54 protein-coding genes, 1 tRNA gene and 2 pseudogenes (2 of these 57 running past the window's edge) are annotated in these 55,785 nt (G+C 71.3%); 27 read left to right on the forward strand and 30 right to left on the reverse strand.

From position 1 onward, the window contains the following. Window positions 1-468 carry the beginning of an aldo/keto reductase gene (locus tag IH26_RS0133960; protein ID WP_030440357.1) on the reverse strand. Its footprint begins 582 nt before the window's first position, so 468 of the gene's 1,050 nt are visible here — the first part of the coding sequence; it begins with the start codon at window positions 466-468; the stop codon falls past the left edge of the window. A gap of 156 nt (window positions 469-624) precedes the next feature. Between IH26_RS0133960 and IH26_RS0133965 the strand changes: the two genes are divergently transcribed. After that, window positions 625-2,676, forward strand: coding sequence for a glycoside hydrolase family 15 protein (locus IH26_RS0133965; RefSeq protein ID WP_030440358.1), 2,052 nt, complete (start codon window positions 625-627; stop codon window positions 2,674-2,676). Between the two features lie 187 nt (window positions 2,677-2,863). On the opposite strand, the gene IH26_RS0133970 is transcribed toward IH26_RS0133965, so the two are convergent. Next, a complete protein-coding gene (locus tag IH26_RS0133970; protein ID WP_030440359.1) occupies window positions 2,864-3,385 on the reverse strand; it encodes an O-acetyl-ADP-ribose deacetylase in 522 nt (173 codons plus the stop codon). Window positions 3,386-3,618: 233 nt separating this feature from the next. Between IH26_RS0133970 and IH26_RS0133975 the strand changes: the two genes are divergently transcribed. Further along, entirely contained in the window at window positions 3,619-5,139 is a 1,521-nt protein-coding gene (locus tag IH26_RS0133975; protein ID WP_084599330.1) for an FAD-binding oxidoreductase, read from the forward strand. 142 nt (window positions 5,140-5,281) lie between these two features. Here the strand turns inward: IH26_RS0133975 and IH26_RS54315 are convergent, their stop codons facing one another. Genes IH26_RS54315 through IH26_RS0133995 form a run of 3 tightly spaced genes read right to left on the reverse strand, consistent with a single transcriptional unit; the run spans window position 5,282 to window position 6,683 of the window. Continuing rightward, window positions 5,282-5,653, reverse strand: a complete 372-nt coding sequence (locus IH26_RS54315; protein ID WP_051809096.1) for a transcriptional regulator — start codon at window positions 5,651-5,653, stop codon at window positions 5,282-5,284. After that, entirely contained in the window at window positions 5,650-6,129 is a 480-nt protein-coding gene (locus tag IH26_RS60255) for a hypothetical protein (RefSeq protein ID WP_157437523.1), read from the reverse strand. Before IH26_RS60255 ends, IH26_RS54315 begins: the two co-directional genes overlap by 4 nt. A 47-nt stretch (window positions 6,130-6,176) precedes the next feature. Next, a complete protein-coding gene (locus tag IH26_RS0133995; protein WP_030440363.1) occupies window positions 6,177-6,683 on the reverse strand; it encodes a pyridoxamine 5'-phosphate oxidase family protein in 507 nt (168 codons plus the stop codon). A 139-nt stretch (window positions 6,684-6,822) separates the two neighbouring features. Between IH26_RS0133995 and IH26_RS0134000 the strand changes: the two genes are divergently transcribed. Both IH26_RS0134000 and IH26_RS0134010 read left to right on the forward strand, forming a co-directional pair. Further along, a complete protein-coding gene (locus IH26_RS0134000) occupies window positions 6,823-7,611 on the forward strand; it encodes an SAM-dependent methyltransferase (protein ID WP_030440364.1) in 789 nt (262 codons plus the stop codon). A 154-nt stretch (window positions 7,612-7,765) separates the two neighbouring features. Beyond that, on the forward strand, window positions 7,766-8,122 hold the full coding sequence (locus IH26_RS0134010; protein ID WP_030440365.1) for a hypothetical protein: 357 nt from the start codon (window positions 7,766-7,768) through the stop codon (window positions 8,120-8,122). Between the two features lie 190 nt (window positions 8,123-8,312). On the opposite strand, the gene IH26_RS64700 is transcribed toward IH26_RS0134010, so the two are convergent. Both IH26_RS64700 and IH26_RS0134020 read right to left on the reverse strand, forming a co-directional pair. Next, window positions 8,313-8,420, reverse strand: a complete 108-nt coding sequence (locus IH26_RS64700) for an MFS transporter small subunit (RefSeq protein ID WP_425394420.1) — start codon at window positions 8,418-8,420, stop codon at window positions 8,313-8,315. Next, window positions 8,417-9,817 (reverse strand): MFS transporter, encoded by a 1,401-nt coding sequence (locus IH26_RS0134020; protein WP_034216611.1) that lies wholly within the window; start codon window positions 9,815-9,817, stop codon window positions 8,417-8,419. The genes IH26_RS64700 and IH26_RS0134020 overlap by 4 nt, the downstream gene beginning before the upstream one ends. Window positions 9,818-9,966: 149 nt before the next feature. Between IH26_RS0134020 and IH26_RS64705 the strand changes: the two genes are divergently transcribed. The 4 genes from IH26_RS64705 (at window position 9,967) to IH26_RS0134035 (ending at window position 12,910) form a co-directional block, all read left to right on the forward strand. Next, entirely contained in the window at window positions 9,967-10,596 is a 630-nt protein-coding gene (locus tag IH26_RS64705; protein WP_169789863.1) for a sigma factor-like helix-turn-helix DNA-binding protein, read from the forward strand. Window positions 10,597-10,723: 127 nt separating this feature from the next. Then, entirely contained in the window at window positions 10,724-11,770 is a 1,047-nt protein-coding gene (locus tag IH26_RS0134025; protein WP_157437524.1) for a hypothetical protein, read from the forward strand. Window positions 11,771-11,914: 144 nt separating this feature from the next. Continuing rightward, the gene (locus IH26_RS0134030) at window positions 11,915-12,316 is read left to right on the forward strand and encodes an SRPBCC family protein (protein WP_030440368.1); all 402 of its coding nucleotides are present in this window, start codon (window positions 11,915-11,917) and stop codon (window positions 12,314-12,316) included. Between the two features lie 39 nt (window positions 12,317-12,355). Beyond that, window positions 12,356-12,910, forward strand: a complete 555-nt coding sequence (locus tag IH26_RS0134035; RefSeq protein WP_030440369.1) for a hypothetical protein — start codon at window positions 12,356-12,358, stop codon at window positions 12,908-12,910. 194 nt (window positions 12,911-13,104) lie between these two features. Here IH26_RS0134035 and IH26_RS60260 read toward each other — a convergent pair whose 3' ends face one another. Together IH26_RS60260 and IH26_RS0134040 are read right to left on the reverse strand one after the other, a co-directional pair. Further along, window positions 13,105-13,284 (reverse strand): hypothetical protein, encoded by a 180-nt coding sequence (locus tag IH26_RS60260; protein WP_157437525.1) that lies wholly within the window; start codon window positions 13,282-13,284, stop codon window positions 13,105-13,107. 46 nt (window positions 13,285-13,330) lie between these two features. Next, the gene (locus tag IH26_RS0134040) at window positions 13,331-14,887 is read right to left on the reverse strand and encodes a D-alanyl-D-alanine carboxypeptidase family protein (RefSeq protein ID WP_245665767.1); all 1,557 of its coding nucleotides are present in this window, start codon (window positions 14,885-14,887) and stop codon (window positions 13,331-13,333) included. A 166-nt stretch (window positions 14,888-15,053) separates the two neighbouring features. Between IH26_RS0134040 and IH26_RS0134045 the strand changes: the two genes are divergently transcribed. Next, window positions 15,054-16,409 carry a ferredoxin reductase family protein gene (locus IH26_RS0134045; RefSeq protein WP_030440371.1) on the forward strand — a complete coding sequence of 452 codons (1,356 nt, stop codon included), beginning with the start codon at window positions 15,054-15,056 and terminating at the stop codon, window positions 16,407-16,409. Between the two features lie 48 nt (window positions 16,410-16,457). Further along, a complete protein-coding gene (locus IH26_RS0134050; RefSeq protein WP_245665793.1) occupies window positions 16,458-17,387 on the forward strand; it encodes a polysaccharide deacetylase family protein in 930 nt (309 codons plus the stop codon). Here the strand turns inward: IH26_RS0134050 and IH26_RS0134055 are convergent. The 6 genes from IH26_RS0134055 to IH26_RS0134080 form a co-directional block, all read right to left on the reverse strand. After that, window positions 17,384-18,052: a phosphoribosyltransferase gene (locus IH26_RS0134055; protein ID WP_034216567.1), complete on the reverse strand. Its 669-nt coding sequence runs from the start codon at window positions 18,050-18,052 to the stop codon at window positions 17,384-17,386. The two genes, IH26_RS0134050 and IH26_RS0134055, sit on opposite strands and share 4 nt — an antisense overlap. 113 nt (window positions 18,053-18,165) lie before the next feature. Next, the gene (locus IH26_RS0134060; RefSeq protein ID WP_030440374.1) at window positions 18,166-18,441 is read right to left on the reverse strand and encodes a YciI family protein; all 276 of its coding nucleotides are present in this window, start codon (window positions 18,439-18,441) and stop codon (window positions 18,166-18,168) included. Continuing rightward, a complete protein-coding gene (locus IH26_RS0134065; RefSeq protein ID WP_030440375.1) occupies window positions 18,438-18,908 on the reverse strand; it encodes an SRPBCC family protein in 471 nt (156 codons plus the stop codon). Before IH26_RS0134065 ends, IH26_RS0134060 begins: the two co-directional genes overlap by 4 nt. Beyond that, entirely contained in the window at window positions 18,892-19,215 is a 324-nt protein-coding gene (locus IH26_RS0134070; protein ID WP_030440376.1) for an ArsR/SmtB family transcription factor, read from the reverse strand. Before IH26_RS0134070 ends, IH26_RS0134065 begins: the two co-directional genes overlap by 17 nt. A gap of 289 nt (window positions 19,216-19,504) precedes the next feature. Next, entirely contained in the window at window positions 19,505-19,966 is a 462-nt protein-coding gene (locus tag IH26_RS58615) for a YdeI/OmpD-associated family protein (RefSeq protein ID WP_084599281.1), read from the reverse strand. A 14-nt stretch (window positions 19,967-19,980) separates the two neighbouring features. Continuing rightward, window positions 19,981-20,517, reverse strand: a complete 537-nt coding sequence (locus IH26_RS0134080; RefSeq protein WP_030440378.1) for a TetR/AcrR family transcriptional regulator — start codon at window positions 20,515-20,517, stop codon at window positions 19,981-19,983. A gap of 57 nt (window positions 20,518-20,574) precedes the next feature. On the opposite strand from IH26_RS0134080, the gene IH26_RS0134085 reads away from it, so the two are divergent. The 5 genes from IH26_RS0134085 (at window position 20,575) to IH26_RS0134105 (ending at window position 26,626) form a co-directional block, all read left to right on the forward strand. Further along, window positions 20,575-21,054: a DUF1772 domain-containing protein gene (locus tag IH26_RS0134085; protein WP_030440379.1), complete on the forward strand. Its 480-nt coding sequence runs from the start codon at window positions 20,575-20,577 to the stop codon at window positions 21,052-21,054. A gap of 113 nt (window positions 21,055-21,167) precedes the next feature. Then, window positions 21,168-21,506, forward strand: a complete 339-nt coding sequence (locus IH26_RS0134090) for an SGNH/GDSL hydrolase family protein (protein WP_051808995.1) — start codon at window positions 21,168-21,170, stop codon at window positions 21,504-21,506. Between the two features lie 93 nt (window positions 21,507-21,599). Further along, a complete protein-coding gene (gene selA / locus IH26_RS0134095; RefSeq protein ID WP_030440381.1) occupies window positions 21,600-22,904 on the forward strand; it encodes an L-seryl-tRNA(Sec) selenium transferase in 1,305 nt (434 codons plus the stop codon). Further along, complete coding sequence (selB, locus tag IH26_RS0134100) at window positions 22,892-24,640, forward strand: selenocysteine-specific translation elongation factor (protein WP_030440382.1); 1,749 nt, start codon at window positions 22,892-22,894, stop codon at window positions 24,638-24,640. The genes selA and selB overlap by 13 nt, the downstream gene beginning before the upstream one ends. A gap of 42 nt (window positions 24,641-24,682) precedes the next feature. Then, entirely contained in the window at window positions 24,683-26,626 is a 1,944-nt protein-coding gene (locus tag IH26_RS0134105; protein ID WP_030440383.1) for a phosphocholine-specific phospholipase C, read from the forward strand. On the opposite strand, the gene IH26_RS0134110 is transcribed toward IH26_RS0134105, so the two are convergent. Next, window positions 26,613-27,023 (reverse strand): RidA family protein, encoded by a 411-nt coding sequence (locus IH26_RS0134110; RefSeq protein WP_030440384.1) that lies wholly within the window; start codon window positions 27,021-27,023, stop codon window positions 26,613-26,615. The genes IH26_RS0134105 and IH26_RS0134110 overlap by 14 nt on opposite strands. Before the next feature lie 71 nt (window positions 27,024-27,094). On the opposite strand from IH26_RS0134110, the gene IH26_RS0134115 reads away from it, so the two are divergent. The 5 genes from IH26_RS0134115 (at window position 27,095) to IH26_RS0134135 (ending at window position 30,972) form a co-directional block, all read left to right on the forward strand. Further along, a complete protein-coding gene (locus IH26_RS0134115; RefSeq protein WP_051808996.1) occupies window positions 27,095-28,045 on the forward strand; it encodes a LysR family transcriptional regulator in 951 nt (316 codons plus the stop codon). A 158-nt stretch (window positions 28,046-28,203) separates the two neighbouring features. Beyond that, window positions 28,204-28,836 (forward strand): LuxR C-terminal-related transcriptional regulator, encoded by a 633-nt coding sequence (locus IH26_RS64285; protein WP_051808999.1) that lies wholly within the window; start codon window positions 28,204-28,206, stop codon window positions 28,834-28,836. An 80-nt stretch (window positions 28,837-28,916) separates the two neighbouring features. After that, window positions 28,917-29,570, forward strand: a complete 654-nt coding sequence (locus IH26_RS61555) for a DivIVA domain-containing protein (protein ID WP_030440387.1) — start codon at window positions 28,917-28,919, stop codon at window positions 29,568-29,570. Window positions 29,571-29,672: 102 nt separating this feature from the next. Next, complete coding sequence (locus IH26_RS0134130) at window positions 29,673-30,311, forward strand: hypothetical protein (RefSeq protein WP_030440388.1); 639 nt, start codon at window positions 29,673-29,675, stop codon at window positions 30,309-30,311. Beyond that, the gene (locus tag IH26_RS0134135) at window positions 30,295-30,972 is read left to right on the forward strand and encodes a hypothetical protein (protein WP_157437526.1); all 678 of its coding nucleotides are present in this window, start codon (window positions 30,295-30,297) and stop codon (window positions 30,970-30,972) included. Before IH26_RS0134130 ends, IH26_RS0134135 begins: the two co-directional genes overlap by 17 nt. Window positions 30,973-30,995: 23 nt before the next feature. On the opposite strand, the gene IH26_RS0134140 is transcribed toward IH26_RS0134135, so the two are convergent. After that, window positions 30,996-31,469 carry a MarR family winged helix-turn-helix transcriptional regulator gene (locus IH26_RS0134140; protein WP_034216568.1) on the reverse strand — a complete coding sequence of 158 codons (474 nt, stop codon included), beginning with the start codon at window positions 31,467-31,469 and terminating at the stop codon, window positions 30,996-30,998. A gap of 93 nt (window positions 31,470-31,562) precedes the next feature. Here IH26_RS0134140 and IH26_RS0134145 point away from each other — a divergent pair, with 93 nt between their 5' ends. The 4 genes from IH26_RS0134145 (at window position 31,563) to IH26_RS0134160 (ending at window position 36,715) form a co-directional block, all read left to right on the forward strand. After that, window positions 31,563-32,174, forward strand: a complete 612-nt coding sequence (locus IH26_RS0134145; RefSeq protein ID WP_030440391.1) for an FMN-dependent NADH-azoreductase — start codon at window positions 31,563-31,565, stop codon at window positions 32,172-32,174. Window positions 32,175-32,520: 346 nt separating this feature from the next. Next, on the forward strand, window positions 32,521-33,549 hold the full coding sequence (locus IH26_RS0134150; RefSeq protein ID WP_030440392.1) for an ABC transporter substrate-binding protein: 1,029 nt from the start codon (window positions 32,521-32,523) through the stop codon (window positions 33,547-33,549). 55 nt (window positions 33,550-33,604) lie between these two features. Next, window positions 33,605-34,405 (forward strand): class I SAM-dependent methyltransferase, encoded by an 801-nt coding sequence (locus IH26_RS0134155; protein ID WP_051809002.1) that lies wholly within the window; start codon window positions 33,605-33,607, stop codon window positions 34,403-34,405. A gap of 90 nt (window positions 34,406-34,495) precedes the next feature. Continuing rightward, window positions 34,496-36,715, forward strand: a complete 2,220-nt coding sequence (locus IH26_RS0134160) for an AfsR/SARP family transcriptional regulator (protein ID WP_051809004.1) — start codon at window positions 34,496-34,498, stop codon at window positions 36,713-36,715. A gap of 40 nt (window positions 36,716-36,755) precedes the next feature. Here IH26_RS0134160 and IH26_RS0134165 read toward each other — a convergent pair whose 3' ends face one another. The 4 genes and pseudogenes from IH26_RS0134165 to fdh form a co-directional block, all read right to left on the reverse strand. Then, window positions 36,756-39,158, reverse strand: coding sequence for a transglycosylase domain-containing protein (locus tag IH26_RS0134165; protein WP_034216569.1), 2,403 nt, complete (start codon window positions 39,156-39,158; stop codon window positions 36,756-36,758). Window positions 39,159-39,228: 70 nt separating this feature from the next. Next, on the reverse strand, window positions 39,229-40,170 hold the full coding sequence (gene nrfD / locus IH26_RS0134175; RefSeq protein WP_030440396.1) for an NrfD/PsrC family molybdoenzyme membrane anchor subunit: 942 nt from the start codon (window positions 40,168-40,170) through the stop codon (window positions 39,229-39,231). Next, window positions 40,167-41,021, reverse strand: coding sequence for a 4Fe-4S dicluster domain-containing protein (locus tag IH26_RS0134180; protein WP_030440397.1), 855 nt, complete (start codon window positions 41,019-41,021; stop codon window positions 40,167-40,169). Before IH26_RS0134180 ends, nrfD begins: the two co-directional genes overlap by 4 nt. Further along, window positions 41,017-44,244: pseudogene (fdh, locus tag IH26_RS0134185) on the reverse strand (formate dehydrogenase); the annotation flags it as partial. The gene IH26_RS0134180 and the pseudogene fdh, both read right to left, overlap by 5 nt. A gap of 118 nt (window positions 44,245-44,362) precedes the next feature. On the opposite strand from fdh, the gene IH26_RS0134195 reads away from it, so the two are divergent. After that, complete coding sequence (locus tag IH26_RS0134195) at window positions 44,363-44,578, forward strand: type 2 periplasmic-binding domain-containing protein (protein ID WP_030440400.1); 216 nt, start codon at window positions 44,363-44,365, stop codon at window positions 44,576-44,578. Window positions 44,579-44,675: 97 nt separating this feature from the next. Here IH26_RS0134195 and IH26_RS56365 read toward each other — a convergent pair whose 3' ends face one another. The 5 genes from IH26_RS56365 to IH26_RS0134225 all read right to left on the reverse strand — a co-directional run bounded on the left by IH26_RS56365 (window position 44,676) and on the right by IH26_RS0134225 (window position 50,127). Beyond that, a complete protein-coding gene (locus IH26_RS56365; RefSeq protein WP_157437527.1) occupies window positions 44,676-45,545 on the reverse strand; it encodes an Ltp family lipoprotein in 870 nt (289 codons plus the stop codon). 211 nt (window positions 45,546-45,756) lie between these two features. Continuing rightward, the gene (locus tag IH26_RS0134205; RefSeq protein ID WP_084599287.1) at window positions 45,757-47,163 is read right to left on the reverse strand and encodes a polysaccharide lyase 6 family protein; all 1,407 of its coding nucleotides are present in this window, start codon (window positions 47,161-47,163) and stop codon (window positions 45,757-45,759) included. A 56-nt stretch (window positions 47,164-47,219) separates the two neighbouring features. Beyond that, window positions 47,220-48,074 (reverse strand): sigma-70 family RNA polymerase sigma factor, encoded by an 855-nt coding sequence (locus IH26_RS0134210; RefSeq protein WP_030440403.1) that lies wholly within the window; start codon window positions 48,072-48,074, stop codon window positions 47,220-47,222. Window positions 48,075-48,327: 253 nt separating this feature from the next. Beyond that, on the reverse strand, window positions 48,328-48,831 hold the full coding sequence (locus IH26_RS0134220; RefSeq protein ID WP_157437528.1) for an RICIN domain-containing protein: 504 nt from the start codon (window positions 48,829-48,831) through the stop codon (window positions 48,328-48,330). A 249-nt stretch (window positions 48,832-49,080) separates the two neighbouring features. After that, window positions 49,081-50,127 (reverse strand): S66 peptidase family protein, encoded by a 1,047-nt coding sequence (locus IH26_RS0134225; protein WP_245665769.1) that lies wholly within the window; start codon window positions 50,125-50,127, stop codon window positions 49,081-49,083. 294 nt (window positions 50,128-50,421) lie between these two features. On the opposite strand from IH26_RS0134225, the gene IH26_RS0134230 reads away from it, so the two are divergent. Continuing rightward, window positions 50,422-50,946 carry a hypothetical protein gene (locus tag IH26_RS0134230; RefSeq protein ID WP_030440406.1) on the forward strand — a complete coding sequence of 175 codons (525 nt, stop codon included), beginning with the start codon at window positions 50,422-50,424 and terminating at the stop codon, window positions 50,944-50,946. Here the strand turns inward: IH26_RS0134230 and selD are convergent. Further along, on the reverse strand, window positions 50,943-51,950 hold the full coding sequence (gene selD, locus IH26_RS0134235; protein WP_425394421.1) for a selenide, water dikinase SelD: 1,008 nt from the start codon (window positions 51,948-51,950) through the stop codon (window positions 50,943-50,945). The genes IH26_RS0134230 and selD overlap by 4 nt on opposite strands. Window positions 51,951-51,991: 41 nt before the next feature. Here selD and IH26_RS0134240 point away from each other — a divergent pair. After that, window positions 51,992-52,087, forward strand: a tRNA-Sec gene (locus IH26_RS0134240). Here the strand turns inward: IH26_RS0134240 and wecB are convergent. The 3 genes and pseudogenes from wecB to IH26_RS0134260 all read right to left on the reverse strand — a co-directional run. Beyond that, window positions 52,055-53,280 (reverse strand): annotated as a pseudogene (gene wecB, locus IH26_RS58630) (non-hydrolyzing UDP-N-acetylglucosamine 2-epimerase). The gene IH26_RS0134240 and the pseudogene wecB overlap by 33 nt on opposite strands. A gap of 146 nt (window positions 53,281-53,426) precedes the next feature. Beyond that, window positions 53,427-55,481, reverse strand: a complete 2,055-nt coding sequence (locus IH26_RS0134255; RefSeq protein WP_245665773.1) for a cellulose binding domain-containing protein — start codon at window positions 55,479-55,481, stop codon at window positions 53,427-53,429. 84 nt (window positions 55,482-55,565) lie between these two features. Then, window positions 55,566-55,785, reverse strand: the 3' end of a protein-coding gene (locus tag IH26_RS0134260) for a non-reducing end alpha-L-arabinofuranosidase family hydrolase (protein WP_030440410.1). It continues 1,166 nt past the right edge of the window; the window shows 220 of its 1,386 coding nt (coding positions 1,167-1,386); the start codon falls outside the window, past its right edge; its stop codon occupies window positions 55,566-55,568.

Consider the following 55,785-nt stretch of genomic DNA (forward strand, 5'->3'; position numbering starts at 1 on the left):
GCAGCCCACATAGCGCACCTTGCCGCTGCGGACCAGGTCGTCCAGCGCGGTCAGGGTCTCCTCGACCGGGGTGTGCCCGTCCCACTCGTGCACCTGGTAGAGATCGATGTAATCGGTGCCCAGCCGGCGCAGGCTGGCCTCGGCGCCGCGGATGATGTGGTGGCGGGAGAGGCCCGCGTCGTTGGGCCCTTCGCCCATCGGCATCCGCGCCTTCGTGGCGATCAGCCAGTCCTCCCGGTCCCGGCCCAGCGCCTGCCCGATGATCTCCTCGGCGAGCCCGGCCGAGTACACGTCGGCGGTGTCGATCAGGTTGACCCCCGCTTCCTTGGCGATCGCGATCTCCTCCCGCGCCCCGTCCACGTCGATGGTGCCGACCGGGGTGGCCCAGCCCGTCCCGCCGAACCCCATGGTCCCGAGCGTGAACGCGGACACTCGCAGACCGGTCCGGCCCAGCTGCCGGTATTGCATGTCGTCTTCGCCTCTCTGCGGTACGAAAGTGCCTCGTAGGGTCGGTCCAGCCGGCCACGTGGGAGCGAGGCGAGGTCCAGGTGGTGGCTGGCGTCGGCCGCGAAGCGGTCGCATCCCGGTGTTGGATGTGGCCGTTTCGCGGACGCCGTCAGGCGCATGAGACTCCTCGCCGCGCTCCTCACCGCCTCGCTGGCCGCGCCGGGGGCGCCCGGCGTGGACCAGCAGTACCTGCCGGCGGACAAGGCCGGCCTGATCACCGCGCACTCGGCGGCCAGCAAGGTCTGGGCCACGGTGCAGCGCGAGGGTGGCCTCGGCGAGATCTTCTACCCGACGATCGGCGGCCCGAGCGCCCGCGCCCTGCAATTCGTGGTCGCCGACCGGCACGGCCACGCCTGGCTCGCATCGGCGGCATCCACCCGGTTGGTCGACTCGCACAGCCTGCGCTACCGGCAGACCTTCGCCGGGCGGGGCTGGCGGCTGACCGCGTCCTACGTGACCGACCCGTCCCGGGACACCGTCCTCGCCGACCTGGCCCTCGACGGCCGCGGCTTCGACCTGTACGCGGTCTACGATCCGGCGCTCGGCAACTCCCGCGGGCACGACTCCGGGCGTACGGCCGGAAAGGTTCTGGTCGCGACCGACGACGGCGTGGCCGGCGCGCTCGCCGCGTCTCCTCCGATCAAAGCCGCGTCGAGCGGTTTCGCGGGGGTCAGCGATGGCCTCACCGACCTGCTCGGCGACGGCCGGATGGACTGGCGCTACCCGTCGGCCGCGCCCGGCAGCCTCGTGCAGACCGCGGCCCTCGCGCCACGTGCGACGCTCGCCCTCGGCTTCGGGCCGGCCGCCGGCGCCGCGATCTCGGCCGCCACCTCCTCCCTGCGGCGCGGCTTCGGGCGGATCTCCCGGGACTTCGCGTACGGCTGGCGGCAGTACCTCGCGGGGCTGCGGCCGCCACCGCCGGCCGTGCCCGACCGGGACCTGTACCGGGTGTCCACCATGGTGCTCGCGGCGAGCGAGGACAAGACCCACCCCGGCGCGTACGTGGCGGCCCCCGCCTCGCCGTGGGCCTTCGGCCGGGACGACCCCTCCGGCCCGTACCACCTGGTCTGGTCGCGTGATCTCTATCAGATCGCCACCGCGCTGCTGGCCGCCGGCGACTCGGCCGGCGCCTCCCGGGCGCTGGACTTCCTGTTCGGCTCGCAGCAGAAGGCGGACGGGTCGTTCCCGCAGAACTCGCAGGTGGACGGCACACCGGTCTGGGGCGGCCGGCAACTGGACGAGGTCGCGCTGCCGATCGTGCTCGCCTACCAGCTCGGCCGCACCGACGCGGCGACCTGGTCGCACGTGCGGCGGGCCGCCGACTTCCTGGTGACCTTCCGGCAGGACGGCCACGCGGCGCCGTGGACGCCGCAGGAGCGCTGGGAGAACCAGTCCGGCTGGTCGCCCGCCACGATCGCCGCCGAGATCGCCGGGCTGGTCTGCGCCGCGTCGCTGGCCGCGGCGAACGGCGCCGACGGGTCGCACTACCTGGCCGTCGCCGACCAGTGGCGGGCGCGGGTGAAGCAGTGGACGGTGACCAGCACCGGCCCGTACTCGTCGAAGCCGTATTTCCTGCGGCTGACCAAGGACGGCAATCCCGACGCGGGCACCACCTACGACATCGGCGACAGCGGCCCGGCGAATGTGGACCAGCGCGCGGTCGTCGACCCGGGCTTCCTGGAGCTGGTACGTCTCGGGGTGCTGCCCGCCTCCGACCCGGACGTCCGCAACACGCTTCCGGTGATCGACGCGCGGCTGGGGGTGTCCACGCCGAACGGGTTCTTCTGGCATCGGGCCTCGTTCGACGGCTACGGCGAGAAGGCCGACGGCAGCCCGTGGGACTACGGCCTGCCGGCCGGCTCCCTGATCACCCGCGGCCGGGCATGGCCGCTGCTCAACGGCGAACGCGGCGAGTACCTGCTGGCGGCCGGCTCCCGCGCGGGCGCCGCCGTCCAGTTGCGGACGATGACCCGCGCGGCCGGCCCCGGCGACATGCTGCCGGAGCAGGTGTGGGACCAGTATCCGCCGGGGACGGCGCCCGGTACGCCGACGTATTCGGCCACTCCCCTGGCCTGGACGCATGCGCAGTACGTCCGGCTGGCCTGGGACCTTCAGGAAGGCCGGGTGGTCGAGCAACCGGCGGCGGTGGCGGCCCGCTACCTCCGGTGACCCGTGCGCTCGTCCGGAAGGTGACGTCACCGAAAATGTGCGCTTGGCAGCCTCTGTGCATGCGTACGAAATGGTCGTTGTCGCCAGGAATCATGGCGAATCTTGCCATACGCCGGTCGGCGTCGCCGTCCTGATGACATAGCGGTACCGGCGGGAAACGCTCGCAATAGTGCCATGGCTGTGACCCCTAGGACCCCACCACGGCCCGGTAGACATTTTCGGCGACCTGGTGGGTCTCCTCGTCGAACAGCACGAGGCGGGCGACCTCGACCCCGCCCGACTCGCCCCGCAGGGCCGTCAGCGCCTGCCGTACCGCGTCCTCCTTCGGCCAGCGGTAGATGCCCGAGGAGATCAGCGGAAACGCGATCGACCGCGCCCCCAACCCCGCGGCCACCGCCAGCGACGTCGTATAGCAGCTGCGCAGCAGCGGCGCCCGATCCTCGCTCGCGCTGTACACCGGCCCGACGGTGTGGATCACCCATCGTGCGGGCAGGCGCCCGGCCGTGGTCGCCACCGCCTGCCCCACCGGGAGGCCGCCACCGTAGTGGCCGGCCCGCAGGGCGCGGCACTCCGCGAGGATTTCCGGGCCGCCCTTGCGGTGGATCGCCCCGTCGACCCCGCCGCCGCCCAGCAGGGACGAGTTCGCCGCGTTGACGATCGCGTCGACGTGCTCGGTGGTGATGTCGCCGGTGACCAGCTCGATCCGCACCGCCTGACCCTACGCGAAGACGCTCCACCGATCGGTGGACGGGGTCAACCGGTTGGCCGAGGAGCCATTTCCACCGCGGAATCGACCGCGCTGGGCAGGCGCCGCCCCTGGTCCGGTTGACACGCTGAGGTCCGGACAAAACGCGGATGGAGGCACAGATGGGCAAGCAGGAGGGTGTCACCCGGCGGGGGCTGCTGGCCGGAGCGGGCGCCGTGGCCGTGGGCAGCGTCACCATGAGTAGCGCGGCACCCGGGGCGGCGCCGGTGTCCGTACGACCGGGCGACCCGCGCTACGAGAATCTCTTGCGGGGCAACAACTTCCGGTTCGTCGGGCACCCCGACGAGGTGCGGGTGGTCGCCTCGGCCGAGCAGGTCGTCGCCGCCGTCGCGGACGCGGTCGGAACAGGCCGGCGGATCGCGGCCCGCAGCGGCGGGCACTGCTTCGAGAACTTCACGGCCGATCCGGGCGTACGCCTGCTGCTCGATCTCTCCCCGATGGACGAGGTCGGCTACGACCCGGGCCGCCGCGCGTTCGTGGTCGAGCCCGGCGCCACGCTCGGCCGGGTCTACCGCACGCTGCAGACCGGCTGGGGCGTCACGATCCCGGCCGGCGGCTGCCCCGAGGTCGGCGCGGGCGGCCACATCGCCGGCGGCGGGTACGGCCCGCTGTCCCGGCGCTACGGTTCGGTCGTCGACCACCTGTACGCGGTCGAGGTGGTCGTCGTGGATCGCCGGGGCCACGCCCGGGCGGTGGTGGCCACCCGGGACGCCGGCGACCCGAACCGGGACCTGTGGTGGGCGCACACCGGCGGGGGCGGCGGCAACTTCGGCGTGGTCACCCGGTACTGGCTGCGCTCGCCCGGCGCGACCGGCGCCGACCCGGCCGGGCTGCTGCCCAAGGCCCCCAAGCAGATGCTCGAATGCCTGGTCGAGTGGGCTTGGGACGAGTCGATGACCGAGGCGGCCTTCACCCGGCTGCTCGGGAACTTCGGTGCCTGGCACGAGCGGAACAGCGCGCCGGATTCGCCGTACGCCGGCCTGTATGGGATTTTGCTGCCCACGCACAAGAGTTCCCAAGGCTTCCCGATGGCGGTGCAGATCGACGCCGGCCTGTCGCGCGCGGACGCGATGGTGACCGAGTTCGTCGATGCGGTGAACGCCGGGACGGGCCTGACGCCGGTGCTCAACGCGCGCCGGACGATGCCGTGGATGCACATGGTGACCTGGCCGAGCACCGGCGAACCGGGCGACCAGTTCAACCGGCGCTACAAGATCAAGGCGGCGTACCTGCGGAAGGGCTACGACGCCGCCCAGCTCGCGGCGATCTACCGCAATCTCACCAACGACACCGGCACCGGCAACTGCGGCATGCTGCTGATCGGCTACGGCGGCCAGGTCCGCTCGGTGCCGGCCGGCGCCACCGCGATCGCTCAGCGCGACGTCATCATGAAGGCGGTCTTCCAGAACATCTGGGTCGACGAGGAGGACGACGCCAAGAGCCTCGCCTGGGTCCGCGACCTGTACCGCGACGTCTACGCGGCCACCGGCGGTGCCCCGGTCCCGAACGACGCGAACGACGGCTCCTACATCAACTACCCGGACGCGGACCTGGCCGACCCGGCCTGGAACACCTCGGGCGTGCCCTGGTCGACGCTCTACTACAAGGACAACTACCCGCGGTTGCAGCAGATCAAGGCCCGCTGGGACCCCCGCAACGTCTTCCACCACGCGCTGTCGATCGAGCCACCCGCCTGACCCGCGGAAGTCACCAGCAAAACCATCATTGCGTACGTATGGGAGAGCCCCCGCCGGCTCAGCGGCACTCGTCGCGGTGGACGTCGGCGGGGGACGCGCCGGCCGAGCCGGGCGGCCGGGCCGATGCCGCGTGCCCGCTTCGCTAGGCGATCCCGAGGTCGAGGGTGACCTCGTGACGGGCGCCGGACGGCTCCTCGGCAGCGGCGGGCGCGGCAACGTGCGGCTCCGCCGCGGCGGCGATCGCTCGCAGTGCCGCCAGGTGCCCACGCAGGGCGGTGCGTCCCGGCACGGTGAGCGTGACCAGCCGCCGCGAGCGCGCGTCCACCCGTACGCGGGAAATCTCCACATACCCGGCGTCGCCGAGTGCGGCGAGGTGCTTGCTCAGGACCGAGTCCGAGATCTCCAGGCTCTCCCGGATGTCGGAGAACGGCAACGACCGCACCGGCGCGAGCATCGCGCAGATCTGTAGCCGCAACGGCGCGTGGATGAGCTCGTCGAACGCCGCCTCGCTCACCCCCGCCACACCCGGGCCGTCCGGCGCCGATAGGAAGCCTTCGCGCCGAACAGGCAGGCCGCGACGGTCACGGCCACAGCCGCGCCGAGGCCCCAGCTCGCCAGGCCGGAATCGCCGCGGCCGGCGAGGACGTGCGGGCCGACCACGGCCCCGACCAGGACCGCGACGCAGGTGAGCGTCACGTCGACGACGCCCCACGTGGGCTTCGGCAGGGAAATCAGCGGCCGCCAGTGGTTGCGGGCGGACAGCCTCACCAACTCGGCAAGGAACCACACGACCGCGACGATCGCCACGATGCCTCCCGGCCCCTTGTACCTCGACGGCACGGTCAGCACTCCGCAGAGCGTGCTGGACGCGAGGATCAAGCTCGCCGGGATCGCCGCCCGGCGGACTGACGCGTCATGCGCCTGACGGGCGGCCCGGAGTTGCTCTCGGGCCGCGCCGGGAGCGACGGGACCCGACGACTGTCTTTCCATACCGGAAAGTTAGCACGTGACTTGCCGCCACGGAAAGTCACGTGCATTCAGGAATTGTCGAATCGGTACCGGGTCTGGCTGTGCGGCTTCTTCCCGAAGGCCAGCACCTTCGCCGGCCGTACCGCGAAAACCAGCCCGATGTGGCCGGCCCCGTCGTCAAAAGTGTCGTCGAGCACCCGGTAGTTCCAGTCGTGCCGGGCCTTCCACAGCGCGGCCAGCTCGACCAGCCGGCCATGGTCGGTGATCCGCTCGGCGCTCCCCTCGACGACCACGTCGGTGCCGTCGTGCAGCTTGTCGGTGCCGGTGGACAACGCGCAATACGGATTGCGCCGCAGGTTGGCGGCCTTCTGCTCCTGGTCTCCGGTGCAGATGTACAGGGCACCGCCGTCCCACACCGCCGGCAGCGGGGTGACGTGCGGCCGCCCGTCGGGCCGCACGGTGGACAGCCAGAAGATCTCCGCCGAGCCGAGAATCCGCTCGGCCTCGGCCCACGGCACCGGACCCGCCGTCGGCTCGCTGAACCCGGCATGCAACTCAGGCGTCGGTTCGATCATCACGTACCTCCCTCTCGCGGTGTACCCCCTCATCTCGATGACGAACGGACACCCAACCATCCGGACAGGCCGATTCGTCCGGTTTGGCGGGTCGAACTGCCTCGAGGTGCCGCATGGGCGGTGAGGTACATTTCTGGCCATGCCAGTGGATCTCAATACGTCGGTGCCGCACTCGGCGCGGATCTACGACTACCTGCTGGGCGGCAAGGACAACTTCGAGGCGGACCGTACGGCGGCGGCCGCCATCGTCGAATCGTCCCCGAGCCTGCCGATCTCGATGCGGGCGAACCGGCAGTTCATGGCGCGAGTGGCCCACCACCTGGCGGCCGAGCGCGGGATCCGGCAGTTCCTCGACATCGGCACCGGCCTGCCCACCTCGCCCAACCTGCACGAGGTCGTCCAGAAAGAAGATCCAACTTCCAAGATTGTGTACGTGGACAACGACCCGATCGTGCTCGTCCACGCCCGGGCCCTGCTGACCTCGACGCCGCAGGGCACCACCGCGTACCTCGACGCCGACCTGCGCGACGTCGACAAGATCCTGGCGTCCCCCGAGGTCCGGGACAATATTGACTTCACCCGGCCGGTCTCGATCAGCCTGATCGCCGTCCTGCAGTTCATCCCGGACGAGGACGAGGCCCACCGCATCCTCGACGGTCTGCTCGAACCGTGCCCGGCCGGCAGCACCCTGGCCATCTCCACGGTCACCGCGCACAACCCGCAGGCGGTCGCCGCCGCGGCCGCCTACCGCGCCCGCGGCATCCAAGCGATCGAGCGCACGGACGACGAGGTGACCGCCCTGTTCCGCGGCCTCGACCTGGTCGACCCCGGCGTCGTACTGGTCAACAAGTGGCGCCCGGACGCCGAGGCCGCCGCGATCGACGACACCCACGTCCAAATGACGGGCGGCGTGGCCGTCAAGAACTGAGCGCGCCCGTCCAGCCGTCAGTAATGCGCGAGGATCTGCCCGACCGGGTGGCCGAGAAGCGCGGCGACCTCGCCAAGCTCCGCACAACCTGCCCGACTCCGCTCAGCATCGCCAGGTGAGTGCGCGGGTGGCCGGCTGCGGGCATCATCTGTCCATGGACGTGGAACAAATCGCCGGTTCCTTCGTGGTGGAGATCGGAATTCGGCAGGCGTGGCCGTTCCTGGGACTCTGCGACAACCGGCCGACACCCAACCAGGAAACCCGTCTGTACATCGACGCTTCCTGGGCCATCGAGGCAGCCGATTCCGCTGGTGGCAGCGCCGACGACGGCATCCGGTGGCTGACCGCGGCCACGGTGCTCAACGGACGAACCATAGATGCCGCCCGGGTCAACGACGACGGCTCGCTTCGTCTGACGGCGGATCCCGGGATCGCTCTGGTCGTTTCAGGCGAACCGGAGCCGTACACGGTGGGCGAGCCATGGCGACTCAGCGAGTGGCATCCCGCTTGATCAAACGCTCGCTGTGCGACGGATCCGTGCACCGCCCGATACCGGTAGCCAGACCGCGATCGGGCCGAGAGGGCAGGCGGCGCTCAGGGCCGGATGACGGCCAAGGCCCACGACGCTCCCGAGCAGCACGTCGCATGGCCTTGGCCGGTCCCGGTGTTACTCGACGAGCGGTGTTACTTGACGAGCGGTGTCACTTGAAGAGCTTGGCCGCCGTGATCGCGGTCTCCACTACGCCGTACCCGAGCAGCACGGCCACCAGCAGCCAGGACACCAGTAGGCGGACGGATGGGGCGCTCATGCGGCAGCCTCCTTCTCGAGGGCGGTGACGGTGCCGGCCGGCTCGTGGAATCGTTCCGGCACCGGGCGGATCAGCAGGTTGGCGACGAAGCCGACGGCCAGCACGCCGACCATCGTGAACAGCGCCGGCCGGTAGGCGTCCGCGGTCAGGCTGCCGGGCTTGCCCTGGGCGTCGAGAAAGCCGTTGATGATCAGTGGACCGGCGACGCCGGCCGCGGACCAGGCGATCAGCAGCCGGCCGTGGATCGCGCCCACCTGGTAGGTGCCGAACAGGTCGCGCAGGTAGGCCGGGACCGTCGCGAAACCGCCGCCGTAGAAGGACAGGATCACGCCCGCCAGCACCACGAACAGCGCCGTCGCCGCGTCGCCGACGGTGGCCAGCAGGAGGTACATGACCATGCCGACGCCCAGGTACACCAGGTACATCGGCTTGCGGCCGAGCACATCGGAGGTGGACGACCAGACGAACCGGCCGGCCATGTTGAACAGCGACAGCAGGCCGACGAAGCCGCTCGCCGCCGTGACGCTGACGGTGGAGACGCCGTCGCTCCCCCGGAAGAAGTCCTGGATCATCGGGCTGGCCTGTTCGAGGATGCCGATGCCCGCGGTCACGTTGCAGAACAGAACAACCCACAACAACCAGAAGCTTCGCGTACGGATGGCGTTGGCGGCCGACACGTTGGCGGCCGTGACCAGCGGCTTCGCCTTGGCGGCCGACGGGTCCCAGCCCGTCGGACGCCATCCCGGCGCCGGCACCCGGATGTTGGCGACCCCGAACATCATGATCAGGAAGTACGCGATGCCCAGGGTGACGAACAGCAGCACCAGCGCCCGGCCGTCGGCGATCGAGGTGGCCACGTTGGGGTCGTAGCTCGAGTCGTACGCGGAAAGAAGCTGACGCGAAGCGGGGCTCGCGATCAGGGCGCCGCCGCCGAAGCCCATGATGGCCAGTCCCGTGGCCAGGCCGGGCCGGTCGGGAAACCATTTGATCAGCGTGGACACGGGCGAGATGTAGCCGATGCCGAGCCCGATGCCACCGATCACGCCGTAGCCGAGATAGACCAGCCACAGCTGTTTCGTTCCGATCCCGAGCGCCGCGACCAGGAAGCCGCTGGCCCAGCAACAGGCGGAGACGAACATCGCCTTGCGGGGGCCGTTCGCCTCGACCCAGGTGCCGCCGACCGCCGCCGACAGGCCCAGCATCACGATCGCGATGCTGAAGATGATGCCGATCGAGGTCTGGCTGGCGGCGAAATGCTTGATGAACGAGTTCTTGTAGACGCTGGTCGCGTAAACCTGGCCGATACACAGATGCACGGCGAGCGCGGCCGGCGGGATCAGCCAGCGGCTGTACCCCTCCGGCGCGATCGTATGCTTGCGGTCGAGCGCGGTGAGCAGGGACAACCCGGCCTCCCAACCCCTGTGGATATTGAAGACCATCATTTACCAAAGTTCTTGACCGGGCAACCTTTTCGACGTGTCGCGACGGCACTCCGGCCGGGATCGGTCCCCGTTCTGCGTTTGACTGCAACCGGACCGAGGACGCGGTGCGGGAGGCGTTCGCCCGGGTGCTGGCCGCGCCCAGGTCCTTTCTCGACGCCGAGGAGCCGGAGCGCTGGCTGCGGGTGGCGGCGCTGAATGTGGCCCGCACCCGGTACCGGCGCCGGTGGGTGTTCGATCGGCTGGTCCGGTCGGGGCGGGTGGAGATCGCCCGGGAGGCCGCGCCAGGGCTGTCGCGCGACCGGGTGGCGTTGCTGGCCGCACTGCGACGGCTCGCGCCACCCACCCGGGAGGCGGTGGTGCTGCACCATCTCGCCGACCTGCCGGTGGCGGAGGTGGCGGCGACGCTGGGCGTGCCGGAGGGAACGGTGAAGGCGCGGCTGGCCCGGGGCCGGGCCAGCCCTGGCCGGGATTCTCGCCGACGACGATCCACCCGCACCGGCGGCCGATCGGACGGCCGGCCTTCCCGAGGAGGCTGCGGGTTCCGTTCTTCGGCACGCCCTTGGCGCCGAGGCTCCAGCCGGCGGCGCGGGTCGGGTCGACTCTGCGCACCCACTCGTCGTCGACGTAGTGGGTGTGGTCCGGCCCCTGCTTGTAGACCACTTTGTACACATCGGGCCCGGACATGTTCGTCGCTGATTCCGGGGTCACCAAGTTGTCCCCGTCGGAGCCGATGAGCAGCCAGTTGGTGCCGTTGTTGCCCTGTGGATCACTGTTCTGGTTCAGGTTGGTCAGATAGCTCGGCCAGAGGGCCGGGTACATCTGGCGCGACTGCGTGGTCTGCGCCGTCCAGTTGACCCCGTCGTGCGGCGTGGCGAAGGTGACCCGGTCCGCAGCCGCCGGACCAAACGCGGACCAAACTCGAACCACGTCGGCCGCAGGTTCCCACGCCCAGCAAATCAGCCGGGCCGGCGCCTCGCCGATACCGACGTCCCTTGCGCCTCGCGTTGCGCGCGAGCCGTCGCGCTTGCGGGGCGGGCGTCCGGTCTGCCGATTCCGTTGTGGGCCCGCTCTACCGTGATCGTCATGGGGCGGCGCTCGATCTCGGGATACCACGACAACGGTGCGCTGATCTGGACCTGGCGCCTCTCCCTGACCGTCGGCGGCGCCGGGTTGCTGCTGGGGGCAGTCACGGCGGTGTTGTGGGCCGTCGGGGTGCGGGTGGGCGCGAGTGCTCTTCCGGCCGTTCTCGGCATCCTCGCCCTGTTTCTGGCCGTCAACGGCCGCATCTACTCGGCCATTCTGCTGCGCTACGAACAGGAGCGGCTTCCCGCCGTGCCGGCGTTCGTCCCTGGCCCATCCGGCCTGCGGCCACGGCGGCGAGTGGTGCGGCGGTGGAGCGGCGTCGCGTGGCTCATGATGGCGATCGTCGTCTGCCTGCCGGTGTCTGTCGTGACGAACTGGACCGCCGAGCCCAAAGGGATGCAGGTGGGTGGCGTGACCGGCTCGGTCCTCGCCATCGCCGCCTGCTGGCTGCTCGGCCCGGCCGCCCGGTTCGTCATCACGCGCGAACATCTGCACATCGACACCGGGTTCCGCCGGACCAGCCTTCCCCGGAAGCTGTTGGCGGGGTTTCTCGCCGACGGCCGGAACGTGCGCGCCGAGCTCACCGACGGCGACCATCGGAACTTCCGGGTCGACTCGCCGCTGCTCGAGGCGGGATCGAACCGCTACCGCAGCAACGTGCGCTGCCGATTCCGCACGATTCAGGCGATCGTCCGGGCGCTGGGCGAAGTGCCCCCGCTCGACACCGACCGCCCCTTGGCAGTGACCCGAGCGCGATGGGGGCCGATCACGCTCGCGGCCGGTGCGGTGTTGGCAACGGCCTTCGTCACTACGCTGCTGGCGTAACCACGGCCCCACCCGGCTGGCTGTCGCGAACACTCGTAGCGCCCATTGACGGCCGACGTCTCATCGGCCAGATCGATCGAGCGGTCAACCGGTCGTTGCCAGCTGTCACGGGCAAGGTGGCCACCGTCGACCCATGATGGGGGTATGGCTTCGGATTCGGTGCAGGTGGCGGAGCGGATCCAGCGGGCGGCCGCGGACGTGTACGACTACGTGGCGCGGCCCGACCACATCGCTGACTGGGCGCCCGGGCTCGGCGACACGGTCGAGCGGGCCGGGGAGGACTGGTTCGTGTGTGGGCCGATGGGGCGGGTGAAGGTGATGTTCGCGCCGGCCAATGGGTTCGGCGTGCTCGATCACGAGGTGACGCTGCCGAGCGGCGAGCGGTTCTACAACCCGTTACGGGTGGTGGGCTACGGGGAGGGCTGCGAGATCGTTTTCAGCGTACGGCGGTGGCCCGGCATGTCCGACGCGGAGCTGGAACGGGACGTGAAGGCGGTGTCCGGGGATCTTCGTCGCCTCAAGCAGATCCTGGAAAGTAGCGAATAACCGCTGGCCGAGTCGCTTGTTCGAGGGTGACGATGGGCCATGCTCATCACTTTCGCGCGGGCGTTGAGCGGATCGACGCTGGCCACCATCCGGCGCGGCGACGGGGTCGTTCTCGAACTGCCGGGGTACGACCGTAAGTATCGGGTGCCGCACGACCTGGCTCACGCGGTCACCGAGCGCGAGCTCGGCCTGGCCGGCGGGGTGTTCGGGTCGATCGCCGCGGGCGGGGTCTTCGACAACATGCGGGTGGTGTCGGGGCATCCGCGGCACGACGCCGCCGAGCGCAGCAAGCGGCTGCTGGCGGCCAACAAGCAGTCGCTCGGCGCGGCCGAGATCCTGGCCGGCGTGGTGCACGACGCGGTCGAGCACGACGAGACCGCCACGATGGAGCGGTTGCGCCGCGGCTGGGGCGTGTTCAGCACCGAGCCGCTCCCCTGGTCCGGTGTGCAGGTGGCCGCGGCGGTCGCCGCGCTGGCCGAGCTGGCCGTCGAGTTCGAGGCGACCGGCAAGGTCGCCTTCACCTGGCCGGACAGGCTGACCAGCCCGATGCCGGCGATGGCCGGCACCAGGCGCGGCCGGCGCGGGCGCCTCTGAGCCGAGGGGCGGCGGGCCCCACGGACGGCGGGCCCCACGGACGGCGGGCCCCACGGCAACGCCGGCAGCGGGCCTGACGGGCGGCGGACCACACGGGCCCGACGGGCAGCGCGGGCCCGACGGGCAGCGCGGGCCCGACGGGCGGCGGCCACCACGGGCAGCGCAGGCAGCACGGACCACACGGGCGGCGGACTCTACGGGCAGCGCAGGCAGCGCAGGCAGCGCAGGCAGCGCAGGCAGCGCAGGCAGCGCAGGCAGCGCAGGCAGCGCAGGCAGCGCAGGCAGCGCAGGCAGCGCAGGCACACGGGCCCGACGGGCAGCGCGGCCCTACCAGCGGCGGCCACCACGGGCAGCGCAGGCAGCACGGACCACACGGGCGGCGGACTCTACGGGCAGCGCAGGCAGCGCGGGCAGCGGGCCTTATGGGCGGCGGGTCAGTTTCCACCAGAGGCCGGGTGGGGTGGTCGCCGCGTCGGTGACGAGGTCGACCCGTACGGAACCGGCTTGGATTTTGGCTACCCGCTGGCCGGACGTTACCTCCGCGGAGGGAGCCTCGCGGGTGGTGTTGACCTTGAAGGACAGGCCCGGCCAGCCGATCACCTTCAGCGGGGCCGCCGGACTGACCGTCGCGGTCGAGCCCCAGGCCGTCGTGATCCGGCCCGAGGGCTGGTCGGGCAGCAGGGTGTACTCCTTGACCGCGGCGCGGACCGCGGTCAGCAGCTTGCGGACCACCTTGTTGACCTGGGCCAGCTGCGTGGGGGTGTTGGTGCCGGGCTGGTTGAAGACGGCGCCGACCAGGGTCAGGGTCGTGCTGCCGACCCGCAGGTGGACGGCGAAGAGCAGGTTGCCGCCGGCCTCGCCGGTCGAGCCGGTCTTGATGCCGACGACGCCCTGTTCGCCCAGCAGGGTGTTGTGGTTGCGGACGAGGCCGGCCACCGGGATGGTGACGCTCTTGCGGTCGACGATGTCGGCGAGGACCGGGTTCTTGATGGCGGCCCGGCCGAGCAGCACCTGGTCGGCGGCGGTGCTCACGGTGGTCGGCAGGAAGCCGCTCGGGTCGGTGTAGTGGGTGTTCTTCATGCCGAGCTCCTGGGCGGCGTCGTTCATCTTGGTCACGAACGCGTCGGCGGAGCCCGCGTCCCAGCCGCCGAGCATGTGCGCGACGTTGTTGGCGGACGGGATCAGCAGCGCCTCCAGCGCCTGGCGCTCGGTGATCTTCTCGCCGGCCGCCACCGCGACCAGGGACTGGCCGCCGGGGATGCGGGCCTGGTAGTCGGCGACATCGGCGGCGGTGACGGTGAGGGTGGGGCCCGGCTCGTCGCCGCTGAGCGGGTGGTTCTTGAGGATCAGGTACGCCGTCATCACCTTGGCGACGCTGCCGATCGCCTCGGGGGTGTCGTCGCCGGAGCCGCCGATCCGGCCCAGGCCCTCGATCATCAGCTCGGCGGAGCCGGACTTGGGCCACGGCACAGTGGGCGCGGTGCCGGGGATGCTCAGCGTGGTGGGGACCGTGGTGGTGAGTGTGGCCGCCGGCAGTTCGCGGTTGAGCTGGACCGCCACGCCGGTGGTCAGCAGGGCGATCAGCAGGACCGCCGGGAGAACGACGGCCAGCAGGAGACGTTTGCGGCCCCCCGGCTTCGAGCGCGCCTGCGGGGCGGCCCCCGGCGCGGCGAGAGGCGGCGGCGCGGCGGCAGACGGCGGCGCGGCGAAAGGCGGCGGCGCGGCGAAAGGCGGCGGCGCGGCGAAAGGCGGCGGCGCGGCGAAAGGCGGCGGCGCGGCGAAAGGCGTTCCGGGAACGGACGCCTTCCCGGCGGCGGGCGGCCGAGCGACCGACGGCCCCGGCCGGCCGCCGTAGACGTTGCCGGCCGGCGGCGCTGGCGGCTGAGCGGGAGGCGTCACCCGGGCCGACCCCACCACCGGCGGCCGGCGGCCACCGGAAATTTCGGTTTCGTCCGGCATGGTGCCCTCGTCCGGCATCGCCGCTCCACCCTCCCCCACAACCCGGACTCTCCGGGCGTCCGACCAGTATTCCCGCCCCGCGCCAACGCCCGTGATCAGCAATGTCAGCTGACGGATTGCGCTGTGAACCCAGTTCCGCTACGAGTGGTACACGCCGGCAGACGCCAGCAGGGGGAGATATCGGATGACCGCCGTGACCCAGCCCCAGAGTCGCTCCGCCACCACCGCCCGTAGCGCCCATATCGTCCTCTGGATCTTCTTGATCGCCAACCTGGCGGTCGTCGAGTTGATGTTCGTCACCGGTAAGCCGCCGGCCCACAACACGCTGACCTCGATCGGGCGGTTCTTCGGCCTGCACCTGGCCTTCGTGATGGCGCTGCAGGTGCTGCTGATCGCCCGGCTGCCGTTCCTCGACCGGCGGCTCGGCATGGACAAGCTGACCACCTGGCACCGGTGGACCGGCTTCACCCTGTTCTGGCTGGTCCTGCTGCATCCGACGTTCGTGCTGCTGGGCTACTCGAAGCTCGACAGGATCACGTTCCTGCGCGAGTTCACCAACCTGGCCACCGGCCAGATGCCGGTGCTGCTCGGCATGATCGCCGCGGCCCTGCTCGTCTTCACCGCGGCCTTCTCGCTGCGGCTGGTGCGCCGCCGCGTCTCGTACGAAACCTGGCACACCCTGCATCTGCTGGTCTACGCGATCATCGTGCTCGGCATCGTGCACCAGCTCTACGAGGGCACGGCCTTCACGACCAACATCTTCACCAAGGTGTACTGGTGGGGGCTGTGGGCCTTTGCGCTGGGCGCCCTGTTCGCCGGCCGCCTGCTGGTGCCGCTGATCCGCAACTCGCGCCACCAGCTCAAGGTCGCCGCCGTGGTGCCCGAGGCCGACGACGTGGTCTCCGTCTACCTCACCGGGCAGCATCTCGACCGGCTCGACGCGAAGGCCGGCCAGTTCTTCCTGTGGCGGTTCCTCGGCCACAACCGGTGGTGGCAGGTCAACCCGTTCTCGCTCTCGGCCGCGCCGGACGGCCGCTCGCTGCGGCTGACCGCCAAGGGCATCGGCGGGACCAGCACGGGCCTGCGCCGCCTCCCGCTCGGCACCCGGGTCTTCGCCGAGGGCCCCTACGGCGCGTTCACCGCCGGTCAGCGGGTCACCGACAAGACGCTGCTGATCGCGGGCGGCATCGGCGTGACCCCGATCCGCGCGCTGCTGGAGGACGACACCCTCACCGGTGACATCGTGGTCCTCTACCGCGTGCACGATTCGGCCCAGGCCGTCCTTCTGGGCGAGATGCAGAACCTTGCGTCCGTACGAGGTGCCACCCTGCACCTGCTCACCGGCCGGACCGGCGCCGGGAGCCCGCCGAACAACCCGTTCGGCCCGGAAAGTCTGATCGCGCTGGTGCCGGACATCGCCGAGCGCGACGTCTTCGTGTGCGGCCCGTCCGGGATGACCGACGCCGTGCTGAAGACGCTGCGCGTGCTGAAGGTGCCGGCCCGGCAGCGGCACGCCGAAACCTTCCGGCTGGCGAGTTGAGCCGTACCTGTGCGGTTGCTGTGACCGGGTAGGGTGCCCGGCGTGATCATGCTGTCCCGGCGCCGGGTCGCCCTCGGGGTGGCCTGCGTCGCCCTGGTGGCGGTGCCGGCCGTCGCCGGGTGGAGCACCGGCCGATCCCTGCGGCCCTCCGCCGCCCCGTCGATCCCGGCCGCGCCCGGGCCGTCCGGCGCGTCGCCTGCCGCCGGCCCGTCGCCGTCGCCTTCCGGGCCGACGCCGCCGACCCTGCCGGCCGAGCTGGGCGCGCCGATCGGCTGGCGGCTCAGCGACGTGCCGCGGTTCCCGCCGGCCCCCGCCCCGGAGCCGATCACCCTGCCGACCGGCGACGAGGCGCCGTTCCTGTCCCGGATCCCGGTCACCCAGCCGGTCGCGTTCCTCACCATCGACGACGGCGTGCTGAAGAACCCGGAGGCGCCGAAGCTGTTCGCCGCGGCCGGCATCCCGGTGACGCTGTTCCTCACCACCGACTTCATCCGGGACGACCTGCCGTTCTTCGACCGGCTGCGGACGTACGGCGCGGTGATCGAGGCGCACACGATCTCGCACCCGGAGCTGGCCGGGCGGGGCGAGGCCTTCCAGCGGCGCCAGATCTGCGAGGGCGCCGACCGGCTCGGCCAGTGGTACGGCCGGCGCCCGGTGCTGTTCCGGCCGCCGTTCGGCGACAAGGACCGCACCACGCTGCGGGTGGCCAAGGGGTGCGGGCTGCGGGCTGCGTTCATGTGGAAGGAGACCGTCGACAAGGGCATCGTCCGCTACCAGGAGCCGGTCAAGCGGGTCCAGCCCGGCGACATCATCCTCATGCACTTCCGGCCCGCGTTCGTGCAGGACTTCCTGGCGGCGCTGCGGGCGATCCACCGGTCCGGGCTGACCCCGGCGCTGCTGGAGGACTACGTGCCGCTCGGCGACCCGCCCGCCCGGACCGGGCCCACCCCCGGCGTACGGGCAAGCATCGGCCCTTAGGTGTGGGCGAAGCCGCGCATCGCGGCTTCCACGTCGTCGTCGCTGAGCTGGCGGAAGTCCTGGTACCACTGGCCGACCGCGCGGAAATCGGCCGGCGCGCTCGGGCAGACCACCACGTCGGCGTCGCCGGAGAGGGCGTCGCGGGCCTGCGGGGCGCAGACCGGCGCGGCCAGGATCGTACGGCGCGGGGCCTGGCCGCGCAGCCAGCGCAGGGCGGCCCGGGCGGTCACCCCGGTGGCCAGGCCGTCGTCGACCAGCAGCACGGTACGGCCCCCGGCGGCCGGCGCGGGCCGGCCACCCCGGTAGCGGCGCGCCCGCCGCTCCAGCTCGGCCCGCTCGGCGGCGACCGTGCCGGCCAGGTCGTCGGCGGTGATCCCGAGGTACTCGAGGGTGCCCTCGTCGAAGACCGGCGGCCCGTCCTCGGCGATCGCGCCGACCCCGAACTCCGGCCGGCCGGGCGCGCCGATCTTGCGGACCAGCACGATGTCGAGGTCGCCGCCGAGCCGGGCGGCGACCTGCACGGCGACCGGCACTCCCCCGCGCGGCAGGGCCAGCACGAGCGGCCGGGCGTGGTCGGCCACCAGCCGCCGGGCCAGCTCGGCGGCGAGCAGCCGGCCGGCGTCGCCCCGGTCGGCGAAGATCAGCGGAGGTGCGTCGCGAACCATGTGCCGGCCTCCTCGGCCACAGTCTCCAGGGTGCCCGGCTCCGTCGTCATGGGGGACCGCGTACCCCACCCGGAACTGTCCTATACGTCCGACTTTGCCGGGTGGGGCGCGGGTCAGCTGTAGGTCTCGTTCCAGTCCCGGATCTCGTGCCGGCGGACGACGCCGTTGAGCACGAACGGGTCGTCCCCGACGAACTTCTCCGCGGCCTCGCGGCTGGTGAACACGGCCATCGAGCCCTGCGCCTGCGGGTCGCCGAAGGTGCCGACCATGATCAGGTCGCCGGCCGCGTGGAACTCGTCGAGGCGGGCCTTGTGCGCCGGGTAGTGGGCGGGGGCCCGGCTCGCCACGTCGTCGGCCGATTCGTAGAGGACCACGGCGTACGTCTTCATGCGGCGTCGGCCATCGCGGCGTACGCCCGCAGGGTCGCGTTCCAGGCGCCCTCGCCCTCGAAGGTCTCCCGCATGCCGGCCGCGTCGGCGCCGTAGGCGTCGAGGTCACGGTGCTCGAGCCGGACCCGGGTGCGGCCGCCGCCGGCGGGCTGGAAGAGCACCTCGACCGTGGTGACGAGGTCGTCGTGGTACTTCCAGTCGGCGCCGATCTGCCAGGTCACCACGAACCGGCCGGGCGGATCCCAGGCCCGCACGACCCCGGTGGACGTCTCGGTGCCGTCTTCGTGCCTGGTGAACCAGCGGCCGCCGGGGCGCGGCTCGATGACGATCTCGGCGATCGGCGCCGAACCGATGTGGTGCGCGGCCGGCCACCACGCGGTCATGTCGCCCGTGAACAGCTCGAACGCGCGGTCCGGGGGGATGCCGACGACGACTTCCCGGCGTACCGCCTCAGTTGTTTTGATCATTTTGGCTCTCCCGAGATGCGTGCTGCTGAAAGGCCGCGAGCGACCGCGCCCAGAACCCGTCGAGGTGGGCCCGGAGCTCGGCCAGGCCGTCCGGATCGACCGAGTAGAGACGCCGGGTGCCCTCCTGCCGGTCGGTGACGAGACCGACCTCCTTGAGGACCTTCAGGTGCTGGGAGACGGCTGGGCGGCTGATCGGCAGGACGTCGGCGAGCTGGCCGACCGCGAGTGGTCCGTCGGTCAGCCGCTCGAAGATCGCCTGCCGGGTCGGATCGCCCAGCGCGGTCAGCATCGCGGTTGCGTTCGTCATGGCTTACCGTAAGCTACGACTTACCGAAGGGGCCGTCAAGAGCCCACGCAACACCGGTTCGGCCACCCCGAAATCGACCCGGCCGCCGCCGGACAACTCGCCGTAAAGGACGGATCCGGTACAGGGTGGCGCGGCTGATCGCCAGCTGGGTCGCGGGCAGGTCCATGTCGAGCGACCCGGACGACTGGAACTGGCGCGCCGCACCCCCGGACGACCGCGCCCGGCGCCAGCACGCGGCGGGAGGTCGGCGTCGTCACCTCCTACCCGACACCGGTTCCGGCGGTTCGGTTCAGCGCTGTTTTTTACCGGCTTTGAGCAGTTCGATCATTTCCGCGATACGTTCGGCGCGTTTGTCGGGGCGGCGTTTTGTCGCGTCTATCCAGCGTAGATAGCCCCGGCGGTAGAACTGCGCCAGCGAGTCGAAGAACGCCCCGGCCCCGGGCTCGGCGGCCAGGGCGGCGGCGACGTCCTCGGCGAGGTCCTCGCGCTGCGGCCCCTCCGGCGCGAGTTCCACGGCGACCCGGTCGCCGGCGGCCACCCCGCACGCGGCGGGTGACTTCGCGCCGAGGGTGAAGCCGAAGCCGTCGCCGGCCGGCTCGAGGACCGCCCGCACCCGGGCGCCGTTGACCGTGCCGCTGACGTGATGGCGCGGCTTGGCGCCCCAGACCCGGTCGGGGTCGAACGGGACCGGCACCAGCAGCTTGCCGCCGCGCGTGACGGCGACCGTGGAGTCGAAACGCTCGGACCTCATGGGCACCCATGCTCTCACTCTTGTGGCCGGAACAGGCCGATCAGCATCTCGACCCGGGCCGTCTCGAAGTCGGGCCGGAGCCGGCCGTGCCGGGACAGGTCGGCGAGGCCGTGCAGCGCGCTCCACAACAGCTCGGCCCGGGTCTCGTCGCCCGTCGCGGACATCAGCGGGCCGAACGCGGCGCGCAGCGGCTCGGGCGTGGTCGGCCGGGCGAACTCCAGGTCGGTCGGCATCGAGAACATCGCTTCGTACGCCGCGGGGCGGGAGCGGGCGAATTCGAGATACGCCCCGCAGAGCGCGCCGAGGTCGCCCGCCGCGCCCATGAGTGCCGCGAGCCGGGCGAAGCCGGCCAGCGCCACGGCCCGGACGATGCCGTCCCGCCCGTCGGGGAAATGCCCGTAGAGAACGGGCTGGCTGAAGCCGATCGTGTCGGCGAGCCGCCGCACGGTCACCGCCGCCCACCCGTCGGCCTCGGCGATCTCGGCCGCCGCCTCGACGATCCGATCCCGCCGGCCGGCGCGGGCCAGTTGCGCTTTCGTAGGGGGCTTCACACCGCGATACTAGCAGTGCTAGATTTCTAGCAACGCTAGATTTTCGGGGAGGAACTCGTGACCGTACTCGTGGACGTTCTCGCCATCGTCGCCGCGCTGGCCACCGCGGTCATCTTCGGCACCGACACGGTCGCCGCGCTGGTCCTGCGGCCCACCTACGCCGCGGTCGACGACGGCACCCTGACCCGGGTCGTGGGCCTGGACCACCGCTACGGCAACGCCCGCATGCCGGTGCCCGGCATCCTCAGCGTCGTGGCGGGCGCCGCCACCACGCTCACCGCGTTCCTCACCGGGCGCCCGGCCGCCGGCCTCGCCGCCGGGATCGCCCTGCTCCTGCTGCTGGTCTGGCTGGTCCTGTTCAACCGGATCTCGCTGCCGATCAACAAGGTCTTCATCGAGGCCGCCGAGGCCGGCCGGGTGCCGGCCGACGCCCGCCGCCTCCAGGAGCGGTGGGACTCGATCATCAACCTGCGCGCGACGCTCCAGGGACTCGCGCTGCTCGGCTTCTGCCTCGCGCTCGCGCTGGCCGCGGCCTGACCCCGGACCAGTCGTCCCCACCCCCGGCACTGGGTGGGGACGATTCCATCACCCGGGTACGACACTTCTCCGCGACTGTCCACAATGAGCGGGGATACGCCGGGAAGGCCGGCATGAACCGCGACGACGTGGCCCGGGTGCTGCTGGTCGACTACCCGAGCGTCTTCGGGGACCGGACCGCGCCGGGCCCCGGGGTCCCGTTCGAGCCGGGGGAGATCGCCGCTCTCCGGGACATCCGGTCCGCGCTCGAGGCGGCCTACGTGGCGGCGGCCGAGCGGTCCGGCGCCGAGTTGGTCGCGATCTCGGGCGTCAGACGCGATCACGCCTTGGGCTCGGCCGAGCCGTGGGTGGCCCCGTTCATCGAGGACCCGATGGCCTTCGGCGGGTCCTTCCACTCCAACGCGGCGGGCATGGCGGCGGTCGCGGCATACCTCGAGAAGCTGATCCGCTGATCGGGCTCGCCGAGCCGATCGGCGCGGATGGCCGAGCCGGACGCGACGGCCGCGATCTCGGCCGGCCGCTCGGGGACCCGATAGATTCGAGCGATGACCGATCCGCGCCGGCGCGTGCCGCGTACCGATGTGGTGCTGGCGGACCCTCGCCTGGCCGGCGCTGCCGAGCGGATCGGGCGCCCGGCCGTGAAGGCGGCGGTGGCCGAGGCCCAGCGGCGCGCCCGGGCCGGCGAGATCGCGCCCGAGGCGGTCGCCGATGCCGCCGTGCGCGCGCTGCCCGGCACGGCCGGTGGCCTGCGGCCGGTGCTGAACGCGACCGGCGTCGTCCTGCACACCAACCTGGGCCGGGCCGCCCTCTCCCCCGCCGCCGTCGACGCGCTGACCGCCGCCGCCGGTCACACCGACGTCGAGCTCGACCTCCGCACCGGCGGCCGGGCCCGGCGCGGGCGCAGCGTGCTGGCGGCGCTGCGGCAGGCGGTGCCCGGCGCCGCCGACGTGCATGTCGTCAACAACGGCGCCGCCGCGCTGGTGCTGGCCGCCACCGCGCTGGCCGCCGGCCGGGAGATCATCGTGAGTCGCGGCGAGCTGGTGGAGATCGGCGACGGCTTCCGCCTGCCCGACCTGCTCCAGTCGACCGGGGCGCGCCTGCGAGAGGTCGGCACCACCAACCGCACGACCGTAGAAGACTACAGAAACGCGATAAATCAGGATACGGGCTTCATCCTCAAGGTCCACCCGTCCAACTTCGTGATCACCGGCTTCACCAGCGGCGCGAGCATCAAGGACCTGGCCGCCCTGCCCACCCCGGTGATCGTCGACATCGGCTCCGGACTCCTCGGACCCGACCAGCTGCTCCCCGGCGAACCGGACGCCACGACCAGCCTCAAAGCCGGCGCCACCCTGGTCACCGCCAGCGGCGACAAGCTGCTCGGCGGCCCGCAGGCCGGCCTGATCCTCGGCGACGCCGGCCTGATCGAGCGCCTCCGCCGCCACCCCCTCGCCCGCGCGCTGCGCGTCGACAAGCTCACCCTCGCCGCCCTCCAGGCCACCCTCACCGGCCCGCCCACACCTACCTGGCAGGCGCTGCGCCTGCCCGAACCGGAGCTCAAGGCCCGCACCGAACGGGCGGCCAAGCGATTGGCCGAGGCCGGCGTCGAGGTCACCCTGATCGCGTCCGAGGCCGTCGTGGGTGGCGGGGGCGCGCCCGGCGTCACCCTCCCGTCGTGGTCGCTCTCCCTCCCGCGGCCGTACGCGGTGAGCCTGCGCACCGGCGCAATCCCGGTCGTCGGCCGCGTCGAGCGTGGCCGCCTGCTCCTCGATCTGCGCTGCGTCCCCCCGGAGTCCGACGACGATGTGGTCACCGCCGTCCTCGAAGCCGCCGGCGCATGCACGTCGTAGCCACCGCCGGGCACGTCGACCACGGCAAGTCGACGCTGGTCCGGGCGCTGACCGGGATGGAGCCGGACCGCTGGGCCGAGGAGCGCCGCCGGGGCATGACGATCGACCTCGGCTTCGCCTGGACCGCGCTGCCGTCGGGGCGGACCGTGGCGTTCGTCGACGTGCCCGGGCACGAGCGGTTCGTGCCGAACATGCTGGCCGGCGTGGGGCCGGTCCCGGCCGCCCTGATGATCGTCGCCGCGGACGAGGGGTGGAAGCCGCAGTCCGCCGAGCATCTGGCCGCGCTGCACGCCCTCGACGTGCGGCACGGCCTGCTCGTCATCACCCGCTCGGACCTCGCCGATCCGGACATGGCCGAGCGAATGGCCCGGAAGGAGCTGGCCAAGACGTCGCTCGGCGGGATCGAGGCGGTAGCCGTCAGCGCGGTCACCGGCGCGGGCCTCGACGACCTGCGCGCGGCCCTCGATCGCCTGGTCGACGGCCTGCCCCCGGCCGACCCGGACGCCGCGGTCCGGCTCTGGATCGACCGCGCCTTCAGCATCAGGGGCGCCGGCACCGTAGTCACCGGCACGCTCGGCGCCGGCCGCCTGCGCCCGGGCGACGAACTCGCCCTCGGCCACGACACCGTCCGGGTGCGCGGCCTCCAGTCGCTCGGCGAGCAAACCCACCAGGTCGATGCGGTCGCCCGCGTCGCCGTCAACCTCCGCGGCATCGACCGGGCCAAGGCCGCCCGCGGGGACGCCCTGCTCTCCCCCGGCCGGTTCCGTGACACCGACCTGATCGACGTCCGCGTCCACGGCGACTCGGTGGCCGATCTGCCGCAGACGCTCACCCTGCATCTCGGCTCGGCCGCGGTCCCGGTCCGGGTCCGTCCGCTGGGCGCCGACACCGCCCGCTTGCGCCTGTCCCGCCCGCTGCCATTGCGCATCGGCGACCGCGCCCTGCTGCGCGACCCCGGCCGGCGCCACATCGCGGGCGGCGTCACCCTCCTCGACGTGGCCCCGCCCGGCCTGACCCGGCGGGGCGCCGCCGCGGCCCGGGCCGCCGTGCTCGACCGCGTCGACGGCGTCCCCGACCTGGCCGCCGAGCTGCGCCGCCGGCTGATCGCCCGACGCGCCGACCTGATCGCGATGGGCGTCCCCGTCGAGGACGAGCGGGAGTGGCTCGTCGACCCGGCGCACTGGGCGACCCTCAAGCAGAAACTGGCCGAGGAAGTCGCCCGGCACGCCCAGGAGAACCCGCTCGAGCCCGGCGCCCCGCTCGAAGCCCTCCGCCACCGCCTCGGCCTGCCCGACCGGGCGCTGGTCGAGGCACTCGTCGAAGCCCCGCTCGTCACCCGGGGCGGGCGGGTGTCGGCGGACGGGCCCCCGGGCATTCCGGCCGAGCTGACCGCCGCCGTGGACAAGGCCTTCGCGGGGCTCGGCCCGTTCGCCGCGCCCGAGGCGTACGACCTGGTCGGTCTGGGTCTTGGTCCGCGGCAGCAGGCGGCGGCCGTCCGCGCCGGGCTGCTGATTCAGCTGGCGCCCAACGTGCTGCTGCGGGCCGGTGCGGCCGAGCGCGCCGCGCGGGAACTGGCCCGGATCGAGCAGCCGTTCACGCTCAGCGAGGCCCGCAGGGCGCTCGACACCACCCGCCGGGTCGCGGTGCCGCTGCTGGAGTTGCTGGACCGGCGCGGGCTGGCCCGGCGGCTCGGCGACAATCGGCGTATCACCGACCCACAGGAGAACTTCGCCTGACCGCCGCCCGCCGTTTGCGTGCGTGCTTGAACACTGTCCGGCATGGACCGGATCAATCGTCGTGGTTTCCTGGGGCTGGCCGCCGGCGCGACCGCCATGACCGCTCTCACGCCGAGCATCGCGCGCGCCGCGGCCATCCCGGCCGACCGCCGCACCGGCACGATCGCCGACGTCGAGCACATCGTCGTCCTCATGCAGGAGAACCGCTCGTTCGACCACTACTTCGGCTCGCTGCGCGGGGTCCGCGGGTTCGGCGACCGGGCGCCGGTGACCAAGCCGGACGGCGAGTCGGTCTGGCATCAGAACGGCGTGCTGCCGTTCCGGCCGGACATCGACGACCTGGGGCTCGCCTTCCTGGAGGACCTGCCGCACGGCTGGAACGACGGGCACGCCGCGTTCAACGGCGGCCGCTACGACGGGTGGGTGCCGGCCAAGGGGTCGACCACGATGGCGTACCTGACCCGGGAGGACATCCCGTTCCACTACGCGCTCGCCGACCAGTTCACCGTCTGCGACGCGTACCACTGCTCGCTGATCGGCCCGACCGACCCGAACCGTTACTACATGTGGACCGGCTACGTCGGCAACGACGGCAAGGGCGGCGGCCCGGTCGTCACCAACGACGAGCTCGGCTACGGCTGGACCACCTACCCGGAGCGGCTCGAGGCGGCGGGCGTCTCCTGGAAGATCTACCAGGACGCGGGCGACGGGCTGGACGCGGCCGGCTCCTGGGGCTGGACGTCCGACGCGTACATCGGCAACTACGGCGACAACTCGCTGCTCTACTTCAACCAGTACCGCAACGCCGCGCCCGGCTCGCCGCTCTACGACAAGGCCCGCACCGGCACTTCCGTGAAATCCGGCGACGACATGTTCGCCCCGCTCCGGAAGGACGTGCTCGACGGCAAGCTGCCGCAGGTGTCCTGGATCGTCGCGCCGGAGGCGTACACCGAGCACCCGAACTGGCCGGCCAACTACGGCGCCTGGTACATCGCGAACGTCCTGGACGCGCTCACCGCCGACCCCAAGGTGTGGGCGCGGACGGTCCTGCTCATCACGTACGACGAGAACGACGGCTTCTTCGACCACGTGGTCCCGGCCTACCCGACCGCCGGCAACTCCACCGTAGACCTGCGCGACGAGTTCCTGGCCGCCTCCAACGGCCACGTCGCCGGGCCGTTCGGGCTGGGCCAGCGGGTCCCGATGCTGGCGGTCTCGCCGTGGAGCACCGGCGGCTTCGTCTGCTCGGAGGTCTACGACCACACCTCGATCATCCGGTTCATCGAGAAGCGCTTCGGCGTGCACGAGCCGAACATCTCGCCCTGGCGGCGCGCGGTCTGCGGCGATCTGACGGCCGCCTTCGACTTCGGCCGGACCCGGCCGGTGCACCCCCGACTTCCGGACACTTCGGCGTACGCCCCGGCCGACCGCGACCGGCACCCGGACTACCAGCCGACGCCCCCGTCCGACCCCAAGCTCCCGCACCAGGAGCGCGGCCTGCGCCCGGCCCGCCCGCTGCCGTACGACCTGGCCGCCGACGCCCGCTTCGGCGCCGGCCTGACCATCACGTTCGCGAGCCGGGGCAACGCCGGCGCGGTCTTCTACGCCAGCACGCACGGCGGCGACCCCCGTACCTTCACCGCCGCCGCCCGCACCCACCTGAGCGGCACCTGGCCGGCCGACGCCGACGTCACCGTGCACGGGCCGAACGGCTTCGTCCGCCGGTTCCGCGCGCCCGGGGTCGAGGCCACCACCCGGCAGGGGCGGCTCACGCTGGCGAACCCGTCGGGACGGGCCGCCCGGGTGGTCCTGGCCGACGCGTACACCGGGGACCGCACGGTGATCCGGCTGAACCCGGGCCAGTCCCAGGTGCGCCACCTGCCGCTCTGCGAGGGCTGGTACGACCTCACGCTCACCAGCGACCTCGACCCGAAGTACGTCCGCCGCCTGGTCGGCAACGTCGAGCCGGGCGTCAGCCAGCCGTAACCGCCGCGGTCACCTCCACCTCGAGCACCGCCCCCGGCAGGAACAGCGCGCCGGCCTGAACCGTCGTGCTGGCCGGGGGCGGCGTCCCGGGAAACAGCCGGCGGCGGACCGCTCCGTAGGCCGCCAGGTCACCGAGGTCGGTCATGAACGTGCGGATGTGCAGCACGTCCGCGAACGTCGCCCCGTGCGCGGCGAGCAGCCCGCCGATGATCTCGAAGATCCGCTCGGCCTGCCGGCCCGCGTCGCCGGGCGCCACGACCCGGCCGTCGTCGCCCACCGCCACCTGACCGGCGAGCATCAGCAGCGCGCCGCCGGGCAGGTCCACCCGGGCCACGTGGGCGAACCGGTCGCCGAACGGCGCCGCGACGGTCTTCGGATTGTCCAGGGTCAGCTTCATGCCGCCGACGGTAGGGCTTCGGCCGCCATGCGACCAACGAATGTCGAGCATGGCTGGCATGCTTGGCGGTCATGGATACCCAGCTGCTCGAGGTGTTCCGCACGGTCGCGCACCTCGGGTCGATCACGGCGGCCGCGCGCCGGCTCGGGTTCACCCAGTCGGCGGTCTCCCGCCAGATCGCGGTGCTCGAGACGGAGTTGGGCGGCCCGGTCTTCGACCGGCTGCCGCGCGGGGTTGCGCTCACCGAGGAGGGTCGCGCGCTTCTGCCGTACGCGTCGCAGATGCTCGACGGTCTGGACGGCGCGCGGCGGGCGGTGGCCGACGTCCGGGCGGTCGGCACGGGCCGGCTCCGGGTCGGCGCCTTTCCGACCGCGGTGGCCGCGCTGGTACCGGCCGCGCTGGCGAGCTTTCGCCAGGCGTACCCACAAGTGCATTTGAATTTGGTCGAGGGGCTGACGCCGCGCCTGCTCGAACGGCTCGCCGCGGGAGACGCGGATGTCGCGGTGGTGAGTTCGTCGCCCGCGGGGCCGCTCGATCGGGCCCGATTCGACCTGCACCACCTGCTCGACGAGCGGATGCTCATCGCCGTTCCGCGCGGTCACCGGCTGGCCCGGCGCCGGACGGTCCGGATGGCCGACCTGGCCGAGGACGCGTTCATCGCCGGCAGCGCGACCGCCGAGGAGACCCTGCTGCGGGCCTCGCTGCCGACCGGCTTCCGGCCGCGCATCGAGATCACCGCGGCCGACTGGACCGGCAAGCTGGGCTGCGTCGCGGCCGGGCTGGGCGTGGCGTTGCTGCCCGCCCTGGCCGCGAGCCGGGTGCCGCCGGGGATCGCGCTGCTGCGCCTGCACCGCGACGACGAGTCGATCCGGCAGGTCTACGCGGCGACGCTGCCCGGCCGCACCCGGCCGCCCGCGGTGACCCGGTTCCTCGGCCACCTGCGGGCGGCGGCTACTACTTCAGTGGTAGCGCGGGATACCACCGATGCCGGACGTGACCGCGGTATACCGCCCGTACGGTAGGTGCATGCCGTTCCGCCAGCCGCCCAGCCCCGCCCTGCGCGGCTGGCTCGCCGGCGCCGCGATCGGCCTGCTGAGCGCGGTGGGCGCGGTCATGCGAGTCGCCCAGGACCGCCACGCCGGCCACGGTCTCGCTCGCCCGCGACACGCATGCCGACGTCGTGCTGGCCGCGCTGCGGGCCGGGGCCAGCGGATTCCTCAGCAAGGACGTCGACCCCGGGGAACTGCTGCGCGCGATCCGGGTCACCGCGGCCGGCGACGCCCTGCTCACGCCCCGGGCCACCCGCGGGCTCATCGACCGCTTCCTGACCTCGCCGGCCGCCGAGGCCCCGCTGACTCCCCCGCCGGCGCTGGCCACGCTCACCGACCGGGAGCGCGAGGTGCTGCGGCTGGTGGCCCTCGGCCGGTCGAACGAGGAGATCGCCGAGCGGCTCGTGCACGCCGGTATGCGGGGCAAGGACAGCAACACGTCCGCCTATACCGGGAACGCGCCGTGGGGCGTGACCGACCTGAAGGCGGCGGTTCGGTATGTGCGGTACAACGCCCTGTACTTCCTGAACGCCTCGTACGCGGGCTGCCAGAGCGCCGAGGTCGCCCCGCACTGGCGCATCCGCACCGGCATCATGCAGGGCGACACCGCCAACACGACCGAGGTCAACCTGGCCCTCGCCCTGGCCGGCTACGGCGTCCGGAAGGTCGACTTCGCCACCGTCTGGGGCCAGGGCCACACCATGGCCGAACGAACCGGCGACGCCACGGCCAACTTCATCAGCTGGGTCAAGGAGCTCGGGTGACGCCCTTCACCGCGCCGTTTCCCCGCGCCCCGCCTACAGTGGGTGTGCCCGCCTGCCCATCCGCCGAACCGAGGAGCACCGTGCCGCTGACGCCAGCCGAGATCCACAATGCGGAGTTCGCAAAGGCCTCGCTGGGAAAACGCGGCTACGACGAGGAACAGGTCGACGCGCTCCTGGACGAGGTCACCCACGAGATGATCCGGCTCCTGGAGGAGAACGCCCTGCTGCAGCGCCGCCTCCACTCCCCCGCGGCGCCGGCCGCCCCCACCGATGTCGAGCTCGCCGCGGCCACCGCCGCCCTCGACCGCGCCCAGCTCGCCCGCGACCAGGCCGTCCGCGAGGCGGACCAGGCGCAGGGCCGGCTGAACGAGGCACGGCAGTCCGCCACCTCGGTCACCGCTTCCGTCTCCCCCGCCGGCTTGCCCCCGTACCTCGCGATGGCGCAGCGAACCGCCGACAACTGCCTGCACGAGTCGGACGAACAGTCGACGACGCTGCTCGCCGAGGCGCGGCAGCAGGCCGAGCGCCTGGTCGGCGACGCACACCAGCAGGTCAACGACATCGAGGAATCCGTACGCCGCCACCAAACCGAGGCGGCCGCGAAACTGGCAGGCAAGCGCACCGCCGCCGAACACCAGATCGACGAACTCGCCCAGTTCGCCGAGGACTACCAGGCGGCCCTCGAAGACCAGATCGCCCGCCAGGGCCACCTCATCGACGGCCCACCCGCCTGATTCCGCCGTCCTCGACACAGTCCGGGTAACTCCCGGGGCGTACGGGGGCTGCGACTCGGCGTATCCTGCCGCTGCCGGCCGAGAAGCCGGTCGACAGAACGCATGGGGGTGCGGGTGGGTCCGGAAGAACTTGTCCACGTTGAACGCGAGCTTCGCGGGCTCCTGACCGAGAACGGGCTCGGGTGGGTCCTGGCCAGCGTGGATGATGCTCTGACTGAGGGCATCCTGCAGGAGAAGACCATCGAGAGGCCACGCCGGCGGCGGCAACGGGAGACTGTGCACTATCAAGGCACGATGGGTGACGCTGTCGATGTGGAATACGTCTTGGCCGAGCCCGGATTTCGTGCGGGGAGCGCCGGCGGCTCACGCGCGGACTCTGACACGGGCATCACCGTGCGCCCCTATTCCGCCCGGGAACGACTGTTGCTGACGATCGAGTCCACGCAACGAGTCATTGCCGAGTTGCCGGCCGCGGTAGTGTCGACACGAGTCCACCTCGCCGAGGCCGCGGGGGCTCAGCTCGGGGATGTCACGGTCAAGTTCGTCAGCGAGATAACGGACACTGCTTCCGATCAGGACGACCAAGTTCGTGCCGAGTCGATCGGCCGGCAAGAGCGCGCGGGGCTGGAGGCGGTCGCGCCATCCGGACGCCGGCTGGAGGAAGACCCCGAGTATCGCGACTCACTCGTCGCCGTGCTGGACCGGCTCAAGGACGAGGTGCGGCTTGACGACGGCAGATGATCTCTTGGGCGAGGTCCGCCGGCTCCTGCGCACCACCGGCACCCCCTACGCGAGCGCTGCCGAGGCTCATGACATCTACGAGGCATACCTCTTGTCGCTGGTTGTCTCCGTCGCAAGAGACTCCCAGGCAACGGTCAGCTACGCCACGGTGGACGGTACGCCGACGACGAATCTCGTTTTCCGGACGAGCCCCGGAATGATTTACTCGACGGCTCTTCCCTACACCCATGCCGTCATCGACTTTCCCGGTGCGCCTACCTTGGAGGCACATGTCGGCGTCCGAGTTCAGGGGCGCTCACGCGTCTTGCACGAGTGTGACGTCCTGGTTTTATCGCAGGAAGAGGCTGATCGCGCCCGGGGCCAGCAGGTGGCGCCCCGCGGGGGCCGATCGCTGCTCGCCATCGAGTGCAAATTCTATACGTCGAATCTGAAACTGGGCCAGGCGCGAGGCTTTGAAGGGCTGCACGCGGATCTGGGGACCCGCCACACGCTTTTTGTCGCGAATCTCAATGCTGTCCGGGTCGCTCGGTATCTGAACGCGAGACGGCGGATCTGGGAGCAGACCGTCCGTCCGGGAGCCCAACAGGTCACTCATGTGGAGACCTTGATCCGCGAGGCGTTCAAGGATCACTGCGCGAGGCATGGCCAGCTGTTGCCGTGAACATACGGCACGCCCGGACCGGTTCAAACCGCCGGCGGGACCGCGCTCGCCTGATCGGAATCGCCGGGCGGATCCGCCAGCACCTTTCGCAGGGCGGCCGCCACCGTGGCCGACTCCGCCGGGGTCATTCGTGATGTGAAGTGGCGCCGGATGGAGGCCAGGTAGGCCGGGGCGGCGGCGCGCAGCCTCGCCCGCCCGGCCTCGCTGATCGTCGCGTACGCCGAGCGCCGGTCGTCGGGGTTGGGCTCGCGGGTGACCAGCCCGGCGGCGACCATCTGGTCGACCACGCGGCTGGCCCTCGTGCGGCTGACCAAGGCCACGTCGCCCAGGTCGCTCATGTTGAGCCGGCGGTCGGGGGCGGAGTTCAGCTCCAGCAGTACGTCGTACCAGGTCAGCGGCAGCCCGCAGGCGGCCTGTAGCTCCCGGTCGATCAGCGGGACCAGGGCCGCGTGCACCCGCAGCAGGGCGGCCCAGGCGGCCACGTCGGTGTCGCTCATCACGGCAGCGTACCGAAACCTTGTGCGTGCGCACGCATCAGTCAAATAATGTGCGTGCGCACGCATCATCAAAGTCGTTCAAGGGAGTGGGCAATGCTTCTGCACATCGCCGCGTCGCCGCGCGGCAACCGGTCCGAGTCGCGGGCGGTCGCCGGGACGTTTCTGGAGACATTCCGGGAGGTCTCGCCGGAGGTTGCGGTCGAGGAGTTCGACCTGTGGGACGGGACGCTGCCGGCGTTCGGGCCCGAGGCGGCGGCCGCCAAGATGGCGCTCTTCGCGGGCGAGGAGCCGCGGGGTGCGGCGTGGGCGGCCGCGGTCGACACGTTCCGCCGCTTCGACGCGGCCGACCGGTACGTCTTCAGCGTGCCGATGTGGAACGGCGGGATCCCGTACATCCTCAAGCAATTCATCGACGTGGTGAGCCAGCCGGGCCTGGTCTTCGGCTTCGACCCGGTCGACGGCTACACCGGGCTGCTGCGCGGCAAGCGGGCCGCGGTCATCTACACCAGCGCCGTGTACGGTCCGGGCCGCGGGCCCGCCTTCGGCTCCGACTTCCAGGCGCCGTACCTCGAGGATTGGCTGCGCTGGGCCGGCGTCGACGACATCCGCACCGTGCATTTCCGCCCCGACCTGGCCACGGCCGACGCGGACGAGGGCCGTCGCCAGGCGCACGCCCGGGCCCGCGACCTGGCCAAACAATTCTGACGGCCGGGCCGGGACGCCGAGGTCGGGGCGGAATGACGCGGGACGGCCCCGACCTCGGCCGCGGCCGGCGGGGCGGGAGGCATGCCCACCCGGCCGGCCGAACCGTCCACGATCCGCGAGCACGCGGAGGCAACCCGTTACTCCGGCGTGGACAGCGACGAACGTACGCGGGCGACGTCCGAATCGCGTACGTTCGGCGCCCCGAAAGCCGTCCGGCGTGGACCGTCCCGTGAGGCGCCGTTCGTACGCAAATCAGGTCTGAAACGGGCTATCAGCCGCTTTACTCGGCCGGGCGTGTGAACGGACTATTCCGCCGACGGACGGGCGGGATCTCAGGAGGCAGTCGATGAACAGACGTTTCGGCGTGCTGGCGGCAGCGTTGCTGGCAACCGTGCTGGCGACCTCCGCCTGCTCCGGTTCGAGTGACGGCGGTGGCGCGAAGAAGACCGGGGCGAACTCGGGCTCGCTGACGAAGGTCACGTACGTGACCGGCTTCGGCGCGGTGGGCCGCGACGCCTTCGCGTGGGTGGCGCAGGAGAAGGGCTACTTCAAGGACGCCGGCCTGGACGTCGACATCCAGAAGGGTGCCGGCAACACGCAGAACCTCACGCTGATCAAGTCGGGTCAGGCGCAGTTCGCGGCCATGGACTTCTCCGGCGCGACGGTGCTGGCCGGGGAGGGGAAGTTCACCGACTGGCGCGCGGTGGCCGCGGTGCACCAGCAGACCCTGGTCTCGATCATGACGACGAAGGCGACCGGCATCACCAAGCCCGCCGACCTGACCGGCAAGACGATCGCGACCGCCTCGGGCTCGGTCAGCGAGCTGCTGTTCCCGGCGTACGCCAAGCTCGCCGGCGTGGATCCCACCAAGGTGACGATGAAGGGCGTGCAGACCACCGCCCTCAACGGCCTGATGGCCGGGCGCCAGGTGGACGCGCTGAGCACGTTCCTGCTGAGCAAGAAGGCGCTCGAGACGGCAGCCAAGCAGGACGTCGTGGTCATGCCGTACAGCGACTACCTCAGCGACCTGTTCGGTAACGTCATCGTCGCCCGCGAGGAGCTGATCAACTCGGACCGGGACGTGGTCAAGAGGTTCGTCGGCGCGATCCTGAAGGGTCTGCAGTACTCCCTGGACCACCCGGACGAGGCGGCCGCCATCCTGAACAAGGCCGAGCCGACGGCAAAGATCCCGGCCGCGGTCGCCGAGATCAACGCGATGAAGCCGTACACGTCCCCGCCGAACGGCGCGCCGCTCGGCCACCTCGACCAGGATCGGGTCGCCCGCAGCATCGCCGTTCTGCAGGGCAACGGGCTGATGCCGAAGGGCCTGACGCCGGACAAGATCGCCGACTTCAGCTTCGTACCGGCAAGCTGATCGGTGACGCGGGGCGGCCGCCGGCCGCCCCGCCCGGGTCGCACAGGGGTCAGGAATGGCGAATTACGCGCTGGACAACGCCAGCTCCCACGGCGCCGCGCATCTGGGCGGCCTGACCGGGCTGTTCGACGACTTCACCGGCGACCGGCTCGCCGAGTCGAGCCGGCTGGCCGGCGCCCGCTGCCTGGAGATCGGCGCCGGCAACGGCAGCGTGGCGCGGTGGCTGGCCGACCGGGTCGGACCGGGCGGCTCGGTGACCGCGGTGGACATCGACGTCTCGCACATCCCACCGTACGAACGCCTCACCGTCGCGCGGCTCGACCTGGTGCGGGAGCCGCCGCCGGAGGGGCCGTTCGACGTCATCCACGCCCGGTGTGTCCTGACGCACCTGCCGAATCGGGAAACGCTGCTGCCGGCGCTGTGCGAGCGACTGGCGCCGGGCGGGACGATCCTGATCGAGGACTTCGACCCGTTCGGGCTGGAGCGGGCGGCGCACCTGCTGCACGCGCCGGCCGCGCCCGCCGACGTCGCCGAGCTGTGGAGCCGCTACGTCCACCTGCGGCAGCGGCTCTTCCACGAGTCGGGTTCCGACCGCACGTTCATCACCCGGATACCGGCGCTGCTGCGGGACGCCGGGCTGGTCGACGTCGAGGCGGTCACCTGGTGCCGGTCCTGGCGGGGCGGCGAGCCGGGCTCCCGGCACGCCCGGGCGACGCTCGAGCAGTTCCGGCCGCGCCTGATCGAGCACGGCTTCCCCGGCCACGCGGTGGACACCCTGGCACGAGCGTTGGACGACCCGGACTTCCACTCGGCCGGCCGCCCGCTCTGCTCGGTCAGCGGCCGCGCCCCGTACTAGGGTCTGTCCGGCCGGACAGACCCTAGCGGCATTGTTGCTCTTGAATGTCAATTGGGGAATCGCGGATCGGTTGTGGCATGATCGGCGGCCGTGACCGTCGACAGCGAGGTCGGAACCGATATCGAGTTTCAAGTCCTGGGCCCGGTCCAGGTCCGAGTCGGCTCCGCTCCGGTCGTGCTCCGCGGCAAACACCGGTCGCTGCTGGCCGTCCTGCTGCTCAACGGCAACCACGTGGTCTCGGTCGACCGGCTGGCGGAGGCGTTGTGGGACCTGCCCCTGCCGGGCAACGCGGCGGGGCGGATCCGCACGCTGGTCTCGGAGATCCGCCGGCGCTGTGACCCGCTGGGCGACCTCGTCGTCACCCAGACCCCGGGCTACCTGCTGCGGTACGAACGCGGCCGGCTCGACCTGGACCGGTTCGTGGACACCGTCCAACTGGCCCAGGAGGCGGCCGCCGCCGGCCGGCCGCAGACCGCGCTGGCCCGCTACGACGAGGCCCTCGCGATGTGGGGCGGCGCCCCGCTGGGCGGCGCCAAAGGGCCGTTCGTGGCGGCCCACGCCGCCCGGCTGGAGGAGCTGCGGATCCAGGCCCAGGAGGGCCGCGTCGAGGCCATGCTCGCCCTGGGCCGGCACGGGGAGCTGATCGCCGACCTCGGGCGCCTCGTGGCCGAACAACCGCTGCGCGAGCGTACGCACGCCCTGCTGATGACAGCGCTGTACCGGGACGGGCAGCGCGGCAAGGCCCTCGCCGTCTTCCGCGACCTGCGGCTGCAGCTCACCGCCGAGCTGGGCGTGGAGCCGACCGCGCAACTCCAGTCGCTGCACCAGCAGGTGCTGGCCGGCGACGCCGCGCTGGACGGGCCCCCGCCGCCGGTGGAGGTTGCCCCTTCGCCCGCCGAGCCCGCGCCGGAGCCCGCCGCCTACCCGGTACCACGCCAGCTGCCGATCGCCACCACCCTGTTCGTCGGGCGGCAGGCGCACCTACGCCGGCTCGACTCACTGCTCGAACGGGGCCGGCCCCTGGTGGTGGTCAGCGGCCCGGCCGGCGCCGGCAAGACCGCCCTGGCCCTGCGCTGGGCGCACACCGCCGCCGGGCGGTTCCCCGACGGCCAGATCCTGCTGGACATGCGCGGCTTCGACGACCACGGGCACGCGATGACCCCGCGCGAGGCCGTCCCGCTGCTGCTGCAGGCGCTCGGCTGCCGGCGCGACGCGGTCCCGCCGACCCTGGCCGGCCAGGTCGCGCTGTACCGCACGATGGTGGCCGACCGCCGGATCCTGCTCGTCCTCGACGACGTCGCGCACGCCCGGCAGATCCATGACCTGCTCCCGGGCGGGCCCGGCTGCCTGACGCTGATCACCAGCCGCAGCCGGATGTCGAGCCTGACGGCGATGGCCGGCGCCGCGCGGATCACCTGTGACGTGCTGGACCCGGACAGCGCCGTCGACCTGCTCAGCCGGGCGGTCGGCGCGCAGCGCGTGGCGGCCGAGCCGGACGCGGCGGCCCGGCTCGCCGGCCTGTGCGACCACCTTCCGCTCGCGCTCTGCCTCGCCGCGGCGCACATCGACGAGGACACCGCGGACGGCGCCATCGGCCGGTTCGTCGACCGGATGACGGCCGGCGGCCGGCTGGTACAGCTGCGCCTCGACGGCGACGAGAATTCCGCCGTACGCGCGGCGCTCGACGCCTCGTACCAGGCGTTGCCCGCGGCCGCCCGGACCGTCTTCCGCAGCATCGGCCTGCTGCCCAGCACCGGGCGGGCGGTCGCCGCGATCGCCGCCGCCCTGGCCGTGGACCGGGCCGGCCTCGAGGACGCGCTCGGCGCCGCGGCCCGGGTCCACCTCCTCAAGCGGACCGGCCCCGAGCGCGTCGCCTGGCACGACCTGGTGCATGAGTTCGCCACCGAGCGTCTGCTCGAGGAGGAGAGCGCCGAGGCCCGGGAGGCCGCCAGGATCCGCCTGCTCGAACACTATCTGCGCAGCGCACGCGAGGCGGCGGGCCGGACACCGGCCGAGGCGGCCGCCTGGTTCGACGCCACCTGGGGCGAGATGGCCGCCGCGATCAAGCACGCCGCGGCGCACGGGCCGCGCCGCTACGCCTGGCAGCTCGTCGACGCGCTGCGCGATTTCCTGCTGCACCGCCGGCCGCTGTCGGACCTGGCCCGGATGGCGGAGATCGGGCTGGCGGTGGCCGACGCCGAGGGTGACCTCGTGGCGCGGGCCGCCATGCGAGCCACGGCCCTGGAATGCCTGGACCGCTCCCACACCACCGGCGCCGACCACGACGCGGCGAAGGTGCTGCTGGCCTAGCCGGCCGCCCGGGCGCATTGCCCGGGCGACCGCGTGTCCGTCAGTGGCCGTGTCTCTTGCCGCCGCCGTTGCCGGGGTTGGGTGCGGTGGCGCCGCCCGGGCCCTTGCTGATTTCCATGGTGATCGCCGTGTTCTTCGAGGCCATGCCGGTCGGCTGGGTGTCCGCCACGGTGCCCGCCGGGCAGTTCGACGCCACCTGGCCGCCCATCACCGGGGTGAAGCCGGCGTTCTTCAGCTCGGACTGGGCGTCGCCCACCGCGGTGCAGGACACCGACGGCACCGGCACCATGTCGCCGATCGCGACCTTCGTGTCGCCCGGTCTGGGGAACTGCACGCCCGGCCGGTTGTCCATGTAGTCGGCCACCGTGTTCCACACCGCCGGGTTGACCTGGCTGTGCGACATGTGCTGGGTCGTCTGCGGCCAGTCCGTGTCGGCCAGGTAACCGGCCACCACGATCTGCGTCGTGCCGAGGATCAGGGCCGCCGTCTTCGAGCTGTCGGTGGTGCCGGTCTTGCCGAAGACCGGCTTGCCGACGACGCCGTGCGCGGCGGGCGCCGTGCCACCGCCGCCGCAGCTGCCCAGCTGGGCCGAGTCGCCGACCGGGCAGCGGGCCGCGTCGACGGCGGCGCGGGCCACGTCCTGCGAGACGACCCGGCGGCAGTTCGCGCTGCCGACATCGATCTTCTCGTTGTCCTGCGTGACGATCTCCTTCACCGGGGTCGGCGCGCAGTACTTGCCGTCGGCCGCCAGCGTCGCGTACGCGTTCGCCAGGTCCAGCGGGGTCGACTCGGAGACACCCAGGGTGAACGCGCCCCACTGCTCGGAGTTGCCCGGCTTGGCCAGCTCGGCGTCGTTGGAGGCGCGGAACTGGATGCCGAAGTCCTCCGCGGTCTGCACCACGTTGTCGGCGCCGACCTCCTCCTCGAGCGGCACGAAGTACGTGTTCACCGAGTGCCCGAAGGCCGACCACATGTTGTAGACGCCGGCCTCGCTCTCGCCCGCGTTGCCCGGGCAGTAGAAGTGCGTGCCGGGGCAGGCGGCCGGGCTGCTCGGGTCGACGATGTAGTGCGTCTTCGCCACCGTTCCCGCGGTGAGCGTATGGGTCAGCGGGATGCCCTGCTTGAGGGCCGTCACCAGGGTGAACATCTTGAACGTCGAGCCGGCCTGGTAGCCGTCGACGTCGCCGCCGCCGCTGATGATCGGGTTGGTGGTGTTCGGGTACGTGCCCTTGATGCCCCGGTCCCGCTTGGCGGGGTTCGAGGACAGGTGGTTGTTCGAGTCGTCCAGGCTGTAGGTGCGGTTCGCCGAGAGCGCCAGCACCTGGCCGGTGCCCGGTTGCACGGCCGCCAGCATCAGCGCGTCCTTGTTGCCGTTGCTGATCTGCTCGGAGATCCGCTTGTGCATGGCCGCGGTGGTCTTGACGTCCATCGTGGTGACGACCCGGTAGCCGCCGTCGTTGAGGCGCTGCTCCCGGTCGTACGTGGTGGCGCCGAAGGCCTGCTGGCTGAGCCACCACCGGGTGAAGTAGTCGCAGAAGAAGCCCCACTCGTTCTTGTTGACCGAGATGCAGCCGTTGCCGGTCTTCTTGACCGTGTGCGGCACCTGCTCCTTCTCGGCCGCCGCCGCCTGCGCCGCGGTGATCGCGCCGGTGGTGACCATGCCCTGGAGCACGTAGTGCCGCCGGCCGACCGCCTGCGGGTAGCCCGACGTGGTGGTCGGGTTGAAGCTGGTCGGGGCCTTGACGAAGCCGGCCAGCAGCGCGGCCTGGGCGATGTCGAGGTCCTTCGGGTTCTTCTGGAAGTAGATCTGGCTGGCCGCGTAGATGCCGTACGCGCCGTTGCCGAACGGGGCGATGTTCAGATAGCGCTCGAGGATCTGCTGCTTGGTCATCTGCTTCTCGAGCTGCATCGCGTACTTCATCTCGGTGATCTTGCGTTTCGCCGTGTCCTCGGTGGCCGCCACCACCTCCTGCGGGGTGGTCGCCGAGTAGGCCAGCGACATGCGCGTCAACTGCATGGTCAGGGTGGAGGCACCCTGCTGGGCGCCGCCGCTCTGGTCGTTGACGAAGGCGCGGATCGTGCCCTTGATGTCCACGCCGCTGTGGTGGTAGAAGTTCCGGTCCTCGGCGGCGACGATCGCGTTCTGCATGTTGACCGAGATCTGCGACAGCGGCACGTCGCTGCGGAACTCGTCATACATGACCGCGATCTGCGTCTTGTTGTCGGACGCGAAGACCCGGGTGATCTGGGGGGAGCTGAACGATTTCAGCTGACTCGGCAGCGAATCGAACGCCTTGCCGCCGGCCTCGACGGTGAGGCCGGACATGGCGGCGGCCGGGAAGGCCGCGGCGGCCACCACCACCCCGGCCAGCGCACCGCAGACAAGCAGCGAGGTCGCGTTCGTAATGATGTTGTGGTCGCGGCGACGGAACCAGGAAGACACGGAGGGCACCCTACCGACTCTTTCCGTGAAGTCGATGTGAGGTCCGGGGGTGATCTCGGGAACGCCCGCCCTAATCGGGCATTTTCCCCGCGATTCGCTCCTTCTGCGGGACCACTGTGTACTGCGGGTCCCGCGCCGAGGCCATACCGCCATCAAAGATCCCGAATCGGGTGATTGCGGACGCCGCGAGGAGGGACAGGCCGGAGAGCGCGGACACCACCCGGCTGCGTTTACCGAGCACGGCGCCGGCCACCCCGGCGGCGGTCAGGGTGCGCCCGGTGCGCAGCAGCCGGCCCGCCTTCCCGGTCGCGTACGGCTCGCTGAGCAGGCCCTTGGTGGTCTCGATCCGGTGCGCGCCGTACAGCTCGAGGGCCGCGCCCAGCACGGCCATCCGCCGGGCCGGCGGCCCCGGATCGGCGATCAACCCGACCCCGGCCCCGCTCGCCAGGGCGCTGCCGGCAAAGACGAAAGGCAGTTCCGGGTACGCCGCATGCCAGCTCGGCGTGGCCGTGTCGGCGAGCAGCACGGCCGTGTAGGTGGCCAGCGCGGGCGCGATCGCCCCCGCCGCCAGCCCCGCGGCCGACCCGACCGGCGGCAGCACCTTGCGCGCGAACCGCGACGGCACCAGCGGAGCCGCTTCGGCCGCCGCGGCCACCCCCGCCGCCGCGCTGAACGCCGAGAAGATCCAGACGCCCACCGACATCGGCGAGGTCGGCTTGGCCACCCGCAGCATGTGGTGGAACCGCTCCGGCCGGCCCAGGTCGGCGACCAGGAAGTACCCGCTGGCGGCCACCGCGCCCAGCGCCGCGACCCGCCCGGCCCGGCGCAGGCGCGGCCGCCCGGTGGCCTGCCCGCCGGCCGCGAGCAGCGCCGACCCGGCCGCGAGCCCGCCGGTGAACAGGTACGCCGCGACGTCGTGCGTCCAGGGCGCCGGCCGCACGATCGGGCGGCCGTAGTACGAGCGGAAGTCGGCTTTCGGCACCATCGGCCGGTCGCCGCCGCGCGGGCTCATCTGCGCCGTCCCAGGAACGCGACGGCCACCGAGGCGGCCATGGTCAGCGCGGCCAGTCCCGCACGTTTCCACATATCGGGCAGATCCTTCGTCGTCACCACCGGGTCGGGCGGCAAACCGTACACCTCGGGCTCGTCCAGCAGCAGGAAGAACGCGCCGTCCCCGCCGACGCCGTCCTCCTCGGAGTGGCCGTACAGCCGGGCCGACTCCACGCCCTCGGCGTGCAGCTTCGCCACCCGCTCGGCGGCGGCCTCGCGCAGCACGTCGAGCTCGCCGTACTGGATCGACTCGGTCGGGCAGGCCTGCGCGCACGCCGGGGTCAGGCCGTCGCCGATCCGGTCGTAACACATCGTGCACTTCCAGGCGCGCCCGTCGCCCTCCCGACGATCGATCACGCCGTACGGGCAGGCCGCCACGCAGTACCCGCAGCCGTTGCAGACGTCCTCCTGCACCACGACGGTCCCGAACTCGGTGCGGAACAACGCCCCGGTCGGGCAGACGTCCAGGCAGCCGGCGTGCGTGCAGTGCTTGCACACGTTCGACATCATCAGCCAGCGGAAGTCCGGTTTGTCCTGACCCGGCATGCCGAGAAAAACGGGGTCGGGCCGGGGCTGTTCGATGAACGCCACGTGCCGCCACGAGTTGGCCGACAAGCCGCCGGTGTTGTCGTACGACTGCCCGAGCAGGTCGAATCCGTCGTCCGGGACCGCGTTCCACTCCTTGCAGGCCACCTCGCAGGCCTTGCATCCGATGCATACGGACGTGTCGGTGAAGAACCCCATCCGGGGCGGCGCGTCGACGTAGCCGGCGTCGGGGGCCGGGTCGAGCGGGCCGTACAGACTGTTAGCCATCGGCGTCCCCCGTGGTGACGATCGGCGTGTGGTGACCCGGGATCAGCCCCGCACGACGGCGGTACTCCTCGACGTACGCCAGCAAGGCTTTTCCGATCGGCCGCCGCCCGGGCTGGATGTCGCAGGTGCCGACCTTGCTCTCCTGGATCAGCACGTTCGGGTCGAGCGTGATGCCGATCAGGTCGTTCGCCGAGTCGCCGGTGACCAGGCCCTCCGAGCCCCAGTGGTAGGGCAGCCAGAGCTGGTGGATGGTCCGGCCGTCGATCCGCAGCGGCCGTAGCCGTTCGGTGACCAGCACCCTGGCCTCGATCGCGGCGCGCGCCGTGACGATGTGCGCCCAGCCCAGGTGGGTGAGCCCGCGCTCGGCGGCCAGCGCCGGCGACACCTCGACGAACATCTCCGGCTGCAGCTCCGAGAGGTACGCGAGCTGCCGGCTCATCCCGCCGGCCGTGTGGTGCTCGGTCAACCGGCTGGTGCTGAACACGTACGGGAAGACCTCGCTGTGCCGTTCCGGCGGGCTCGGGTTGGTCGGGTTGTCCTCCCGGTCGTAGACCTTGCGGGTCGGGTTCGCCTGCTGGCCGTAGAGCGGGTTGCGGATCGTCGACTCGGCCGGCTCGTAGTGGGTCGGCATCGGCCCGTCGATCAGCCCGCTGGGGGCGAACAGCCAGCCCTTCCCGTCGCCCTGCATGATGAACGCGTCGTCGCCGGCGATCGCGGCCACGCCGGTGTCGTCCGGCCCAGGACGGTACGAGGGCGGCTTGGTCTTCTCGAAGTCGGGCACGTCCTCGCCGGTCCACTCGCCCTTCTCCGCGTCCCACCAGACGTACGCCTTCCGCTGCGACCACGGGTTGCCCTCCGGGTCGGCCGAGGCGCGGTTGTAGAGCGTGCGGCGGTTGGCCGGCCACGCCCAGCCCCACTCGGGCGCGACGAAGTTCTGCTCCCGCCCCGGCTTGCGGCGGGCCGCCTGGTTCACCCCGTCCTTGAAGACGCCGGTGTAGATCCAGCAGCCGCCCGAGGTGGTCCCGTCCGGCCGCATCTCGTTGAAGGTGGACAGCAGCTTCCCGGTGGTCAGGTCGTACCCGTTGATCTCCTTGAGGACCAGTTCGGCGTCCGGCTCCTCACCGCCGTACTCCCAGGTCAGGTTTTTGATCCCCTGATCGCGCGGGAGGGTGGAATCGGCGAGCCGCTCCCGGATGCGTTTGCCCAGGTGGTAGAAGAACCACAGCTCGCTGCGCGCGTCGCCCGGCGGCTCGACCGCCTTCTCCCGCCACTGCAGCATCCGCTGGGTCTGGGTGAACGTGCCCTCCTTCTCGGCGTGCGCCGCGGCCGGCATGAAGAACACCTCGGTGCGGCACTGTTCCGGCACGATCTCGCCGGTCGCCGCCTCCGGGCCGCCCTTCCAGAACGTCGCGCTCTCGATCAGGTACAGGTCGCGGACCACCAGCCAGTCCAGATTCGCCATGCCCAGCCGCTGCGCGCGGCCGTGCGCCGAGCCGACCGCCGGGTTCTGGCCGAGCAGGAAATACCCCTTGATCTTCCCGTCGATCATGTCGAGGGCCTGCCGGTACGTGCCGTGGTCGCCGGTCACCCGGGGCAGCCAGTCGTAGCCCCAGTCGTTCTCCTCGGTCGCCGCCGCGCCGAAATAGGCCTTGAGCAGGCTCACCGCGTACGACTCGGCGTTCGACCAGAAGCCCTTCTGGCCCGGGTGCCGGATCGCGTCGACCCACTGCCGGAACGTCTCGTGCTTCTCGTGGTTCGGCATCGGCAGGTAGCCCGGCAGCAGGTTGAACAGCGTCGGGATGTCGGTCGAGCCCTGGATGCTGGCGTGGCCGCGCAGCGCGAGCACGCCCCCGCCCGGCCGCCCCATGTTCCCGAGCAGCAGCTGGATGATCGCGCCGGTGCGGATGTACTGCACGCCCACGCTGTGCTGCGTCCACCCCACCGAGTACACGAGGGCGGTGGTGCGCTCCCGGCCCGAGTTCGCGGTCCAGGCTTCGCAAACTTCCAAGAACGCTTGCCGGGGTACGCCGCAGAGCCGCTCGACGACCTCAGGGGTGTAGCGCGCGTAGTGCCGCTTCAGGACCTGGTACACGCAGCGCGGGTGCTGCAGCGTCGGGTCCTTCGGCGTGTCCTTGGGCACCGGGGCGCCGTGCGACTCGTGCCGCATCGGCTCGGCCGTGTCCGGGTGCGGCTCGTGGTGCTGCTCCACCCCGTCGTACGTCCAGCTGTCCGAGTTGTACGTGTTGGTCTCCGGGTCGTAGCCGGAGAACAACCCGTCCAGGTCCTCGGTGTCCCGGAAGTCCTCGCTCACGATCGTGGACGCGTTGGTGTACGCCAGCACGTACTCCCGGAAGTCCTTCTCGTTGCTCAGGATGTAGTTGATCACCCCACCCAGGAACGCGATGTCGGTCCCCGCCCGCACCGGCACGTAGGTGTGCGCGAGCGCGCTGGTCCGGGTGAACCGCGGGTCGACGTGGATCACCTTCGCGCCACGGTTCTTGGCCTCGACCACCCACTGGAAGCCCACCGGGTGCGCCTCGGCCATGTTCGAGCCTTGGATGATGATGCAATCGGCGTTCGCCAGATCCTGCAGGAAGCTGGTGGCCCCGCCACGGCCGAAAGAAGTCCCCAGACCGGGGACGGTGGCGGAGTGTCAAATACGGGCCTGGTTCTCGATCTGGATCGCGCCGATCGCCGTGAAGAGCTTCTTGATCAGGTAGTTCTCTTCGTTGTCCAGCGTCGCGCCGCCCAGGCTCGAGATGCCCAGCGTGCGGTTGAGCGGCCGTTGCCGATCGTCGCGGTCCTGCCAGGTGGCGTCCCGCGCCGCTAGCACCCGGTCGGCGATCATGTCCATCGCCGTCTCGAGGTCGAGCCGCTCCCACTCCGTCCCGTACGGCCGGCGGTAGAGCACGTGCTGCTGGCGGCGGTCACTGGTGACGAGGCTCAGGCTGGCCGAGCCCTTGGGACACAGCCGCCCCCGGGAGACCGGACTGTCGGGGTCGCCCTCGATCTGCACGATCTTCTCGTCCTTCACGAAGATCCGCTGCCCGCACCCGACGGCACAGTAGGGGCAGACGGACTTGGCGACCCGGTCGGCGGTCTCGGTACGCGCGGTGAGGCCCTTCGACCGCTCCGACTGCGCGGCGGCACCACGACCGAGCGGGTCGGTCCCGGTCAGTTGCCGATAGACCGGCCAGCCCTCGATCCAAGTCCGGACACCCACGCGCTCCAACCTAGCGGCTCGCGGCGTCCCCCGCACGGCGGAGAGCGTTCGGTTTCATCGGGACCTTCTCGTCGATCATGGGAGTCGATAATGGGACGGTGTTGAGCTTTCAGCGGAGTTGGCGCCGGATTTCGAGCAGTTCGTCTACCGCTACTGGGTCGAGAATGTCATCTACCACCACACGATCTACCAACAGCGCCCCGCCGGCGGCCTGCCCCCGCTCGCGCAGGAGTACCTCGCGCTGCTACAGACGCCCGACCGTCCCGCCCTCGGCATCCGGTCGGCCCCGTTGTCCTCGTGCGCCGACCATCCGGGTCAACTCGGGCTGTGGTGACCGTCGGCATCTGCGCGGCACCCGGCCGGCCATGCCCCGAATCGACATCCCTTCAGCTGTCGATTGACCCGTACGCTCAAGCATTTGGATCTTCGGGTTACAGCCCGGCCTTCTTGACGCCGTAGGTGGCCTGTCCAGTGGTGAAGCCCTCGAACTTGAGCTGTTCGATGAGTCCCGAGCGGGAGAAGGAGCCGTTATCCAGATACTCCGCCGCCTTCTTGGCGGCCTGCTCGTTCCAGTTCGCCTTCTGCGCGTCCACCCCGAAGGTGGCCTGCTTGGTGGAGAACCCTTCGAACTCGAGCTGCTTGATCAGTCCGGAGCGGGAGAAGGAGCCGTTATCCAGATACTCCGCTGCCTTCTTGACGGCCTGCTCGTTCCAGTTCGCCTTCTGCGCGTCCACCCCGAAAGTGGCGTCCTTGGTGGAGAACCCCTCGAACTCGAGCTGCTTGATCAGTCCGGAACGGGAGAAGGACGAGTACGACAGGTAGTCGGCTGCCTTCTCGACGGCGTTCTGCTGGGAATCTGTCAGCTCTTTGGTGGGCTCCGAGGCCGGCTCCGCAACGGCCTCGGTGGCCTCGGTGGCCTCGACGGCCGGCTGACTTGTGGGGGCCAGGCCGCCCTGGTATTCACCGCAGACGGTGGTGTCCCAAAGTGCGGGGTCGTAGGCACGGATCCCGGCGGTCATCTCGATGCACGCCTGGAGCTTGCCGATTGCCTCCTGGTTCGGTGTGCCCGTGGGTGCGGTGGTGGCCGCCGCAACGGGCGCACCGGTGGGCGTCTCGTCGTGTCCGCCGGCAGCGACGCCGATGATGACCAGACCGGCGAGTACGCCGCCGACCAGACCGGCCTTCTTGCCCGCGCTCATTTTCTTCTTCGAGGCGGGAGCAGGGGTGTAATCAGGCATAGGCATGGACACGAGCGCCTCCTTGCGCTTGTGCCGGGTAGGCGGCAGCGCATTCAGGCCCACCCTTCGAACCGGGCCGCCACCAGGCTAAATGCCGCCCGCGGCGGATCCATCCGTCGGACGTACAGCGGCGGCAGCCTCATGACCGATTCGTCGATGCCGTTGGTGCCGCTCGGCAGACCGGTGGGATGACGCCGTCCGGGTGCCGACACGAGCCCGGCACCCAGAGGCGGCCCGCCACCCGGTGTGGGGGCGGGCCGTTTCTGTCGCGTCGTCAGTTCGCGGCGGGACCGACGTCGGCCGTGGTCAGTGGCTCGCGGTTCGGGCCGGCGGGGCCGAGTTCGTCGGCGCCGACGTCCTTCGCGCCCGTACGGGTCTGACCGTCCATGTCCAGCGCCACCGCGGGGAAGCTGCCGGTCGCCGCGTCGATCGCCGGGCTGCCCGTGGAGAGCCGGTAGATCCCGCCCGCGTCCAGTACCAGCTTCGGGTCGGCCGTGGAGTACCCGCCGCTCGGTAGCGACCCGGCGGACACCCCGTGCAGCATGTTGCCCTGGTAGTGCAGGCTCGACCCGCCCTGCAGGCGCAGCGCCGACCCGGTTCCGCTGACGACGTTGTCGGCCACCGTGATGTCGCTGGGCTGGTACGCCTTGCTGCTGTCGCCCATCTTGATCGGCGACGACTTGTCCCCGACGAACGTGTTGAACGCGACCAGCACGTGGTCGGCCGCCTCGTGGTCGGTTCCGCTCGTGGTGTCGTCGCGCACCTCGCCGCCGCCGACCGCGAGCGCCTGCCCGGTGCTGTTCTGGATCACGTTGTTGATCACGGTGTGGTTGTTGCCGAAGATCCGGATGCCGGTGTCGTTGCCGAGCAGGTAGTTGCCCTCGACCAGGTTGTCCCACCCGTGCCGCAGGGTGATCGTGCCCTTGCTGTTCCGCAGGGTGTTGTACCGGATGGTGTCCGACGTGGACTTGACCGAGATGACCTCGAGGTCGCCGTCGCACTTCTCGAAGAGGTTGTTCTCGACGATCGCGTGCGCCGCGCTGTGCTGCCGCCCCGACAGCCCGAGCCGGATCGACTCGCCGCCGTTGCCCCCGCGGTACGAGTGGTCCAGGAAGTAGTTGTGGTGGATCCAGGTACGCTGCGCCATCGCCGAGCCCGGCCCGACCACCTCGATGAAGTTCCCGAGCGTCGACTTGTGCTGGAACGTGTTGTGGTCCACCTGAGCGTCGTCGCCGGCCACCGTGAGCCAGTACTGGGCGCTCCCGCTGATCTGAACGACATTCCGGGTGATCTGCACGTGGCCGGCGCCGGCCGGGATCGTCAGGGCCCGGGAGCCGGTCAGCCGGAAACCCGAGAGCGTCACGTACGATGCGCTGCCGCCGATGCTGAAGCCGCCGCTGCCGCTGATCGTCGCCTTGCCGACGTGCTGCGCCCGTACAATGATCGGATCTTTCGCTGTTCCGGCCTTGGTGATGGCGAGGACATCGCCGGTCGAGTAGGTGCCGTCGGCCAGCTCGATCACGTCACCGGGCACGGCCGCCGCCAGCGCCGACTCCAGGGCCGCCACCGAGCTGACCACCTTGCTCGAAGCCGCCGAGCCAGGCAGGGCAAACACGATGGAGAAGGCGCCGACCGCGACGGCGGCCACGCCGGTCGCAAGATATCCGGCACGTCGAGTCATGACAGCTCCACGGAATAGGAAGAGAGTCTTACTGTAGGTCCAGGCAGTGACGAAAATCAATGCCAAAGATCTGATGACTGTACGTGCGGCCGCAGCCGGGCGAGCGCCCCCGGATCGGCGACGATGTCGATGGCGCGGACCCGGCCACCCTCGACCGTGAAGGTCATGGCGGTGACGAGGCGGCCGTGCGGCTCCACCAGGATGGCCGGCGCGCCGTCGACCAGCGCGACCCGGGCGTGTCCGGCCCGGTGCGCGAAGGTCAGCGCCTGCCGTGCGACGGTCTGCGCACCCCGGAGGAGGGTGGCGGCCGCGTCCGGTGCCGCGTAGGCGTCGGCGCGCGCGGTGACGTCGGGATCGAGCAGGTCCAGCAGGCGGGCGAAGTCGCCGTCGCGTGCCGCGGCGAGGAACGCCTCGACCACCGTACGCCGGCTCGGCAGGCCGTCCGGACTCCCTGCCGCACGGACCCGGCGGCGGGCGCGGCTGGCGAGCATCTTCGCGGCCGCCGTCGAACGCCCCAGGATCTCCGCGATCTCCTCGAACGGAACCGCGAAGACATCATGGAGTACGAACGCCAGCCGCTCCGCCGGGGTCAGCATGTCCAGCGTGACCAGCAGAGCGACCCCGACCGCCTCGGCCCGGACCACGTCGTCCTGCGGATCCGGCTCGTCGCCCGGCGGCGGCGCGACCATCGGGACCTCGCGGCGCGCCCGCCGGGCCCGCAGCATGTCCAGGCAGATCCGGGCCACCACCGTGGTCAGCCAGGCGCGGACGTTCCGGACGTCGCCGGTGTCCGCCGTGGCCAGCCGCAGCCACGCCTCCTGCACGGCGTCGTCGGCCTCGCTCGGCGAGCCCAGCATGTGGCGGGCGACCGCGTACAGATGCTCCCGATGGGCCGGAAAGTCGATCTCCATGGTTACCTCTCCGATGCGCCGCCCGGGTCACCTTCACCCTCGACTTCGAGGGGCACGGGCTCGGCGTACCCCTGGTACCGCTGGTGCGCACGCAGGCGGGGAAGGCGGCACCGGTCAGCTACGAAAACCTGAAGAGGCTGCTGGAAACCGAGCGGTGACGTGACGAACTTGGCGACCAAGGATCGCTAGGTGGTCGACCAGCAGGGAGCGCGGCCCGGTGGGCTCACCGCGCCGCGCTACTGCGTCCCTCCTGCTACGAGTTCGTCGGCGGGTGCCCGTCCGCGTCCTCCGTTTGCCAGACCTGGTCGGGGTTGCCGTTCCAGGCCCATAGGGTGGCACCGGCGCCCGAGTTGGCATGGCCGCCGTAGATTGCGAGAACGAGCGACCAGTCCTGGCTGTCCTCGTCGGTGAAATTGCTCTCGCCGCGGACCGCCGTCCACCGGACACAGTCGTCCTGACCAAAGGTGACCAACTGTTCGCCCTGCTGGTTCCTGCCGTGCTGCCGTCGGATGCAGTCATTGTTGCGGTTGAAGAGGTGGTCGTCCGTGTCGTAGTGCCAGACCTGGTCGGCGTTCCAGGTGCACGGCCACTGCCCGATGTAGCCGCTGGCGGTCACGCCGAGACACCTGTTGTTGCCGTTCTTGAGCCGCCATTCCCAGTTGGCGAAGGCGGGTGCCGATATTGCCAGTGACGCCAGCAGTGGCGTCGTCATCCCCACCGCCAGCAGACTCCTGCCGAGCGATCGCCGAAACCTCATGGTCGTGAATCCCTTCGCCGGTTTGCCGAGCCTGCGCGGCCCGGCCGACCTCGATTCCGTCACAACCACGCGTCGGTCGGTCGGCCTCAGACCAAACACGGACCAAGTACGGACCAGGCGAGATCAGGGAGCGGATCGATATCCCCACCGTCGAGACGACTGGGTTCCTCATCCGCGCCCACGCAAGGAAGTCGGTGGACGCCAGGACTATCCCGTACGTTCGAGCAATGGGGTCTCCGGCCATCCGGGTCAACTCAGGCTCTGATAGCTGGCGGCGCCGGGCCGGACGCCCGCCTCCACGGTCAGGGTGCCGGCGTGGGTGTCGATCGTGGCGCGGGCGCCGAGCGGGACGGTGAGCTGGCCGTTGCCGTGGCCGACGCGCAGGCCGCCCAGGACCGGGACGCCCAGGCCGGACAGGCGGTCCTGGACGGCCTGGGCCGCGGTCCACTGGCCGCTGACCACCGAGGCGTTGGTGAACTGGCCGAGCGCCACGCCGGCGATCCGGTGCAGCGCGCCCGTGCGGATCAGGTGGGTCAGCATGCGGTCGTAGCTGTACGGGGACTCGTCGGTGTCCTCGAACAGCAGGATGGCGCCGCGCAGGCTGGGCAGGTCGCGGGTGCCCAGGCTGGTCTGCAGCATCGTCAGGTTGCCGCCGAGCAGGGTGCCGGTCGCCACGCCGGAGACCGAGACCGCGGCGCTGGGCTCGGCCGGGTCGCTGTGCAGCACGATCGGGTCGGTGGTCATGACCGCCCGGCGCAGCGATTCGATCTCGACCGGGCCGGTGCGCGCGTCGGTCCAGTTCATCATCGGGCCGTAGAAGCTGATCAGCCGCGCGCCGGTCCACAGCCGGCCGGAGAGCACGGTCAGGTCGCTGAAGCCGACGAAGACCCGCGGGTCGCGGCGGACCGCGGACAGGTCGAGGCCGTCGATGATGCGCTGGGTGCCGTAGCCGCCCCGGGCGGCGAAGACGCCGCGCACGCCGGGGTCGCGGAAGGCCGCGTTGAGGTCGGCCAGCCGGGCCTCGTCGGTGCCGGCCAGGTAGCCGTACTGGTCGTAGAGATGCGCGCCCGGCTCGACCACCAGGCCGAAGCCCTCCAGGAGCTGGATGCCGCGGGCCAGCCTGGCGTCCGGCACCCCGGCCGGGGCGATCACCCGGACCCGGTCGCCGGGGCTGAGCGCGGGCGCCCGGATCGCGGCCCGCGTGCCGGCCCGCGCGGGCGCCCCGGACACGACGGACACGGCGGCGCCGGTTCCCGCGGCGGCCGCGCCGATCAACGTACGGCGAGAGATCATCACCCGGCGCACGTTTCCGCGCCCTGCCCGAATAGTCAAGAATGCCGACAGCGGGTCGCGGATCCAGCGGCCCGGCGATTCTCCCCGGAGACCCCTGGCCGCTGGAAGGGCATCTGCACGTTCGCCGCCGGCTACGCCCGCAAACCACGATCACCGGCGCTGAACTCGGGCACCGGCCAGTTCCTGGAAGCACGGACGGAGCAGCTCGGCGATCCGCTCGGGGGACGCGTCGGCCAGGTGGCCCGTCGCCGGCCGAGATGGAGGCGGCACCGGAGGCCGCGCGCTAACGTCGGCGGCATGGGGGAATGGCTCGCGACCGTGCGGTTCGAAAACGGAAATATCCGGTACGCGCGATACAGCACGGTCGTCGAGAGCGTTCTGTCCGGCCTCTACATGTCGGTGTGTCACGACGGGCCGCGGGCGCGACCGGCCGGGGAGCCCATCGCCGGCCGGCCCGGGGATCCGCCCGCGGCCGTCGAAGACCTCGTCGCGGTCGTGATCACCGTGGATCCGGACGAGCTGACCTGGCACGCCGTTTACGACCCCGCGCGTGATCTGCTGGTCGGGCCGCGCTCGTCGCACCACCGCGCCGCGCTGCGGGAGGAGTACCACCTGATCGGTGGCCACCTGACGAAGGGGCCGCGGCTCGGGTTGTGCGGGCGGGCGGCGGATGGGGACGAGGTGCCGTTCCATCGCCCGCACTGGCTCGACCACGCGCACCTCGACGCGCCGCCGCCAGGGTCAGATCTGCCAGAAATCGATCTTTTTGCCGGATGGGCGGGCGGAACGGTCTGCCGGGACTGCCTGATGGCGACGATCTAGCGGACGATCACGGTGACGCCGCCGGGGCGGGGCGGCAGCAGCTCGCCGACGATCGGGTAGCCGGGGATCTCGCCGGCCACCAGCAGGCCGCCGGAGGTCTGCGCGTCGGCCAGCAGCAGGAGCTCGTCCTCGGGGGTCGGACCGGCGTCGAGGGCCGGGCGTACCCAATCGAGGTTTCTCTTTGTTCCTCCACTCACGAAACCGTCGGCCAGGGCCTGGCGGGCGCCGGGCAGATAGGGCACGGCGGCGGCGTCGATCCGCGCCGTCAGCCCGCTCGCCCGGGCGAGTTTGTGCAGGTGGCCGAGCAGTCCGAAGCCGGTGACGTCGGTCGCGCACTGCACGCCGGCCTTGAGCGCGGCCTCGGCGGCGTCCCGGTTCAGCGTGGTCATCGCGTCGACGGCGGCCGGGAAGACCTCGCCGGTGGACTTGTGCCGGCTGTTCAGCACGCCGACGCCGAGCGGTTTGGTGAGGGTGAGCGGCAGCCCGGCCTGACCGGCGTCGTTGCGCATCAGCCGCATCGGGTCGGCCACGCCGGTCACCGCCATGCCGTATTTCGGCTCCGGATCGTCCACCGAATGGCCGCCGGCCACGTGACAAGCGGCCTCGCGGGCGACGTCGAGGCCGCCCCGCAGCACCTCGGCGGCCAACTCCATCGGCAGCAGATCACGCGGCCAGCAGAGCAGGTTCACCGCGACGACGGGCGTTCCGCCCATCGCATAGACGTCCGAGAGAGCATTGGCGGCCGCGATCCTCCCCCAGTCGTACGCGTCGTCCACCACCGGCGTGAAGAAGTCCGCCGTGGCCACCACCGCCGTGCCACCGGCGATCCGCACCACCGCCGCGTCGTCCCCGTCGTCCAGCCCGACCAGCAACTCCCCCGCCCCGGCCGGCACCCCGCCGACCAGGCCGGAGACCACCGCCTCGAGCTCGCCGGGGGGAATCTTGCAGGCGCAGCCGCCGCCGTGCGCGTACCCGGTCAGGCGTTTGGTCTCTTCGATCGTCACCCTGCCCACTCTGGCATGGGTCGCTTGGTTAGGCTCATCGCGGAGGCGTTCGGGCGGCTGGTGCCCCTCCCAGTCTTCAAAACTGGTGTGACCCGGCATCCGGGTCAGGCGGGTTCGATTCCCGTCCGCCTCCGCCAACCAGGGTCAGAGCCCGGCTGGCCGGCGGACACGCCGCCGGCCGGGACCCCGTCAGGTTCAGCGCGGACTCTCACCGACTCTCGTCGGGAACCACGCACCCGCTCGCCGGCCCGGCCGTCGCCGTACGGGTTGACCGCCGTCGTCATGCGCAGGTAGGCCGCGCGGTCGTGCGGCAGCGTCCGCACTGCCCGCACGATCGTGGCCGGATCGGTGCCGACGAGCCGCGCCGTGCCCGCCATGATGCCCTCCGGCCGCTCCGTGGTTTCTCGCATCACCAGGACCGGTTTGCCGAGGCTCGGTCCCTCCTCCTGAACCCCGCCGGAGTCGGTGAGGATCAGGTGACTGCGGTTCATCAGACGACAGAAGTCGGCGTGGTCCAGCGGCTCCACCACCGTGATGGCGGGCCGTCCGGCGATCGGCGGCAGCAGCGCCTCACGCACCGCGGATTGCGGTGCACCGGGATCACGATGCGCAGGCCGGGTTCGGCGTCGGCCAGTTCCGCGAGCGCGGCGCCGATCTGCCGCATCGGTTCTCCCCACGATTCCCGCCGATGCGCGGTGGCCAGCAGGACCGGGCCGTCGTCCCGGTCGAGCACAGCGAGCGCGGGCTCGGCGTAGCCGCCTGCGAATGTCACCGACCACAGCAACGCGTCGATGACGGTGTTGCCGGTGACCACCACCGGCTCGGCCGGGACGGTCTCGGCCAGCAGGTTGGCGGCGGCCGCCGGGGCCGGCGCCAGGTGCAGCCTGGTGAGGCAGGCGATGAGCCGCCGGTTGGCCTCCTCCTGCGCTCGCCGCGCAGCAGCCGGAAGGTTGCCCGCCAGCCGACCGGCAGCCACACGTAGGCGTAGACGGAGAACAGGAGTGCGTAGAGCAGCGCTCGCGAAATCGTCACCTCCGGACCGGCCCGGTGGGCGGCACGCCAGCAGACATAACCGATCAACGGAATCAGCGCGAGAACCACCAGGTACCACCAGAGCAGCAGGCCGTTGTGGGCTAGCAGGCTGCGCACCGCGGCGTCGTGGTCGGTGGCCAGGACGACGGCGAGCCGGGGCAGGAAGGCGAGCCAGGCTGCGCACCGCGGCGTCGTGGTCGATGGCCAGGACGACGGCGAGCCGGGGCAGGAAGGCGAGCAACGACAGGGTGATCAGCAGCACGGTGACCGCAGCGACCAGATAGACGATCAGGTCCACCTGCCTTCCCGCCGACAGCTGCGGGTAGCACCAGGGTCGCGCCGGGCCGGCCGGGTGACTGTTCCGGTCTGATCCGCCGTTGGCGGGTTGGCAGACGAGGGCGGCTGAGCCGCGCGCGGCTTCTCGCGCGACGCGCGAGCAGGCGATCAGGGAGAGTACGTCGTCGTACAGACCGTGCCGTTCAGGGTGAAGGAGGCCGGTGGCGGGTTCGCCCCGGTCTGATTGCCGACGAAGCCGAAGCTGGCCGTGTTGGCCCCGTTCGCGGCGAGGGTGGCGTTGTAGCCGGCTGGGGTGACGGTCACGTGCTGGCCGTCGGTGGCGAAGGTGGCGTTCCAGGTGCTGCCGGAGACCGACTCGGTGGTCGCGGGCAGGGTGAAGGCGAGCGTCCACCCGGTGATCGGATCGGGGCCGGTGTTGGTGACGCTGATGGAGGCCACGAAACCACTGCCCCAGCCGGCCGACAGGTCGTAGGTCACGGCGCAGGTGCTGGTGCGCGGCGTGCCGGTGACGAAGGTGACCGGCGGCGAGGGCAGCGACAGGTAACCCTTCTGGTCGGTGGCGAGCACGTTGAGGGTGTACGCGGTCCCGGGCAGCAAATTGCGGGCGGTGAAGGAGGTGGCCGTCGTGTCACCCAGCAGCACGCTGTTCGTGCCGAACTGCTGGTACACCGCGTAGCGGGTGACGGCGCCGCCGGTGGACGGCTGCCAGGCGATCGTGGCACTGGCGTCCGTGACGGCGCTGACAGCCGGGTTGCCGGGTGAGGTCAGCCGGGTGCTGACCGGATTCGTCGCCGAGGGGTCCAGCTTCAGTGTCACGATCGAGTACGGCGGGATGACCAGGGTGTGCGCGGTGCCCTGCTGTGCGCTGCTGATCGCGGTGGACCGGGAGCCGACGGTGTAGACCGTCGGGGTGGCGGAGCTCGGTGTCCATCCGTCGTAGGTGAGATTCACCGCGTACGCCGTAGTGGGGTCCTGGTTCATCAGTTCCACCGACAGCCGGCCGTCGGTGTTGCGGGCCGCGTGGACGGAGATCAACTGGTGGTCGGAGCCGGCCCGGATCAGGGTGTCGCCCGGCATGGCGACCTTGCTGAGCATCTGGAAGGCGTAGTACGGCGGGAACGGTGTATTCAGCGGCGGTTCGCAAACGTTGTCGCTGTTGCAATTGCCGCTGGAGATCATGCCGCCGTCGCCGTAGGAGGTGGTCCCGTCCGGCGCGGTGGTGACGCCGTTGTCCGGCATGCCGTTGCGGGTGTCCCAGTAGTCGATGTTGAACACGCCGTTCTCGAGCGCCGTGAGGTAGACGTCGGCGGTGAACAGCCCTCCCACCTGGGTGTCGGATTGGTAGTTCGACGCGGTCTCGGTCACCGCGATGCCGATGGTGGCCGCGTTCGGGCCGGCGTAGTGGTCGATCTTCTGGCGCAGCTGGGCCAGCTCGCCGGGCAGCAACCTGGTCTGCTGGAGTACGTCGGCCGCGGTGGTGTGGTTCGGGTAGTAATGCATGATCACGAAGTCGATGGCCGGCCCGGCGATCGTCAGCACGGTCCGGTTCCAGTCGCCCGGGTCGGCCGAGCCCACCACGCCGTCCGGCCAGTTTCCCGGATCGGTCACGACCGCACCGATCTTGATGCTCGGGTCGACGGCCTTCATCGCCTTGGCGTACTGAACGACCAGGTTGGCGTACGTGGTCGCGCTCTTGCTGTCGTGATAGTCCAGTTCCCAGTTCGCGCCGTAGTAGCCGTTGCCGAAGATCTCGTTGCCGATCTCCCAGTACTTCACGCCGTAGTTCTTCGTGACGTTGGCGTACCGGACCCAGTCGGCGGCCTCCTGCGGTGTGCCCGAGCCGTAGTTGGCGATCAGGATGGCCTGCGCGCCGATGGCCTGGGTGGTGTGCATGAACGAGTCGAAGTCCGTTCCCGGGGCCACATATCCGCCGCCGGAGACGGTGTTGGTCTGCCAGTGGTAGCCGTCGCCGTACGAGCCGCCCGGGTAGCGCATCATCCGTACCCCGGCCCGGCCGAGCAGGTCCACCGACGCCGCGGTGTTCATGTTGGTGTCCCAGACGGCCTGGTTGAGCCCGTACGCGGTGCTGGGCACCGCACCCAGACCCTCCCGGGCGTTGACCGTGACGCTGACCGCCGGGATGTCGCCCGGCGCCGCCCGTGCGGCCGTGCCGATCGCGAAACCGGCCGTGCCGGTGAGCACCGTTGCCAGCCCGACGGCCCAGAGACGGTTTCGATAGCGAGCGACAGAAGGCGACAGCGACATGGCACGTCCGGTCCTTTCGCGTCAGCGCTGCAGGGTGAGCACGGCCGGCCGCCAGGGCAGCAGGTTGTAGCTGGTGCCGTCGGAACTGGGGCTGCGACCCTGGTAGAGCAACTGCAGGTTGCAGGGATCGATCGTCATGGTCTGGTCGGGGTTGTTGCGGACCAGGTCGCCGTGGCTGATGTCGTTGGTCCAGCTGGCGCCGCTGTTGGCCTTGCCCGCGAAGGGGTTGCTCTCGCTGGCG

The sequence above is a fragment of the Actinoplanes subtropicus genome (assembly GCF_000721705.1).
Classification (GTDB): domain Bacteria; phylum Actinomycetota; class Actinomycetes; order Mycobacteriales; family Micromonosporaceae; genus Actinoplanes; species Actinoplanes subtropicus.

Excerpts from the sequence above, each read along its gene's own strand:
- IH26_RS0134035 (WP_030440369.1), top strand. The coding sequence starts at position 12,356 with ATGCTCATCACTTTCGCGCGGGCGTTGAGCGGATCGACGCTGGCCACC.
- IH26_RS0134140 (WP_034216568.1), bottom strand. The coding sequence starts at position 31,469 with ATGAGCGACACCGACGTGGCCGCCTGGGCCGCCCTGCTGCGGGTGCAC.
- IH26_RS0134150 (WP_030440392.1), top strand. The coding sequence starts at position 32,521 with ATGAACAGACGTTTCGGCGTGCTGGCGGCAGCGTTGCTGGCAACCGTG.
- IH26_RS0134065 (WP_030440375.1), bottom strand. The coding sequence starts at position 18,908 with ATGATCAAAACAACTGAGGCGGTACGCCGGGAAGTCGTCGTCGGCATC.
- IH26_RS0134040 (WP_245665767.1), bottom strand. The coding sequence starts at position 14,887 with ATGCCGGACGAGGGCACCATGCCGGACGAAACCGAAATTTCCGGTGGC.
- IH26_RS0134110 (WP_030440384.1), bottom strand. The coding sequence starts at position 27,023 with ATGAAGCTGACCCTGGACAATCCGAAGACCGTCGCGGCGCCGTTCGGC.
- IH26_RS64700 (WP_425394420.1), bottom strand. The coding sequence starts at position 8,420 with ATGAGCGCCCCATCCGTCCGCCTACTGGTGTCCTGGCTGCTGGTGGCC.
- IH26_RS0134055 (WP_034216567.1), bottom strand. The coding sequence starts at position 18,052 with ATGGTTCGCGACGCACCTCCGCTGATCTTCGCCGACCGGGGCGACGCC.
- nrfD (WP_030440396.1), bottom strand. The coding sequence starts at position 40,170 with ATGAGCCCGCGCGGCGGCGACCGGCCGATGGTGCCGAAAGCCGACTTC.
- IH26_RS0134155 (WP_051809002.1), top strand. The coding sequence starts at position 33,605 with ATGGCGAATTACGCGCTGGACAACGCCAGCTCCCACGGCGCCGCGCAT.
- IH26_RS0134205 (WP_084599287.1), bottom strand. The coding sequence starts at position 47,163 with ATGACTCGACGTGCCGGATATCTTGCGACCGGCGTGGCCGCCGTCGCG.
- IH26_RS0133965 (WP_030440358.1), top strand. The coding sequence starts at position 625 with ATGAGACTCCTCGCCGCGCTCCTCACCGCCTCGCTGGCCGCGCCGGGG.
- IH26_RS0134180 (WP_030440397.1), bottom strand. The coding sequence starts at position 41,021 with ATGGCTAACAGTCTGTACGGCCCGCTCGACCCGGCCCCCGACGCCGGC.
- IH26_RS0134105 (WP_030440383.1), top strand. The coding sequence starts at position 24,683 with ATGGACCGGATCAATCGTCGTGGTTTCCTGGGGCTGGCCGCCGGCGCG.
- IH26_RS0134220 (WP_157437528.1), bottom strand. The coding sequence starts at position 48,831 with ATGAGGTTTCGGCGATCGCTCGGCAGGAGTCTGCTGGCGGTGGGGATG.
- IH26_RS0134130 (WP_030440388.1), top strand. The coding sequence starts at position 29,673 with ATGGGGGTGCGGGTGGGTCCGGAAGAACTTGTCCACGTTGAACGCGAG.
- IH26_RS0134010 (WP_030440365.1), top strand. The coding sequence starts at position 7,766 with ATGGACGTGGAACAAATCGCCGGTTCCTTCGTGGTGGAGATCGGAATT.
- IH26_RS0134060 (WP_030440374.1), bottom strand. The coding sequence starts at position 18,441 with ATGAAGACGTACGCCGTGGTCCTCTACGAATCGGCCGACGACGTGGCG.
- IH26_RS0134000 (WP_030440364.1), top strand. The coding sequence starts at position 6,823 with ATGCCAGTGGATCTCAATACGTCGGTGCCGCACTCGGCGCGGATCTAC.
- IH26_RS0134210 (WP_030440403.1), bottom strand. The coding sequence starts at position 48,074 with ATGGAGATCGACTTTCCGGCCCATCGGGAGCATCTGTACGCGGTCGCC.
- IH26_RS0134070 (WP_030440376.1), bottom strand. The coding sequence starts at position 19,215 with ATGACGAACGCAACCGCGATGCTGACCGCGCTGGGCGATCCGACCCGG.
- IH26_RS0134115 (WP_051808996.1), top strand. The coding sequence starts at position 27,095 with ATGGATACCCAGCTGCTCGAGGTGTTCCGCACGGTCGCGCACCTCGGG.
- IH26_RS0134230 (WP_030440406.1), top strand. The coding sequence starts at position 50,422 with ATGGGGGAATGGCTCGCGACCGTGCGGTTCGAAAACGGAAATATCCGG.
- IH26_RS60255 (WP_157437523.1), bottom strand. The coding sequence starts at position 6,129 with ATGGAAAGACAGTCGTCGGGTCCCGTCGCTCCCGGCGCGGCCCGAGAG.
- IH26_RS58615 (WP_084599281.1), bottom strand. The coding sequence starts at position 19,966 with ATGAGGTCCGAGCGTTTCGACTCCACGGTCGCCGTCACGCGCGGCGGC.
- IH26_RS0134045 (WP_030440371.1), top strand. The coding sequence starts at position 15,054 with ATGACCGCCGTGACCCAGCCCCAGAGTCGCTCCGCCACCACCGCCCGT.
- IH26_RS0134145 (WP_030440391.1), top strand. The coding sequence starts at position 31,563 with ATGCTTCTGCACATCGCCGCGTCGCCGCGCGGCAACCGGTCCGAGTCG.
- selB (WP_030440382.1), top strand. The coding sequence starts at position 22,892 with ATGCACGTCGTAGCCACCGCCGGGCACGTCGACCACGGCAAGTCGACG.
- IH26_RS0134050 (WP_245665793.1), top strand. The coding sequence starts at position 16,458 with ATGCTGTCCCGGCGCCGGGTCGCCCTCGGGGTGGCCTGCGTCGCCCTG.
- selA (WP_030440381.1), top strand. The coding sequence starts at position 21,600 with ATGACCGATCCGCGCCGGCGCGTGCCGCGTACCGATGTGGTGCTGGCG.
- IH26_RS0133975 (WP_084599330.1), top strand. The coding sequence starts at position 3,619 with ATGAGTAGCGCGGCACCCGGGGCGGCGCCGGTGTCCGTACGACCGGGC.
- IH26_RS0134090 (WP_051808995.1), top strand. The coding sequence starts at position 21,168 with ATGAACCGCGACGACGTGGCCCGGGTGCTGCTGGTCGACTACCCGAGC.
- IH26_RS0134030 (WP_030440368.1), top strand. The coding sequence starts at position 11,915 with ATGGCTTCGGATTCGGTGCAGGTGGCGGAGCGGATCCAGCGGGCGGCC.
- IH26_RS0133995 (WP_030440363.1), bottom strand. The coding sequence starts at position 6,683 with ATGATCGAACCGACGCCTGAGTTGCATGCCGGGTTCAGCGAGCCGACG.